Annotated in this window: 49 protein-coding genes and 1 tRNA gene (2 of these 50 running past the window's edge); 38 read left to right on the top strand and 12 right to left on the bottom strand. The window is 65.7% G+C overall.

Annotation, left to right across the window (positions count from 1 at the left end; all coding sequences use genetic code 11):
• The 4 genes in view from ACP7EY_RS11860 to kdsB are tightly spaced (at most 37 nt apart) and all read left to right on the top strand, a layout consistent with a single transcriptional unit that may run on beyond the window.
• A protein-coding gene (locus ACP7EY_RS11860) for an ExbD/TolR family protein (RefSeq protein WP_426193828.1) crosses the window boundary here: on the top strand, window positions 1–141 show its 3' end. Its footprint begins 306 nt before the window's first position; only the last 141 of its 447 coding nucleotides appear in the window; the start codon falls outside the window, past its left edge; it ends in the stop codon at window positions 139–141.
• 37 nt (window positions 142–178) lie between these two features.
• A complete protein-coding gene (gene lpxK / locus ACP7EY_RS11855; RefSeq protein ID WP_426193703.1) occupies window positions 179–1,219 on the top strand; it encodes a tetraacyldisaccharide 4'-kinase in 1,041 nt (346 codons plus the stop codon).
• Window positions 1,200–1,370 (top strand): Trm112 family protein, encoded by a 171-nt coding sequence (locus ACP7EY_RS11850; RefSeq protein WP_426193701.1) that lies wholly within the window; start codon window positions 1,200–1,202, stop codon window positions 1,368–1,370. The genes lpxK and ACP7EY_RS11850 overlap by 20 nt, the downstream gene beginning before the upstream one ends.
• 4 nt (window positions 1,371–1,374) lie before the next feature.
• Window positions 1,375–2,139, top strand: a complete 765-nt coding sequence (gene kdsB / locus ACP7EY_RS11845; RefSeq protein ID WP_426193699.1) for a 3-deoxy-manno-octulosonate cytidylyltransferase — start codon at window positions 1,375–1,377, stop codon at window positions 2,137–2,139.
• 138 nt (window positions 2,140–2,277) lie between these two features.
• On the opposite strand, the gene ACP7EY_RS11840 is transcribed toward kdsB, so the two are convergent.
• On the bottom strand, window positions 2,278–2,430 hold the full coding sequence (locus ACP7EY_RS11840) for a hypothetical protein (RefSeq protein WP_426193697.1): 153 nt from the start codon (window positions 2,428–2,430) through the stop codon (window positions 2,278–2,280).
• Between ACP7EY_RS11840 and adk the strand changes: the two genes are divergently transcribed.
• Together adk and ACP7EY_RS11830 are read left to right on the top strand one after the other, a co-directional pair.
• Window positions 2,429–3,085 (top strand): adenylate kinase, encoded by a 657-nt coding sequence (gene adk, locus ACP7EY_RS11835; protein WP_426193695.1) that lies wholly within the window; start codon window positions 2,429–2,431, stop codon window positions 3,083–3,085. The genes ACP7EY_RS11840 and adk overlap by 2 nt on opposite strands.
• A 181-nt stretch (window positions 3,086–3,266) precedes the next feature.
• Entirely contained in the window at window positions 3,267–5,468 is a 2,202-nt protein-coding gene (locus ACP7EY_RS11830; protein ID WP_426193693.1) for a sodium-translocating pyrophosphatase, read from the top strand.
• On the opposite strand, the gene ACP7EY_RS11825 is transcribed toward ACP7EY_RS11830, so the two are convergent.
• The gene (locus tag ACP7EY_RS11825; RefSeq protein ID WP_426193691.1) at window positions 5,408–5,929 is read right to left on the bottom strand and encodes a DsbA family protein; all 522 of its coding nucleotides are present in this window, start codon (window positions 5,927–5,929) and stop codon (window positions 5,408–5,410) included. The genes ACP7EY_RS11830 and ACP7EY_RS11825 overlap by 61 nt on opposite strands.
• Before the next feature lie 50 nt (window positions 5,930–5,979).
• Entirely contained in the window at window positions 5,980–7,302 is a 1,323-nt protein-coding gene (locus ACP7EY_RS11820) for an acetyl-CoA hydrolase/transferase family protein (protein ID WP_426193689.1), read from the bottom strand.
• Between the two features lie 102 nt (window positions 7,303–7,404).
• Between ACP7EY_RS11820 and ACP7EY_RS11815 the strand changes: the two genes are divergently transcribed.
• The 6 genes from ACP7EY_RS11815 (at window position 7,405) to ACP7EY_RS11790 (ending at window position 17,626) form a co-directional block, all read left to right on the top strand.
• Entirely contained in the window at window positions 7,405–7,899 is a 495-nt protein-coding gene (locus tag ACP7EY_RS11815; RefSeq protein WP_426193687.1) for a hypothetical protein, read from the top strand.
• Between the two features lie 112 nt (window positions 7,900–8,011).
• Window positions 8,012–8,770 carry a 3-hydroxyacyl-CoA dehydrogenase gene (locus ACP7EY_RS11810; protein WP_426193685.1) on the top strand — a complete coding sequence of 253 codons (759 nt, stop codon included), beginning with the start codon at window positions 8,012–8,014 and terminating at the stop codon, window positions 8,768–8,770.
• A 119-nt stretch (window positions 8,771–8,889) separates the two neighbouring features.
• Complete coding sequence (gene ggt, locus ACP7EY_RS11805) at window positions 8,890–10,689, top strand: gamma-glutamyltransferase (RefSeq protein WP_426193683.1); 1,800 nt, start codon at window positions 8,890–8,892, stop codon at window positions 10,687–10,689.
• 72 nt (window positions 10,690–10,761) lie between these two features.
• Window positions 10,762–11,931 carry a patatin-like phospholipase family protein gene (locus ACP7EY_RS11800; RefSeq protein WP_426193681.1) on the top strand — a complete coding sequence of 390 codons (1,170 nt, stop codon included), beginning with the start codon at window positions 10,762–10,764 and terminating at the stop codon, window positions 11,929–11,931.
• Between the two features lies 1 nt (window position 11,932).
• A complete protein-coding gene (locus ACP7EY_RS11795; RefSeq protein ID WP_426193679.1) occupies window positions 11,933–16,852 on the top strand; it encodes a two-component regulator propeller domain-containing protein in 4,920 nt (1,639 codons plus the stop codon).
• A 63-nt stretch (window positions 16,853–16,915) separates the two neighbouring features.
• The gene (locus ACP7EY_RS11790) at window positions 16,916–17,626 is read left to right on the top strand and encodes a response regulator (RefSeq protein WP_426193677.1); all 711 of its coding nucleotides are present in this window, start codon (window positions 16,916–16,918) and stop codon (window positions 17,624–17,626) included.
• A gap of 93 nt (window positions 17,627–17,719) precedes the next feature.
• Here the strand turns inward: ACP7EY_RS11790 and ACP7EY_RS11785 are convergent, their stop codons facing one another.
• The gene (locus ACP7EY_RS11785; RefSeq protein ID WP_426193675.1) at window positions 17,720–19,393 is read right to left on the bottom strand and encodes a diguanylate cyclase domain-containing protein; all 1,674 of its coding nucleotides are present in this window, start codon (window positions 19,391–19,393) and stop codon (window positions 17,720–17,722) included.
• Between the two features lie 131 nt (window positions 19,394–19,524).
• Window positions 19,525–21,111 (bottom strand): methyl-accepting chemotaxis protein, encoded by a 1,587-nt coding sequence (locus ACP7EY_RS11780; protein ID WP_426193673.1) that lies wholly within the window; start codon window positions 21,109–21,111, stop codon window positions 19,525–19,527.
• A gap of 805 nt (window positions 21,112–21,916) precedes the next feature.
• Between ACP7EY_RS11780 and ACP7EY_RS11775 the strand changes: the two genes are divergently transcribed.
• Window positions 21,917–22,138 (top strand): hypothetical protein, encoded by a 222-nt coding sequence (locus tag ACP7EY_RS11775; protein ID WP_426193671.1) that lies wholly within the window; start codon window positions 21,917–21,919, stop codon window positions 22,136–22,138.
• Window positions 22,139–22,457: 319 nt separating this feature from the next.
• Window positions 22,458–22,697 carry a hypothetical protein gene (locus tag ACP7EY_RS11770; RefSeq protein ID WP_426193669.1) on the top strand — a complete coding sequence of 80 codons (240 nt, stop codon included), beginning with the start codon at window positions 22,458–22,460 and terminating at the stop codon, window positions 22,695–22,697.
• 220 nt (window positions 22,698–22,917) lie between these two features.
• Here ACP7EY_RS11770 and ACP7EY_RS11765 read toward each other — a convergent pair.
• Window positions 22,918–22,992: transfer RNA gene (locus tag ACP7EY_RS11765), tRNA-Arg, on the bottom strand.
• A 237-nt stretch (window positions 22,993–23,229) separates the two neighbouring features.
• On the opposite strand from ACP7EY_RS11765, the gene ACP7EY_RS11760 reads away from it, so the two are divergent.
• The 9 genes from ACP7EY_RS11760 (at window position 23,230) to epsA (ending at window position 35,377) form a co-directional block, all read left to right on the top strand.
• Window positions 23,230–25,134: an ATP-binding cassette domain-containing protein gene (locus ACP7EY_RS11760; protein WP_426193667.1), complete on the top strand. Its 1,905-nt coding sequence runs from the start codon at window positions 23,230–23,232 to the stop codon at window positions 25,132–25,134.
• Window positions 25,135–25,189: 55 nt separating this feature from the next.
• Window positions 25,190–25,879, top strand: a complete 690-nt coding sequence (locus tag ACP7EY_RS11755) for a CAAX prenyl protease-related protein (RefSeq protein ID WP_426193665.1) — start codon at window positions 25,190–25,192, stop codon at window positions 25,877–25,879.
• 155 nt (window positions 25,880–26,034) lie between these two features.
• On the top strand, window positions 26,035–27,033 hold the full coding sequence (gene galE / locus ACP7EY_RS11750) for a UDP-glucose 4-epimerase GalE (protein WP_426193664.1): 999 nt from the start codon (window positions 26,035–26,037) through the stop codon (window positions 27,031–27,033).
• A 27-nt stretch (window positions 27,034–27,060) separates the two neighbouring features.
• A complete protein-coding gene (locus ACP7EY_RS11745) occupies window positions 27,061–28,224 on the top strand; it encodes a sugar phosphate nucleotidyltransferase (RefSeq protein WP_426193663.1) in 1,164 nt (387 codons plus the stop codon).
• Window positions 28,221–29,639 (top strand): mannose-1-phosphate guanylyltransferase/mannose-6-phosphate isomerase, encoded by a 1,419-nt coding sequence (locus tag ACP7EY_RS11740; RefSeq protein ID WP_426193661.1) that lies wholly within the window; start codon window positions 28,221–28,223, stop codon window positions 29,637–29,639. The genes ACP7EY_RS11745 and ACP7EY_RS11740 overlap by 4 nt, the downstream gene beginning before the upstream one ends.
• A gap of 340 nt (window positions 29,640–29,979) precedes the next feature.
• Entirely contained in the window at window positions 29,980–32,991 is a 3,012-nt protein-coding gene (locus tag ACP7EY_RS11735; RefSeq protein WP_426193659.1) for an ExeM/NucH family extracellular endonuclease, read from the top strand.
• Between the two features lie 11 nt (window positions 32,992–33,002).
• Window positions 33,003–33,611, top strand: a complete 609-nt coding sequence (locus tag ACP7EY_RS11730; protein ID WP_426193657.1) for an NF038129 family PEP-CTERM protein — start codon at window positions 33,003–33,005, stop codon at window positions 33,609–33,611.
• A gap of 258 nt (window positions 33,612–33,869) precedes the next feature.
• A complete protein-coding gene (gene phoB / locus ACP7EY_RS11725; protein WP_426193655.1) occupies window positions 33,870–34,562 on the top strand; it encodes a phosphate regulon transcriptional regulator PhoB in 693 nt (230 codons plus the stop codon).
• 20 nt (window positions 34,563–34,582) lie between these two features.
• Complete coding sequence (gene epsA / locus ACP7EY_RS11720) at window positions 34,583–35,377, top strand: XrtB/PEP-CTERM-associated transcriptional regulator EpsA (protein ID WP_426193653.1); 795 nt, start codon at window positions 34,583–34,585, stop codon at window positions 35,375–35,377.
• 148 nt (window positions 35,378–35,525) lie between these two features.
• Here the strand turns inward: epsA and ACP7EY_RS11715 are convergent, their stop codons facing one another.
• The 3 genes from ACP7EY_RS11715 to ACP7EY_RS11705 form a co-directional block, all read right to left on the bottom strand.
• Window positions 35,526–37,004: a PA domain-containing protein gene (locus tag ACP7EY_RS11715; protein ID WP_426193651.1), complete on the bottom strand. Its 1,479-nt coding sequence runs from the start codon at window positions 37,002–37,004 to the stop codon at window positions 35,526–35,528.
• A gap of 3 nt (window positions 37,005–37,007) precedes the next feature.
• Entirely contained in the window at window positions 37,008–37,391 is a 384-nt protein-coding gene (locus ACP7EY_RS11710) for a post-PEP-CTERM-1 domain-containing protein (RefSeq protein WP_426193649.1), read from the bottom strand.
• Between the two features lie 66 nt (window positions 37,392–37,457).
• On the bottom strand, window positions 37,458–38,072 hold the full coding sequence (locus ACP7EY_RS11705) for a choice-of-anchor J domain-containing protein (RefSeq protein WP_426193647.1): 615 nt from the start codon (window positions 38,070–38,072) through the stop codon (window positions 37,458–37,460).
• A 605-nt stretch (window positions 38,073–38,677) separates the two neighbouring features.
• On the opposite strand from ACP7EY_RS11705, the gene gspG reads away from it, so the two are divergent.
• Genes gspG through ACP7EY_RS11650 form a run of 11 tightly spaced genes read left to right on the top strand, consistent with a single transcriptional unit; the run spans window position 38,678 to window position 48,144 of the window.
• Window positions 38,678–39,115, top strand: coding sequence for a type II secretion system major pseudopilin GspG (gspG, locus tag ACP7EY_RS11700; protein ID WP_426193645.1), 438 nt, complete (start codon window positions 38,678–38,680; stop codon window positions 39,113–39,115).
• A gap of 27 nt (window positions 39,116–39,142) precedes the next feature.
• Complete coding sequence (locus ACP7EY_RS11695; RefSeq protein WP_426193643.1) at window positions 39,143–40,318, top strand: type II secretion system F family protein; 1,176 nt, start codon at window positions 39,143–39,145, stop codon at window positions 40,316–40,318.
• Window positions 40,315–42,021, top strand: a complete 1,707-nt coding sequence (locus ACP7EY_RS11690) for a GspE/PulE family protein (protein ID WP_426193641.1) — start codon at window positions 40,315–40,317, stop codon at window positions 42,019–42,021. Before ACP7EY_RS11695 ends, ACP7EY_RS11690 begins: the two co-directional genes overlap by 4 nt.
• Window positions 42,014–42,811, top strand: coding sequence for a hypothetical protein (locus tag ACP7EY_RS11685; protein ID WP_426193640.1), 798 nt, complete (start codon window positions 42,014–42,016; stop codon window positions 42,809–42,811). Before ACP7EY_RS11690 ends, ACP7EY_RS11685 begins: the two co-directional genes overlap by 8 nt.
• Window positions 42,808–43,395, top strand: a complete 588-nt coding sequence (locus tag ACP7EY_RS11680; RefSeq protein WP_426193638.1) for a hypothetical protein — start codon at window positions 42,808–42,810, stop codon at window positions 43,393–43,395. The genes ACP7EY_RS11685 and ACP7EY_RS11680 overlap by 4 nt, the downstream gene beginning before the upstream one ends.
• Window positions 43,392–43,961 (top strand): hypothetical protein, encoded by a 570-nt coding sequence (locus tag ACP7EY_RS11675; protein ID WP_426193636.1) that lies wholly within the window; start codon window positions 43,392–43,394, stop codon window positions 43,959–43,961. Before ACP7EY_RS11680 ends, ACP7EY_RS11675 begins: the two co-directional genes overlap by 4 nt.
• A complete protein-coding gene (locus ACP7EY_RS11670; RefSeq protein WP_426193634.1) occupies window positions 43,958–44,500 on the top strand; it encodes a hypothetical protein in 543 nt (180 codons plus the stop codon). Before ACP7EY_RS11675 ends, ACP7EY_RS11670 begins: the two co-directional genes overlap by 4 nt.
• Entirely contained in the window at window positions 44,500–46,545 is a 2,046-nt protein-coding gene (locus ACP7EY_RS11665) for a secretin N-terminal domain-containing protein (RefSeq protein WP_426193826.1), read from the top strand. The genes ACP7EY_RS11670 and ACP7EY_RS11665 overlap by 1 nt, the downstream gene beginning before the upstream one ends.
• A complete protein-coding gene (locus ACP7EY_RS11660; RefSeq protein ID WP_426193632.1) occupies window positions 46,542–47,012 on the top strand; it encodes a type II secretion system protein in 471 nt (156 codons plus the stop codon). The genes ACP7EY_RS11665 and ACP7EY_RS11660 overlap by 4 nt, the downstream gene beginning before the upstream one ends.
• A gap of 19 nt (window positions 47,013–47,031) precedes the next feature.
• Entirely contained in the window at window positions 47,032–47,415 is a 384-nt protein-coding gene (locus ACP7EY_RS11655) for a type II secretion system protein (protein WP_426193630.1), read from the top strand.
• The gene (locus ACP7EY_RS11650) at window positions 47,416–48,144 is read left to right on the top strand and encodes a type II secretion system protein (protein WP_426193628.1); all 729 of its coding nucleotides are present in this window, start codon (window positions 47,416–47,418) and stop codon (window positions 48,142–48,144) included. It abuts the gene before it with no gap.
• 21 nt (window positions 48,145–48,165) lie between these two features.
• Here the strand turns inward: ACP7EY_RS11650 and murJ are convergent, their stop codons facing one another.
• Window positions 48,166–49,704, bottom strand: a complete 1,539-nt coding sequence (gene murJ / locus ACP7EY_RS11645; protein WP_426193626.1) for a murein biosynthesis integral membrane protein MurJ — start codon at window positions 49,702–49,704, stop codon at window positions 48,166–48,168.
• A 240-nt stretch (window positions 49,705–49,944) separates the two neighbouring features.
• Here murJ and rpsT point away from each other — a divergent pair, with 240 nt between their 5' ends.
• Entirely contained in the window at window positions 49,945–50,211 is a 267-nt protein-coding gene (rpsT, locus tag ACP7EY_RS11640) for a 30S ribosomal protein S20 (protein ID WP_426111115.1), read from the top strand.
• Window positions 50,212–50,398: 187 nt separating this feature from the next.
• Window positions 50,399–52,630: an NADP-dependent isocitrate dehydrogenase gene (locus ACP7EY_RS11635; protein ID WP_426193624.1), complete on the top strand. Its 2,232-nt coding sequence runs from the start codon at window positions 50,399–50,401 to the stop codon at window positions 52,628–52,630.
• An 89-nt stretch (window positions 52,631–52,719) separates the two neighbouring features.
• On the opposite strand, the gene ACP7EY_RS11630 is transcribed toward ACP7EY_RS11635, so the two are convergent.
• On the bottom strand, window positions 52,720–53,271 hold the full coding sequence (locus ACP7EY_RS11630; protein ID WP_426193622.1) for a pseudouridine synthase: 552 nt from the start codon (window positions 53,269–53,271) through the stop codon (window positions 52,720–52,722).
• Between the two features lie 157 nt (window positions 53,272–53,428).
• Here ACP7EY_RS11630 and icd point away from each other — a divergent pair, with 157 nt between their 5' ends.
• Both icd and ACP7EY_RS11620 read left to right on the top strand, forming a co-directional pair.
• On the top strand, window positions 53,429–54,682 hold the full coding sequence (gene icd / locus ACP7EY_RS11625) for an NADP-dependent isocitrate dehydrogenase (protein ID WP_426193621.1): 1,254 nt from the start codon (window positions 53,429–53,431) through the stop codon (window positions 54,680–54,682).
• A gap of 272 nt (window positions 54,683–54,954) precedes the next feature.
• On the top strand, window positions 54,955–56,436 hold the full coding sequence (locus ACP7EY_RS11620; protein WP_426193619.1) for a methyl-accepting chemotaxis protein: 1,482 nt from the start codon (window positions 54,955–54,957) through the stop codon (window positions 56,434–56,436).
• A gap of 163 nt (window positions 56,437–56,599) precedes the next feature.
• Here ACP7EY_RS11620 and cspE read toward each other — a convergent pair whose 3' ends face one another.
• A protein-coding gene (gene cspE / locus ACP7EY_RS11615; RefSeq protein ID WP_426193824.1) for a transcription antiterminator/RNA stability regulator CspE crosses the window boundary here: on the bottom strand, window positions 56,600–56,796 show its 3' portion. 7 nt of this gene lie beyond the right edge of the window; the window shows 197 of its 204 coding nt (coding positions 8–204); its start codon lies off the right edge, out of view — the gene reads right to left on this strand; its stop codon occupies window positions 56,600–56,602.

The following is a 56,796-nucleotide window of genomic DNA, read 5'->3' as shown; positions in this document are numbered from 1 at the left end:
CCGGCGACGGGTTCGCCCGTGGTGATCGTCAACGCCGACCAGTTCGCCATGCACCAGATGGTCATCAATGTGCTCGAAGCGGCCCGCGTGGCCGGCTACGACAAGCTGACCTTCGCCGCCCAAACGGGCGGCAAGAAATAATCTGCGCAGCGGCGCTGTCACGCCGCTGCCGCTGCCCATGCCGACCCCATTCTCCCTGGAAGCAACGCTCACCCGCGCCTGGCTGCGCCGCGGGCCGCTGGCGTGCGCGCTGCTGCCCGTGGCAGCCCTGTTCGGCGCGCTGGGTGCCGGGCGCCGCCTGCTGTACCGGCGCGGCCTGCTGGCCTCGGCAAAGCTGCCCGTGCCCGTCATCGTGGTCGGCAATATTTTTATCGGCGGCACGGGCAAGACGCCGCTGACGATCTGGCTGGCGGCGCGCCTGCGCGAGGCCGGCTATACGCCCGGCATCATTTCGCGGGGCCATGGCAGCGCCGGCGCCGCCATGGCCCCGCGCGCCGTCACCGCCGGGGCGCTGGCGCGCGAGGTGGGCGACGAGCCCCTGCTGATGGCGCGCCGCAGCGGCTGCCCGGTGGTGGTGGGGCGCGACCGGCCGGCGGCGGGGCGGGCGCTGCTGGCACAGTACCCGCACGTCGACATCCTCATCAGCGACGACGGCCTGCAGCACTACGCCTTGCAGCGCGACGTGGAAATCGTCCTGTTCGACGGCCGCGGCGCCGGCAACGGCTGGCTGCTGCCGGCCGGTCCCCTGCGCGAGCCGCTGGGACGGCGGCGCGATTTTACGGTGGTCAACGGGACTTCCGGCGGCGCGCGTGGCCTGGCCGGGCCGCTGTTTTTCATGCGCCTGGCGGGAACCCACGCCGAACAATTGATCGACCGGGACCGGCGCCTGCCGCTCGCTGCGCTGGCCAGCCTGAGCGCCAGGGTGCCCGTGGCGGCGGCCGGGATCGGCAATCCGGGGCGCTTTTTCGCCACCGTGCGCGAGGCCGGCCTGGTCGTCACCGAACTGCCCTTGCCGGACCACCATGATTTCCTCGACGAGCCGTTTGCGGGCCTGGACGCCGACATCATCCTGATCACGGAGAAGGATGCAGTAAAATGTGGGCAAATTGAAAATCTCAAACACGACCCGAGACTGTGGGTCGTGCCAGTGACGGCGCAGCTCGATGCCGCCCTGGCCGAACAAATTGTGGAGAAATGTCGTGGATGCTCGACTGCTTGATATCCTGGTCTGCCCGCTGTGCAAGGGCCCCCTCGAACTGGACAAGAAGGCGCAGGAACTGATCTGCAAGCCGGACCGCCTGGCCTACCCGATCCGTGACGGCATTCCCATCATGTGGGCCGACGAGGCGCGCAAGGTCGAGCTGGTCTAGGTTCGTGGCTGACTTTACCGTCATCATCCCGGCGCGGCTGGCTTCGACGCGCCTGCCCAACAAGCCGCTGGCCGACCTGGGCGGCAAGCCCATGGTGGTGCGCGTGGCCGAACGGGCCGCCTTGTCGGGCGCCGCCCGCATCGTCGTCGCCACCGACCACGCCGACATCGCCGCCGCCTGCGCCGCCCACGGCGTCGAGGTGGCGATGACGCGCGCCGATCACCCGTCCGGCACCGACCGCATCGCCGAAGTGGCGCGCGCGCTGGGGCTGGCCGACGACGCCGTCGTCGTCAACCTGCAGGGCGACGAGCCGCTGATCGATCCGGCCCTGCTGGCCGCCTGCGCCGCCCGCATCGGGCCGGCCGTGCCGATGGCCACCTGCGCGCACCGCCTGCACGAGATGGCCGATCTGTTCAATCCGAACGTGGTCAAGGTGGTGCTCGACAAGGCCGGCCGCGCCCTGTATTTTTCGCGCGCGCCCATCGCCTGGCACCGCGACGGTTTCAGCGCCTCGCGCGAGCACATGCCGGCCGGCTACGAGCCGCTGCGCCACATCGGCCTGTACGCCTACCGCAACGCGTTTTTGCAGCAGTACCCGGCGCTGGAACCGTCGCCGCTGGAAGCGGTCGAAGCACTCGAGCAGTTGCGCGTGCTGTGGCACGGGGTGGCCATTGCCGTCCACATCACGGAAGCGGCGCCAGCCGCCGGCGTCGACACGCCCGAGGATCTGCAGCGCGTGCGGCAGTTGTATGCCTCGTTGTCTGCCTAGTTTTATGCCTGCGGGATGGCCGCGCGCCGTGCTGCAAGTTGATGTTGGTTGCCAAGGTATTGCCGCCAGTTCAGGGTAAATTGGCGACTTTTATGGCGCGCCGGTGGAGACCCTGGCGCGCACTGGGCGAAAACGCAATCAGGCCAGATTGATATTGGCGTTGGCTGCGCATTTTGTGGTAAGTTTCGTACCAGAGATAGTCAGATATGCATCAACTGCCGCATCGACGCTGTGTTGTCGCACGATTCGGCCATTATAAAAATTATTCACATCTGTTTTAGGAATTTTCATGCGTCTCATTCTGTTAGGAGCACCTGGCGCCGGCAAGGGTACCCAGGCCAACTACATCAAGGAAAAATTCAACATCCCCCAGATTTCCACGGGCGACATGCTGCGGGCCGCCATCAAGGCGGGCACCGAACTGGGCATGGCGGCCAAGAAGGTGATGGATGCAGGCGGGCTGGTGTCCGACGACATCATGATCGGCCTGGTCAAGGACCGCTTGCAGGACGGTGACTGCGCCAATGGCTACCTGTTCGACGGCTTTCCGCGCACCATCGCCCAGGCCGATGCCATGAAAGACGCCGGCATCAATGTCGACTACGTGCTCGAAATCGACGTGCCCGACGCCTCCATCGTCGAGCGCATGAGCGGGCGCTGGTCGCACCCCGGCTCGGGCCGCGTGTACCACACCAAGTTCAATCCGCCCAAGACCGACCTGCTCGACGACGTCACCGGCGAAGCGCTGATCCAGCGCGAGGACGACAAGGCCGACACCGTCATGAAACGGCTGGCGGTCTACCACGCCCAGACCGAAGTGCTGCTGGGCTACTACAACAACTGGTCCCAGTCGGGCCTGTCCGGCGCGCCGAAATACCGCAAAATCTCCGGCGTCGGCGCCGTCGAAGCGGTGCGTGACGCCGCCTTCGCAGCCCTGCAGGACTGAGCGAACGGGCGGACCGGTCGGTTCGCTCCTGTTCGCGCGCGCCCCCCGGCCGTGCTGTCGTTCCCGTATTTTTAAATGCAAGCTTTGCAGTACGCAGTGAGGTTGGTCGCGTCAGTCAGTATTGGTGCAGCCGTTCGATGTGTGTTGTTGTAGCAAGTAACGATAAAAATGAGGGGACGACATGGCAGTTAACTCACTGATCTTTGCGCTCGCATGCGGCATCATCGCCGTCGTGTATGGCTTGTGGTCGCGCAGCTGGATCTTGCGGCAGGACGCGGGCAACGCCCGCATGCAGGAAATCGCCACTGCCATCGAGGTGGGCGCGGCCGCGTACCTGGCGCGCCAGTACCGCACCATCGCCATCGTCGGCGTGCTGCTCGTCATTGCCATCTATCCCACGCTGGGCTGGCGCACCGCGCTGGGCTTCCTGATCGGCGCGGTGCTGTCGGGCGCCTGCGGCTTCATCGGCATGGGGGTGTCGGTGCGCGCCAATGTGCGCACCGCGCAGGCGGCCACGCGCGGCCTGAACGCCGCCCTCGACGTGGCGTTCCGCGGCGGCGCCATCACCGGCATGCTGGTGGTGGGCCTGGGCCTGCTGGGCGTGACCCTGTTCTACTGGATGCTCAGTGCGATGGCGGTGGGCAGCACCTTGAGCGAGCACCAGGTCATCGAGCCGCTGATCGGCCTGGCCTTTGGGGCCTCGCTCATTTCCATCTTCGCCCGGCTGGGCGGCGGCATTTTTACCAAGGGCGCCGACGTCGGCGCCGACCTGGTCGGTAAAGTCGAGGCCGGCATTCCCGAGGACGACCCGCGCAATCCCGCCGTCATCGCCGACAACGTGGGCGACAACGTGGGCGACTGCGCCGGCATGGCGGCCGACCTGTTCGAAACCTACGTGGTGACCCTGATCGCCACCATGCTGCTCGGTGCGCTGCTGGTGACCGGCGCCGGCGTCACCGCCATCATCTATCCGCTGCTGCTGGGCGCCGTCTCGATTCTCGCGTCCATCGTCGGCTGCTCGCTGGTGAAGGCGCGGCCCGGCAAAAACATCATGGCGGCCCTGTACACGGGGCTGTGGTGGGCGGCCGGCCTGTCGCTCCTTGGTTTCGCCGCCGTCACCTGGTACGCCTGGGGCCCCGACATGCGCCTGAAAATGCTGGGCTGCTCGGTGGTGGGCATCGTCCTGACTGGCCTGATGGTTTATATCACCGAGTACTACACGGGCACCGACTTTGCGCCCGTGCGCCACATCGCCGCCGCCTCCACCACCGGCCACGGCACCAATATCATCGCCGGCCTGGGGGTGTCGATGAAGTCGACCGCCTACCCGGTGCTGGTGGTGTGCGCGGCCATCCTCGCCTCCTACCAGATGGGGCAGCTGTACGGCATCGCCATTGCCGCCACGGCGATGCTGTCGATGGCCGGCATCATCGTCGCCCTCGACGCCTACGGCCCCATCACCGACAACGCCGGCGGCATCGCCGAGATGGCGCACATGGACGCATCGGTGCGCGCCATCACCGACCCGCTCGACGCCGTCGGCAACACCACCAAGGCCGTCACCAAGGGCTACGCGATCGGCTCGGCGGGCCTGGCCGCGCTGGTGCTGTTCGCCGATTACACGCACGCGCTCGACGCGGTGGGCAAGCACGTGCGCTTCGACCTGTCGGACCCGATGGTGATCGTCGGCCTGTTCATCGGCGGCCTGATTCCCTACCTGTTCGGCGCCATGGCGATGGAAGCGGTGGGGCGGGCGGCGGGCGCCGTGGTGGTCGAGGTGCGCCGCCAGTTCCGCGACATCAAGGGCATCATGGACGGCAGCGCCAAGCCCGAGTACGACAAGGCGGTCGACATGCTGACCGCCTCGGCGATCCGCGAAATGATCGTCCCTTCGCTGCTGCCCGTGCTGGTGCCGATCGTGGTGGGCATGCTGCTGGGACCGACGGCGCTGGGCGGCCTGCTGATGGGAACCATCGTGACGGGGCTGTTCGTGGCCATTTCCATGACCACCGGCGGCGGCGCCTGGGACAACGCCAAGAAATACATCGAGGACGGCAATTTCGGCGGCAAGGGCTCGGAGGCGCACAAGGCGGCGGTGACGGGCGACACGGTGGGCGACCCGTACAAGGACACCGCCGGGCCGGCCGTCAATCCGCTCATTAAAATCATCAACATCGTCGCCCTGTTGCTGGTGCCGCTGCTGCCGCTCAAGGGCTGGCTTGCCGTCTCGCCGCCGCCACCGGTGACGGCGCCGATGCCGGCCCAGGCGGCGCCTGCGCCTGCCGCCTCTGCCGTCACCGCCACGAGCGCTCGCTCAGGCGCTCAGGCCACGAAGCGCATCAGCGCATCGACGATGGCGCCTTCGTCGATGTCGCCGTCATAGCGCTGACCATTGATGAACAGGGTGGGCGCGCTGACCACGCCCAGGCGGGTGCCGCCGCTGGCGCTGCGCTCGACCCTGGCGCGAAACGCCCGCCGCGTGACGTCTTCGGTGAGCAGGTCGGGGTCGAGCCCCAGCCGCTCGGCCAGTGCCGGCAGCATGGCCGGCTCGAACGACGCCTGCAGGGCGAACAGGGCGTCGTGCATGGCCCAGAAATTACCTTGCGCACCGGCCGCCTCGGCGCACTCGGCGGCCAGTTCGGCGTAGGGGTGGCGGTCCGTCTGCGGGAAGTGCCGCAGCACCGTGCACAACTGCGTGCCCAGCCGTTTCTGCAAATCCTTGATCGCCAGGTGGGCGGCGCGGCAGGTGGGGCACTGGTAATCGGTGTACAGCACGATGACGATGGCGGCATCGATGCTGCCGCGGATGTGATCGTCATGCTGGATGAGCAGGCTCTGCGGCATGGTAGCTCCTTGGGCGTACGTCGGGCAGACAGTCTACGCCCAACCCTGCGCTAGAACACGCACATTTTGTCGGCCGCCGCCCGCAGTTCCGCCCGGAAATCCGGGTGCGCGATGGCGATCAGTGCCTGCGCCCGCTGGCGCGCCGACTTGCCGCGCAGCTGCGCCACGCCGTACTCGGTGACGACGTAGTTGACGTCGTTCTTGCTGGTGGTGGCGTGGGTGCCCGGGGTGAGGGTGGGCACGATGCGCGAGATGGTGCCGTCCTTGGCCGTCGAGGGCAGCACGATGAACGATTTGCCGCCCCGCGAGCGGTTGGCCGCGCGCACGAAGTCGACCTGGCCCCCCGTGCCCGAGTAGGGCAGGTGGGCGATGCTCTCGGAGCCGCACTGGCCCAGGAAATCGATCTGCAGGCTGGCGTTGATCGAAATGAGATTGTCGTTCAGGCCGGCATTGTAGGGATCGTTGGTGAAGTTCGACGGGTGCATCTCGACCATGGGATTGTGGTGCATGAACTGGTAGAGTTTTTTCGACCCCAGCGCGAAGGTGGCCACCATCCGGCCCGGCAGCAGGGTCTTTTTGCGGTTGGTGATGGCGCCGCATTCGACCAGCGACAGGATGCCGTCGCCCAGCATTTCCGTGTGCACGCCCAGGTCGTTTTTTTCCGTGAGCTGCATGACGACGGCGTCGGGAATGCCGCCGTAGCCGATCTGCAGGGTCGAGCCGTCGTCGATCATGTCGGCGACGTACTTGCCGATCGCTTCCTGCACGGGGCCGATGGTGGGCAAGCCCACTTCGATGATGTCGTCGCTGCTTTCGACCAGGCCGTCGATGCGCGAGATGTGCACGTGGCAGGCGCCGTGGGCGAAGGGCACGTTGGGATTGACTTCGAGCACCACCACGCGCGCCTTGTCTACCGCCGCCATCGTGTAATCGGTGCCCAGGCTGAGCGAAAACCAGCCCTGCTCGTTCATGCTCGAGGCCATCGCGAACACCACGTCGGCAGCCATCTGGCCCCGCTCGATCATGACGGGAATCTCGGAAAAATAATTCGGCAGGAAGTCGCACCAGCCGGCCTGGCCGCCGGGACGCGAGGCGCCGCCGAAAAACAGGGCGGCGTGGCGCACGTGGTGGGCGGTGGCCTGATCAAAATAGCCAAACTTGCGAATGGCGAGAATTTGCGCCACCTTGACATCGGTAAAGCGCTGGCGCTGCCCGGACAGGGCCGTGAGCAGGGCCGGCGGCTCGCCGGCGCCGGTGGGGACGATGATCATGTCGGCGTCGCGCAACAGGTCGAGGGCATCGACGGCCTGCATGCGTTTGGCGGCGTATTGCTGGGCGGCTGTTGGTCGTGCGGCCTTCTGTGTTGCCTGCATCGTGGTCTCCTTGAATGTCGTTCAATCTTACCGTACCGGCTGCGCCTTGTGCGCTGCAAAACGGCCGCTGGTGCTAGGGTGGCGGATGGACCAGGAAAATCGATGCTGACCAAGCCGCCAAACACCACCCGCCGCCACTGGCCTGGGCTGGCGCTGGCCGCCGTGCTGGCCGCCACCGGCCTGGCCACTGCCGCCCACGCCCGCCAGGACAGCGGCGCGGCGGCGCCGTCGTGGGGGCCGACGCTGGACCCGGCCGTGCCCGCCGTCAGGGCCGCGGACAAGGCCAGGCCCAAGCCCAAGGTCCCGCCCCGGCGCGCCGTTCAGCAAGTGCTCACGCCCACCCCGGGCATCCTCGGCAGCGCCGCCGTCAGCGCAACGCCGCCCCCGCTTACCTACGGCCCCCGCCTCGACCCGGGCGGCGCCGGGCCGGCGGCGGCAACGGCGCCGCGCCAGCGCGGCACCGTCCCCGCCACCTGCACGGCGGCCGGCTGCACCGACGCCAGCGGCGCGCGCCTCGGTACCGGGGTGGGGGCCGCCGCCGTCACCCCGCAAGGCCAGCTGTGCACGCGCACCCTGGTGGGCGTCCAGTGTTTTTGAGCGATCAGCACTGTATTGCGCGAAGAAATTCGCTACAATTGACAGAATTGACGTTTACGTAAACGTCAAATAATCGCTGCGGCATTTAAACAACACTTTCAGGAGATCCCCCATGCACATTCAAGACAACGTCTTCATCATCACCGGTGGCGCTTCGGGCCTGGGCGCGGCCAGCGCGCGCATGATCGCCGGGGCCGGCGGCAAGGTGGTGCTGGCCGATGTGCAGGTCGAGGCGGGCACCGCCTTGGCCGCCGAACTGGGCGGCCAGTTCGTCCGCTGCGACGTCACCTCGGAAGCCGACGGCATGGCCGTGGTCGCCGCCGCGACCGCGCTGGGCACCTTGCGCGGCCTGATCAATTGCGCCGGCGTGGCGCCCGCCATCAAAACCGTCGGCAAGGACGGCCCGCACCCGCTCGAGGCATTCCAGCGCGCCGTCAACATCAACCTGGTCGGCACCTTCAACATGGCCCGCCTGGCCGCCGACGCCATGGGCAAGACGGCGCCCGGCGAGTCGGGCGAGCGCGGGGTGATCATCAACACCGCCTCGGTGGCGGCGTATGACGGCCAGATCGGCCAGGCCGCCTACGCGTCCTCGAAGGCGGCGGTGGTGGGGCTGACCCTGCCGATGGCGCGCGACCTGGCCCGCAGCGGCGTGCGGGTGATGACGATCGCCCCCGGCATTTTTGAGACGCCCATGCTGATGGGCATGCCCGAAGAAGTGCGCGACGCCCTCGGCAAGATGGTGCCGTTCCCACCGCGCCTGGGGCGTCCCGACGAGTACGCGCACCTGGCCCGCACCATCATCGAAAACACTATGCTCAACGGCGAAACCATCCGCCTGGACGGCGCCATCCGCATGCAGCCCAAGTAAGGCCTTGCCGCCGGCAGCCAGGGCAGACCTGCAGCCGGCGCGTCTTCTGTTGCCATGCAACAAATTGCGAAAGAATGTTGTACGATACTCGCAGTCAATTTAACAGCTGCGGAGCATCGATGATCACTGTACGTACACTGGCCCTCGCGGCCGCGCTGACGGGCGCTTTCGCCTGTTTTCCTGCCGTCGCACAAGTGGCGGCCACGCGGCCCGCCACCACGCAGGACGCGCCGGAAGTTGCCACCGCCTACCAGGAAAAAGCGGGCTGGGCGGCCCGCAAATTCATGGTGGCGGCGGCCAATCCGCTGGCCGTCGATGCCGGCTACCGCATGCTCAGGAAGGGCGGCAGCGCCATTGACGCGGCCATCGCCACCCAAATGGTGCTGACCCTGGTCGAGCCGCAATCGTCGGGCATCGGCGGCGGCGCCTTCCTGATGTACTTCGACGGCAAGCAGGTGCAAGCGTTCGACGGCCGCGAAACCGCGCCCGCAGGCGCCGACGAACACCTGTTTCAAAACGCCGACGGCAGCCCCGTCTCGCGCAGCGCCGGCGTGGTGGGCGGGCGCTCGGTGGGCGCCCCGGGCGTGCTGCGCATGCTCGAACTGGCCCACAAGCAGCACGGCAAGCTGCCCTGGAAAACCCTGTTCGAGCCAGCCATCACCCTGTCCGAACAGGGTTTCAAGGTCAGCCAGCGCCTCAACGGCCTGTTGATGTTCGACCAGCACATCCGCAAGGATCCGGTGGCGGCCGCCTATTTTTATGATGCCGCCATGCAGCCGCGGCCGATCGGCTACCTGCTGAAAAATCCCGCGCTGGCGGCGACGCTGCGCGAGATCGCCCGCGGCGGCGCCGACGCCTTCTATACGGGCCACATCGCCCGCGACATCGCCGCCAAGGTGGCCGCCCACCCGACCAACCCGGGCAAGCTGACGGCGCAGGACATCGCCGGCTACCAGCCGAAACTGCGCACGCCCGTGTGCAGCGATTACCGCGCCTGGACCGTGTGCGGCATGCCGCCGCCGTCGTCGGGCGGGATTGCCATCGCGCAGATGCTGGGCATGCTCGAAACGCGCGACCTGGCCGCGCTGGCGCCGGCGCCCGGCGCCGCGCCCGGGGTCGAGGCCGTGCACCTGTTTAGCGAAGTGGGCCGGCTGGCCTACGCCGATCGCAACCGCTACGCCGCCGACACCGACTTCGTGCCGCTGCCGGGACGGGGCGTGCCTGGCCTGATCGACAAGAACTACCTGGCCACCCGCGCCCGCCTGATCGGCGACACCTCGATGGGCACGGCGCCGGCCGGCAATCCGCCCGGCATGCAGGTGGCCTGGGGCACCGACACCGCCATCGACAACCCGGCCACCTCGCACCTGGTGGTGGTCGACGGCCACGGCAACGGCCTGTCGATGACGACCACGGTGGAAGACCTGTTCGGCTCGCGCCAGATGGTCGACGGCTTCATCCTCAACAACCAGCTCACCGATTTCTCGTTCGAGTCCAGCGACAAGGATGGCCCCATCGCCAACCGCGTGCAACCCGGCAAGCGTCCGCGCAGCGCCATGTCGCCCACCATCGTGTTCGACAAGGCCACCAGCAAACTGGTGCTGGCGACCGGCTCGCCGGGCGGGCCGGCCATCATCAATTATGTCGCCAAGGTGCTCGTCGGCACCCTCGACTGGAACCTCAACGTGCAGCAGGCGATCGCCTTGCCCAATTTCGGCAGCCGCAACGGCCCCACCGAACTGGAAGAGCGCCGCTTCCCGCAGGCCACCATCGATGCCCTCAAGGCGCGCGGCCACGTCGTCAGGTTGTCGGAACAGAACTCGGGCCTGCACGGCATCCAACGGATGTCGATTCACGGCCAGGACCTGTGGTTCGGCGGCGCCGATCCGCGCCGGGAAGGGGTGGCCAAGGGCGACTGAGTGGACGTGCGACAGATTCGCCCGCGCAACTTTTACTAGCCCAGTCCCCCTCCGGCCTGCTACCCTTGCCGGATGGAACCCCACGAGAAAACCGGCCTGATCCTGACAGGCGGCGGCGCGCGCGCCGCCTACCAGGTCGGCGTGCTGCAGGCGATCGCGCAGCTGCTGTGGGAGCAGGGCTGGCCGCCGGCCAGGAATCCCTTCGATATCATCTGCGGCACCTCGGCCGGCGCCATCAACGCCACGGCGCTGGCCTGCCGCGCCGACAACTTCGGCGAGGGCGTGCAAAAACTGCTCGACGTCTGGGAGAATTTCCGCGTCGAGCAGGTCTACCGCGCCGATTCGATCGGCGTGCTGCGCTCGGGCGCGCGCTGGTTGTCGATCCTGTCGTTCGGCTGGCTGCTGCGCAAGTGGCGGGCGGCGCCGCCCGCCTCGCTGCTCGACAACACCCCGCTGGCCGGCCTGCTCCATCGCCTGCTCGACCTGCCGCGCCTGGACGCGGCGCTGGCCGACGGCCTGCTGCACGCGCTGGCCGTCAACGCCTCCTCGTACACGGGCGGCCAGCACGTGACGTTCTACCAGTGCGCCGAAGAGGTGGCGCCGTGGGTGCGCACGCAGCGCACCGCCCAGCGCGACCAGATCGGCGTCGAACACCTGCTCGCCTCGGCCGCCATTCCCTTCATTTTTCCCGCCGTGCCCCTGTACCTCGATGGCCAGCGCGAGTACTGCGGCGACGGCAGCATGCGCCAGCTGGCGCCCATCTCGCCGGCGATCCACCTGGGCGCCACCCGCGTGCTGGTGGTGGGGGCGGGGCGCATGCACGAAGCGGAGCGGCGCGCGCCGGGCAGCGCCAACTACCCCTCGCTGGCGCAGATCGCCGGCCATGCGATGGCCTCGATTTTTCTTGACAGCCTGGCCGTCGACATCGAGCGCCTGACCCGCATCAACGCCACCTTGTCGATGATGCCGCCGCAGCTGCGCGCGCAGGGCGCGCTGCGGCCCATCGAGCTGCTGGTGATCGCGCCGTCCGAACGGCTCGACATGATCGCCGCGCGCCATACCGCCAGCCTTCCGGCGCCCGTGCGGGCGCTGCTGTCGGGGATCGGCGCGCTGGAAACGCGCGGCGCCGCGCTCGCCTCCTACCTGCTGTTCGAGGCCGACTACACGCGCGAGCTGATCCGCCTGGGCCAGCGCGATACCCTGGCCATGAAGGCCGACGTGCTGGCCTTCTTCGCGCCCTGACATGGCCGCCCCGAACCACGCGCCCCGGCGCCTGCTGCTGGCCCTGTTGCTGTCGCTGGTTTTTTGGCTGCCATTGCTGGCCACGCCGGCCGGCGCGGCGCCGCCGCGCAGCCTGCGCTTCGAGCAGCTCAGCGTCGAACATGGCCTGGCGCAGGAATCGGTGCTGGCGGTGGTGCAGGACCGCGACGGCTTCATGTGGTTCGGCAGCCAGTCCGGCCTGTCGCGCTTTGACGGCTACCGCGTCATCACCTATCACAACGAAGCGAACGTCAGCAACAGCCTGGCCAACAACTGGGTACGCGTGCTGCACGTCGACGGCGCCGGCCGCATCTGGATCGGCACTGACGGCGGCCTCGATCGCTTCGACCCCGCCAACGGCCAGTTCACCCATTTTGCGCCGGCCGAGCCGGGCAAGCGGGGCAACGGCAACCGCCACATCCACGCCATCGTCGACGACGGCAAGGGTGGCCTGTGGCTGGCCACCGCCGACGGCCTGCAGCACTTCGACATCGCCAGCGGCAGCTTCAAGGTCTGGCACCGCCAGGCCGGCGTCGCCACCAGCCTGGCCAGCAACACCGTCAAGGCACTGGCGCTCGATGCCGGCGGGCGCCTGTGGATCGGCACCAGCGCCGGCCTGGACAGCCTGGCGCCGGGCGCCAGCGTCATCGACCATCACGCACTGAGCGATGTCGACGCCAAGCGCAACAATGTCTCGGCGCTGCTCGCTGACGCCACCGGCACCCTGTGGATCGGCACCATGGCGGGCCTGGAAACGTGGAAGCTGGCGGCCGGGCCGGCCGGGCGGCGCCGGCTGGGCGCCGCCGAAGCGATCACCAGCGGCGAAATCACGGCGCTGTTCCAGGACGCCGACACCACCGTCTGGGCCGGCACCCATGATGACGGCCTGTACCGCTGGATGCCGCAGGTGCGCCGCTTCGCCAATCACCGCAACGAGCCGGCCGACAGCCACAGCCTGGCCGACAATTTCGTCTCCTCGATCTACCGCGACCGGGTCGGCACCTTCTGGGTCGGCACCTGGTATGCCGGCGTCTCGCGGGTCGACCTGGGCAGCGGCGGCTTCACCCGCATCGTCAAGGCCGACGGCGCCCCCTCGATTTCCGACAACAAGGTAAGGGCGATCATCGACGACGGCGCCGGAAAACTGTGGCTGGGGACCAATGACGGCCTGAATCACTACGATCCCGCCTCGGGCGCCAGCCGCCTGCTGCGGCACCAGCCGGACCAGCCGAACAGCCTGGCCGACGGTCCCTTGAGCGCGCTGGCGCGCGACCGCACCGGCCGGGTGTGGGCGGGCGGGCGCGGCGCGCTCACCAGTTACGACCCGGCCAGCGGCGTGTTCCAGCGCCGCCAGGTGGCCGGCGGCGACGCCGATGGCGAAACCGTGCGCGCGCTTCTGGTGAGCGCCGACGACAAGCTGTGGATCGCCAGCCGCGGCGGCCTGCACCGGCTCGACCTGGCCAGCGGCAAGGTGCGTACCTTCCGCCACGACCCGGCCGATCCGGCCAGCCTGGCCGACAACGTGGTGCGGCCGATGCTCGAGGAGCCCAATGGCCAGCTGTGGGTCGGCACCTTCGACGGTCTCGACCTGTTCGACCCCGCCAGCGGCACCTTCCGCCACTTCCGCCACGAAGCGGGCGTGCGCGACAGCCTCAGTCACGACGAGGTGCACCACCTGCTGCGCGACGCCCGCGGCGACATCTGGGTCGGCACCGCCGGCGGCATCAACAAGATGATCAAGGGGCCCGACGGCGCCATTCGCTTTCGCCGCTACCGCACCGCCGACGGCCTGGCCGACGACGCCGTCGCCGCCATGATCGAGGACGAACTGGGCAACCTGTGGATCAGTTCGAGCACGGGCTTGTCGCGCTTTTCGCCGCTGACCAATCGCTGGCGCACCTACAACGCGGGCGACGGTACCACCGAAGGCGCCTACTTCGACGGCGCCGCCGCCAGGGCGCCCGACGGCACCCTGTATTTCGGCGGTTTCAACGGCGTCACCGCCTTCAATCCGCGCGCCGTCACCGACAACCTGCTGGCGCCGCGCGCCGTCATCACCGGTTTCCAGGTATTCAACAAGCCGGTCGAGCAGGTCCACCCGGGCCTGCTCAAGGGGCCGATCGAACACGCCACCGCCGTCACCCTCGACAGCGCCGACTCGGTGTTTTCGCTGGAGTTCTCGGCGCTCCATTACGCCGCCCCCCAGCGCAACAAATTCGCCTACCAACTGGTCGGCTTCGACGAGGCCTGGGTCAACACCGACGCCAGCAAGCGCTTCGCCACCTACACCAACCTCGATCCGGGCACCTACACGTTTCGGGTCAAGGCGGCCAACAAGGACGGGATCTGGAGCCCGCAGGGCGCCAGCCTGAGGATCGTCATCCGCCCGCCCCTGTGGAAGACCTGGTGGGTGCGCACGCTGGCGGCCCTGCTGGCGCTGGGACTGGGCTTTGCCGCCTACCGTTCGCGCATGCGCGGCCTGCGCCGCCAGAAGGCGCACCTGGAGGCGCAGGTACGCCAGCGCACCGCCGAAATCGGCCAGCAGAATCGCCTGCTCGAGCGCCAGAAGCTCGAACTGGACGCGCGCCGGCGCGAGGCCGAAACCCAGCGCGCCGGCGCCGAGCAGCGCCACCTGGACGCCGAGCGGCAAAAGGCTGAACTGCAGCAGCAAAAGGAAAACGTCGAACTGGCGCACCGGAACATCTCGATCCTCTCCGAGATCGGCCGCGAGATGACCGCCACGCTCGACATGGAAACCATCATGGACATCGTCTACCGCCACGTGCAGAACCTGATGGACGCGCGCATTTTCGGGATCGGCATCTATCACGCCGAGCGCGAGGAAATCGACTTCGCCTTCACCGTCGACCAGGGCGTGCGCACCCCGCGCTACCAGCGCTCGATGCACCAGCCGCACCAGCTGGCGGTGTGGTGCCTGACCCACAAGCGCGAAGTGTTCATCAACCACCGCGCGCTCGAATACGAGGCCTACATCGGCGCCCCCGAGAACGACGTGCTGGCCGACCTGGCGCGCATCGACGGCACTCCCGGCTCGGTGACCGAGTCGGCCATGTACGTGCCGATGATGGTCAAGGAGCGCGTGATGGGGGTGCTGTGCGTGCAAAGCGTGCTGCCCAACGCCTACCGCCGGGTGCACCTGGACATGCTGCAAACGCTGGCTGCGCACGCCGCCGTGGCGCTCGACAATGCGCACGCCTACCGCCAGCTCGAGGAGATGGAACAGCAGGTGCGCCTGAACACCGACGAACTGGCGCTGGCCAACCGCGCCCTGCAGGAAAACGACGAGCGCCTGCGCCTGGCCAAGCAGCGCGCCGAGGACGCCACCCGCCAGAAGTCGGAATTTCTGGCCAATATGAGCCACGAGATGCGCACCCCGCTGGCCGGGGTGATCGGCATGCTCGGCTTCGCCCTGCGCGACGCCCGCCTGCACGACGGCACCCGCGAGCAGATCGTGCGTGGCCAGGCCAATGCCCAGGTGCTGCTGGCGATCATCAACGACCTGCTCGATTTTTCCAAGATCGAAGCGGGCAAGCTCACCGTCGAGGGCATCGACTTCGCCCTGGCGGCCACGCTCGAGACGGTGGGCACCCTGTTCGAGGAGCAGGCGGCGGCGCTGAGCGTGAGCTTCGACATCGTGCTCGAGCCGGACTTGCCCCGCTACGTCACGGGCGACCCGGCCCGGCTGCGCCAGGTGCTGGTCAACCTGGTCGGCAACGCCTTCAAATTTACCGAGCGGGGCGCGGTGTTCGTGCGGGTTGAGCGGTTGGCCGAGGCGGCGCCGCGGGCGGGCATCAATATGATACAGTTTTCGGTGCAGGATACCGGAATCGGTATCGCACTGGAAGCGCAGTCGCGCCTGTTCCAGAAGTTCGAGCAGGCCGACAGCACCACCACCCGGCGCTACGGCGGCACTGGCCTGGGTCTGGCGATTTGCCGCCAGCTGGTCGAGCTGATGGGCGGCGCCATCAGCGTGGTGAGCGAGCAGGGCAAGGGCAGCCGTTTCAGTTTTGTCCTGCCGCTGCCGGACGGCAGCGCGCCGGTCGAGCCGCCGCCGACGGCGCGCCTGCGCCACAGCCACAGCCTGCGCGTGCTGTGCGCCGAGGACTTCCCCACCAACCAGATCATCATCCGCATGATGCTGCAGGACCTGGGCCACCAGGTCGACATCGCCGACAATGGCCTGCTGGCGCTGGCCGCCTGCGCCCGCCAGCGCTACGACGTGATCCTGATGGATGGCCGCATGCCCGAACTCGATGGCGCCAGCGCCACCCGGTCGATCCGCGCCGGCGGCCCGCCCGAGGCGCCGGTGCAGGACCGCGAGCTGATGATCATCGCCCTCACCGCCAACGCCAGCGAGGAAGACCGCGCGCGCTACCTGGCCGCCGGCATGGACGATTTCCTGACCAAACCGATCGACGAGGACGCGCTGCACCAGCACCTGTGGCGCGCCATCGAGCGCCAGCTGGCGCGTGGCATTGCGCTCTCGCCGATGGCGCCAGGGTCGGCCACGCCGGTGGCCGACCCTGGCGCCATCGGCGTGGCCGACCTCGACGCCATGTTCGGCGTGGTGACGGCCGCGGGCGGGCGCGCCGGCGAGCTGGCGGCGCGCCTGCTGGCCGCCTTCGCCGCCGACCTGCCGGCGCGCCGCGTCGAACTGGCCGGCGCCATCGCGCGGCGCGACCACGAGCACGCCGCCCGCGTGCTGCATGGCCTCAAGGGCAGCGCCGCCCACCTGCACGGCAGCACCCTGCAAGGGCCGGCGGGCCAGCTGCAAGTCCTGGCGGGCCAGCTGGAAGTGGCCGCCGATGGCCGCCAATGGGCGCATCTGGAAGCGAGCCTGGTGCGCCTTGACAGCCTGCTCGATGCCTTCGAGCACATGTGAACGGCATGAACTGTCGGAATTTGTTATATTGAACGAAACATTTCTTGGCAGCGGGAGGCGCGCATGAAGGTCCTGGTAGTTGACGACGACGTCGTCTCGCGCATGGTATTGATGCATCTGGTCGACAGTTGCGGCGCTTACGAAATTTTTGAAGCCGAAGATGGCGAAGACGCCTGGGCCCAGCTCGCTGGCGGCCTGCGACCGGCGATCTGCTTTTGCGACTTGCGCATGCCGCGCCTGTCCGGCATGGCCTTGCTGGCGCGGGTGAACACCGAGCCCGCGCTGGCGAGCATGCGCTTCGTGCTGGCCTCCTCGGCCAACGACCACGCCACCATGGCCGAGGCCAGCGGCCTGGGCGCGGGCGGCTACCTGGTCAAGCCGTTCGAACAGGCGCTGGTGCTGGCCGAGCTGGCCGGCCTGACCCCGAACGCCACCCCCGATGGCGAGAGCGCGCGCGCCACCATGGCCCGGCTGGGTATCGACGGCGCCCGCCTGCTGGCCTATCTGGGCGGCTTCGAGCAGCAGTTACAGGCGGCGGCGGGCGAGTTGACCGTGCTGCTGCGCACCGGCCAGTCCGAGCAGGTCCGCGCCCGCCTGGGCAAGTTGCACGCGGGCTGCGTCACGCTGGGGCTGGAAAGCGCGGCGGCGCCGTTCGCCGCCTTCGCCGCTGTCGACGCCTTCGATGTCAGCGCGCCGGCGCAGTTGGAGGCGGCGCTGCGGGCGGCGCTGGCGGCGGTGGCCGAGAAGGCGACGGCGGCGGCGCTGGAGCGCTGAGCGGGCGCCCGCGCCCGCTCAGCCGCGCGACATACCCCTGCAGCGAGCGCTCGCAGCAAGCGGGACGTGCGTCATGGCCCCGTTCAGCTGGACTCAGGCAGCTGGGCCTGGTACAGCCGGCGCCGTGGGCGCGGCGCCGGCGCCCTCATGCGCCGGGTCCTGGCGCAACAGATGCAGGGCATAACGGCCCCGTCCTTCCTGCTTGGCGCGGTACAGGGCGTCATCGGCCAGGCGCAGGAAATCGGCCGCCGTCCGGCCCGCCGAGGGGCCGGCGCAAATGCCGACGCTGGCCGTGGCCCGCAGCGTCACCCCCTCGATGAGGATCGGCTGGCTCATCGCATCGATGATCTTCTGGCCCAGCAGGTGCGGGTCGCAATGGGCGGTGAAGGATTCGAAAATCACCGTGAACTCGTCGCCGGCCAGCCGCACCACCGTGTCGGTGCTGCGCACGGCGCGCCGCAGGCGGCGGGAAAATTCGATCAGCACCGCATCGCCGCCGCCGTGGCCGTGCTGGTCGTTGATGGCCTTGAAATGGTCGATGTCGAGGTAGGCGATGGCCAGCACGCCGCCGCTGCGCTCGGCGCGGGCGAAGGCCAGCGCCATGGCGCTGTCGAAGCGGCGGCGGTTCGACAGGCCCGTCAGCGGGTCCGTCATGGCCTGCGCCGCCAGTGCCGCTTCGGCCGCCTGGCGTTTTTTCGACAGCGCATAGAAGGCCCGGCTCAGGCGGCCGAATTCATCGTCGCGCCGCACATTGAACACCTCCAGGTCGCTGCCCGCGGAGGCGGCTTGCTGGACGTGGCGCTGGAGCGCTCCGAGCGGGCTGAGCAGCTTGGAGATGCCGATCCAACCGACCAGGCCGGCCAGCACCGCCACCACCAGCGCCGTGGCCAGCGCCTGCACGCTGGCCCCGTCAAAGGCGGCCAGCGCCTCGTCCATGGGATAAACACTGGCGATGATCCAGTCGTTGGTGTGCAGGCGCCGGTAGGTCAGCAGGGCGAGCACCCCCGTTTGCGATTGGCCTTCCGTCCAGCCTTCGAAGCCGCGCAGGGCGGCCGCCGTCGCCGCGCGCGTGCCGTCCTTGTCATCGGCCACGCGGGCCAGCAGGCGGCGCTTGTCCGGGTGCAGGATATAGGTGCCGTCGCCCGACAGCAGCGCGACGTAGCCGGACTGGCCCGGCTTGACGGCATTGAGCTGGCCAAAGATGCGCGGACTCGACAGGTCGAGCGAGCCGCTGATGATGAACTTGAGCTGGCCGGCACGGTTGTAAATCGGCTGCGTGATCACCACCACGGGCAGCCCCGTCAGCCGGCTCAGAAACGGCGCGGAAACCACCCCTTCGTGGTAAGCGACCGTATCGCGAAAAAAATCGCGGTGCCTGACATTGAGCGACTCGCCCGTTTTGGCGACGCTCAGGCTGGCGAAGACATTGCCCTGCGGGTCGAACGCGGCAATGTTGGAAAATTCCTCGCGCAAGGTGGCGTGGCCAGCCAGCAGCGCCTGCAGCTGCGCCGGATGCTCAAGGATGGCGTCCGGCATCAGTTCTGCCACCAGGCGCAACAGGGTGCGTTTGGCGTCGAGGTCGCGATCGATATAGGCGCCTGCCGCGGTCAGGGTGGCGTACTGCTCGGCGCCCAGCACGGCGCGCGTTTCGCGCTTGGCCAGCAGCAGCGACGCGGCCGTGACCAGAGCCACGGCAAGAAACACCAGCACCGCCACGGCGAGCGCGATGCGCGTCTTGAGATTGCCCCAGTGCTTGAATGTTGACATCGTGATCTGCAACTGAGTGAAGGTGGGCATCTCGCCGTGAGAGGCAGGGTTAATCATTTATCTCACGCGAATTTAACATAGATGCAGCTTGGCGCAGTGTATTGATCCGAGGAAATCTCCCTGCGGGGGACTCAGGCGATGCGCCGGCGCGCGGACTGGTCGCCTGCCTGCGCCACAGCTGTGCCCAAAGTAAACACGGCCACCACGCGCGACAGCTTGGCGGCCTGTTCCGTCAACGATTCGGCCGCCGCCGACGCCTGCTCCACCAGCGCCGCGTTTTGCTGGGTGACGTCGTCCATCTGGGTGATGGCCTGGTTGATCTGGTCAATGCCGGCGCTTTGCTCGAGGCTGGCGGTATTGATCTCACCCATGATGTCGGTGACGCGCGCCACGCTGGCGACGATTTCATCCATGGTCACGCCGGCCTCGTCCACCAGGCGGGCGCCCGCATCGACCTTCTCGACCGAATCGCCGATCAAGCCCTTGATTTCCTTCGCTGCCGCTGCCGAGCGCTGCGCCAGGTTGCGCACCTCGCTGGCGACGACGGCGAAGCCGCGGCCCTGTTCACCGGCGCGGGCTGCCTCGACGGCCGCATTGAGCGCCAGGATGTTGGTCTGAAAAGCGATGCCGTCGATCACGCCGATGATGTCGACGATCTTCCTGGCCGAGTCATTGATCGAGCCCATGGTCTCGACCACTTGCGCGACCACCTTGCCGCCCCGCACCGCAACGGACGAGGCCGACTGCGCCAGCGTGTTGGCCTGGCGGGCGTTGTCGGAATTTTGCCGCACGGTGGCGGTCAGTTCTTCCATTGACGACGCGGTTTCTTCCAGCGAACTGGCTTGCTGTTCCGTCCGCACCGACAGATCGGCGCTGCCCACGGCGATCTGGCGCGAACCGGTGGCAATGGTGTCGCTGCCGGCGCGCACTTCGCCGACGATGCCCGCCAGGCTCGTGTTCATCGCCTGCAAGGCCTGCAGCAAGTCGCTGATCTCGTCGCTGCCCACGACCACGATATTGCTGCTCAGGTCGCCTGCGGCCACCGTTTGCGCGATGCGCACGGCGTGGTTGACGGGCACCGTGATCGAGCGGCCGATCAGCCACGCCATGGCGGCGGAGATGATGGCGGCGAACACGGTCGCCGCCACCAGCGCGCGCACGGAAAACTGGTATTGCTCGTGCATGGACTGGACGGCGATCTCATTCTGCTCTTCCTGCAAGGCGGTCATGGCGCCCAGCGAGGCCAGCGCGGCGTCCTGCGGCACTTGCACCGTGCCCAGCAAAAACGCGGGCGCCTGCTCCGCCTCGCCGGCATCGACCATGGCCCGCACCTTGTCGAGCAGCGCGATGGTGGCCGGGGTCTCGGTCTTGATCACCGCAAACAGCGCTATGGCCTTCTCGCTGCTCACCTGCGTGGCCAGGCGCGCGAGGTTCGCTTCGATGTTCTTGCGCGCCGTGTCGATTCGTCCGCGCATTGTCAGCAGGACGGCCGGGTCCTTGTAGAGGATGTAGTTGCGCGTCGAGCGGGTAATCAGGTTCAGGTCGAGGAGCGCGCGGTTCGACAGGGCGATCTTCAGATTGTTCTCATTGACGACGACATCCATGCGCGCCTTGGTGGCCGCCAGCGAACTCCAGCCGAAGCCGGCGATGCCGATCAGGATGAGCAGCATGGCGCCAAAGGCCAGTTGGAGACGGGTGCCGATGTTTAACTTGTTCATGGGGTCTTCTGTGAAATACGAAATGAATCAAGGGCAGGTTTTACCAATGCCCTTGCATTGAAACGGCGACCTGAGGGGCGCAAGCGGGCGAGCGCACTACATCAGGGGAGAAATGGCGCGCAGCGGGGCGGCAAGCAGTGTCCGGCACAACACAATGGCGCAGGGGCAGGCAGGTCCAGCGAGCGGCTTGGGGATCGCTCAATGCTTACCCAGAGCACGCGCTCGACGGTAGGCCCGGTCGGGTTGCTGATCATACAGAGCTATTACCTAAACACAACAATCCATTGTGACTATTGGTGGAATTGCCACGCGCGAGGGCGCTGGGACGGCGCCGCGCCATTGCGCCCATGAAAAAGCAGGGCCTCAGATGCTGTCGTGGTGTCGATGTCTTTGTTCGCATGGCCGATACCGCTTGGCACCAGACTAATTGTGAACGGCTGACCTTAAAAGGGATACTCCAGTGGCGGCAGGGAATGGGCGAGAACCCCATGCAAGGGGCCGCGGCTGGGGCTGCCGACTTGCGCAGGATCAATTCGACAAGCATTGCTTGCAGCACACTGATCACACTTTCCAAAACAGAAGATCTGGCCCATTGGGGGGGCGTACTTTACTTCGGGAAGGCCAATTGAAGAGGATAAACAATGACAGTCGATATAGAAAAATTCATAGCGCATTTACGCAAATCCGCCTTGCCATTGTTCGGCAGAGGAATCTGCGCAACCCCTATGCGAGAGGCTTTGGAGGCAGGAGGCGCAAGTACTGTTGGCCACCCGTTCTACGCTAAGTCTACGGAACAATTCTGCGCATGAATGGCTACAGGATCATCGCCAAGGTAAGTGATGATTTCCAGTCCATCAGAAAAGGCGATATCGCAGTGATGAATCCGCCTGAAAATGGCGGGAAAGCCGGACATATTCAAGCATGGGATGGCAGCAACTGGGTATCCGGCTTCGTCCAGCGCGCGTTTTGGCCAGGTCCGGCATACAGAAGAGAGGAGCCGGATTATGAGATCTATCGCCGCCTGTAAAGCGCGGGTCCTGGCCCTGGCAGTATTGACGTTGCTGACGTCCTTCGCGTACGCGTCAGTGGCCGACCAGCCTCCTGCAGTGGCGCGTGATCCGGTGTTCGAACTGCGCTAGAACATCGCCAAGACGCTTTTCGAGCCGCTGCCAGCGCCTCTCTACGATGCCTGCACGGAGATGGCCAACGAAAATGCCAGTCGCCAAAGCTGGATCTTTGCCCGGCTCGACACGCCGGCGGCCGCCTACTACGTGGTGGGTGGCTAATTCATCCGCCATGCCCCCGTCCCGCCTCACTTTCACCCGTATGAGTCCGACGACTACGGTTTGCTGCTGCGCGTGACGGGCGGACGCTGCGACGTGCTCAGTGCGGCGGCGGACAGCTTTTCCCCTATCGGCGATGGCCAGTTGTCGGCCGAGGCCATGGATCTGTTGGCGCGGGATCTGCGGCGGCGCCTGGAGCAAGGGTTTGGCGGCAGCGCGCGCTTGAAACACGCCATGCGCGCGCAAAGAATCGACCTGCGATCCCACCCGCCGGCACTGCGGCGCGCGTTTGCTTCGCCTTGAGCGCCGATCGCGGCGGCGGGGCGCTGTTTCAGCCTTGTCGCCGTCCTTGTCCGTCATCGCGCACGCGTGGTGGGGATAGCGCGCCGTCGAGCTCGCAGCGCCGCGTCAAGCCGAACGAACAAGTTGTGTCTGATAGAGCCGGTGTACCACACCCGGCATCGCTCAAATGAGCGTCAATGATCTCGATGTCATTGAAAATAAACAGGCATTGTGAACCGACTGGTCCCTCCGACTGGAATCGAACCAGTATCCCACGCTTAGGAGGCATGTGCACTATCCATTGTGCTACGGAGAGACGCGGGCACCGCCGGGGAAAACTGGCGGCGCGGCATTACCGTTTTGACTGGGCGATCGCGACGGCGCAGGGCCATCCGGTGTCGTCAATCGAGCGCAATTATAGCCGACCTTTCCCGGCTTTCGGGACTTCGGCGGCCACACCCGGTACAATGCGCACTTCCATTAATTTTCCGGCCCTGCAGCCTGTCGCGCTTTCTCCATGCGATAGCCTCCCGCGCCCAGGCACCCTCATACTATGGCAGTCATTTCCCTCTCGTCGGCGCAGCTCGCGTTCGGCCACGTCGCCTTGCTCGATCACGCCGAGTTTTCTCTCGAAACGGGAGAGCGCGTCGGCCTGATCGGCCGTAACGGCACCGGCAAATCGTCCTTGCTCAAGACTATCTCGGGCAAATTCAAGCTCGATGACGGCTTGCTCGTCATGCAGCAAGGCATCAAGATCGCCTACGTCGAGCAGGAACCGACCTTCGATCCGGCCAGCTCCGTGTTCGACGCCGTCGCCGCCGGCATGGGCGAACAGGCGGCCTGGCTGGCCGAGTACGAGGCGCTCACGGGCCAGTTCGGCCAGGGCGACGACGATGCGCTGATGGAAAAAATGCACGACCTGCAAGTCCAGCTCGATGCGACCGACGGCTGGAGCATGCAGAACAAGGTCGATACCACGCTCGACCGGCTCAGCCTGGCGGGCGAATCGCTGATGGGCACCCTGTCGGGCGGCATGCAAAAGCGCGTGGCGCTGGCGGTGGCGCTGGTGTCGGCGCCGGACGTGCTGCTGCTCGACGAGCCCACCAATCACCTCGATTTCCGCTCCATCATGTGGCTCGAAGGCCTGCTGCGCGATTTTAAAGGCTCGGTGCTGTTCATCACCCACGATCGCAGCTTCCTCGACAACGTCGCCACCCGCATCATCGAACTGGACCGGGGCAAGCTGTTGTCGTATCCGGGCAATTTCTCCGCCTACCAGACGCGCAAGGCCGAACAGCTGGAAATCGAAGAGGTCGAAGCGGCCAAGTTCGACAAGTTCCTGGCGCAGGAAGAAGTGTGGATCCGCAAGGGCGTCAAGGCGCGCCGCGTGCGCGACGAAGGCCGCGTGCGCCGCCTCGAAGCGCTGCGCGCGCAACGCGCCGTGCGCCGCGACCAGCAGGGCCAGGTCAACCTCGTGGTCACCTCGGGCGACCGCTCCGGCAAGATCGTGGCCGACCTGGAAAACGTCTCCAAGCGCTACGGCGACAAGATCATCGTCGACAATTTCAGCGGCACGATTTTGCGTGGCGACAAGGTCGGCCTGATCGGCGCCAACGGCGCCGGCAAGACCACCTTGCTCAAAATGATCCTTGGCGAAGAAACCCCGGACAGCGGCAAGGCCAAGCTGGGCACCAAGCTGCAGGTGGCGTACTTCGACCAGATGCGCGCCCAGCTCGACGAAGAGGCCAACCTGATGGAAACCATCGCCCCGGGCAGCGACTGGGTCGAGGTCAACGGCGCCAAGAAGCACGTGATGAGCTACCTCAACGACTTCCTGTTCGCCCCCGAGCGCGCCCGTTCGCCCGTCAAGTCGCTCTCCGGCGGTGAGCGCAATCGCCTGCTGCTGGCGCGGCTGTTCGCCAAGCCGGCCAACTGCCTGGTGCTCGATGAGCCCACCAACGATCTCGACATCGACACCCTCGAACTGCTCGAAGAGCTGCTCGAAGAGTACACGGGCACCGTGTTCCTGGTCAGCCACGACCGCACCTTCCTCGACAATGTCGTCACCCAGGTCATCGTCGCCGAGGGCGAGGGCATGTGGCGCGAATTCGTCGGCGGCTACACCGACTGGGAACGCGTGAAGGCGCAGACCCCGGCGGCCAAGCCGGCCGCCGTCAAGGCTGCCCCGGCCGCCGCCGCCGCCGCACCGAAGGAAGCGGCAAAAAAGGTCAAGCTCAGCTACAAGGAACAGCGCGAACTGGACGAATTGCCGCTCCTCATCGCCAGCCTGGAAGACGAACAGTCGGCCATCACCTTGTTGCTCAACGCCCCCGACTTCTACAAAACCAACCCGGCCGACGCGCGTCGCATCAACGAGCGCTTCGCGCAGATCGATGCCTTGCTCACGACCGCGCTGGAAAAGTGGGAAGTGATCGAACGGCGCGCCAAGGGCGAGTAAACGGGACAGGGAAGGGCGCGACGCCTTTCCCGCTTGTGTTCTTGTATGATTGGCCATGGAAAATCCTCCCGTCGCCGTCCCGCTGTTCCCCCGCGCCATCGTGGCGCGCTGCCTGCCGTTTCTCATCTACATGGCCTTCATCGCCATCGCCGAGCTGCTCGGCTGGCTGGGCGTCAGCCAGGCCGACCAGCGCTGGCTGTATGCCGTCAAGGTGGGCGCCGTCGCCGTCGCGCTGGCGTATTTCTGGCGCGACTACGACGAATTGCACCGCTGGCATCTGACCGTCGCTTCCACCGCCGTCGCCATCGTCGCCGGCCTCATCGTATTGATCCTGTGGCTGTCGCTGGGCGCCGACTGGATGACCATCGGCAGCGCCGCCGGCTTCGATCCCACCACCGACGGCGACATCGACTGGGCGCTGGTGGCGGTGCGCATCGCTGGCGCCGCCCTGGTGGTGCCCGTCATGGAAGAGCTGTTCTGGCGCAGTTTCCTGCTGCGCTGGCTCGACAACAAGCGCTTCGCCGCGCTCGCGCCAGGCGCCATCAGCATCAAGGCCATCGCCATCAGTTCGGTGTTGTTCGGCGTCGAGCACAACCTGTGGCTGGCCGGCCTCGTCGCCGGCCTCGTCTACGCTTGCCTGTATCGCTGGCACCGCTCCCTGTGGTCGCCCGTGCTGGCGCACGCCGTCACCAACGGCGCGCTGGGGGCCTGGGTGATTGTAACGGGCAGCTGGCACTATTGGTGAGCGCGGGGGCCGAGCGAACCGCCATGGACGGTGCCGACGCATTACAATAATGCTTTTTACAAGCTTTTGAGCGCCGCTGGCGTGGCAAGAGGCGCGCGTGCGCTCTGGTGCTGCGCAGCGGCGCCTCAACGGCCAACTTTCAAGCGAGCGCAATCATGAATATTCTTGTCACCGGCGGCATGGGCTATATCGGGTCCCATACCTGCGTTGAATTACTCAACGCTGGTCACTCGGTCGTCATCCTCGATAATCTGTGCAATAGCGACGCCGCCGTGCAACAGCGCATCGAAGGCATTGCCGGCAAGCCCACCAGCTTCGTCAACGCCGACATCCGCGACCGCGCTGCCGTCGAGGCGGCCTTTGGCGCCCATAAAATCGATGCCGTGATCCATTTTGCCGGCTTGAAGGCGGTCGGCGAATCGGTCGAGCAGCCGCTGCGCTACTACGACAACAACGTCACCGGTTCCATCATCCTGTTCGAGACGATGCAAAAATTCGGCGTCGACACGCTCGTGTTCAGCTCCTCGGCGACCGTCTACGGCGACCCCGCCTCGACCCCGATCACCGAGGACTTCCCCCTGTCGGCCACGAATGCCTACGGCCGCAGCAAGCTGATGATCGAGGAGATGCTGCGCGACCTGGCGCGCGCGCAACCATCGTGGCGTATCGCGCTGCTGCGCTACTTCAACCCGGTGGGCGCCCACGAAAGCGGGCTGATCGGTGAAACCCCGAACGGCATTCCCAACAACCTGGTGCCTTACATCGCCCAGGTCGCCAATGGCGAGCGGGCCCAGCTGTCCGTGTATGGCGACGATTACCCCACGCCCGACGGTACCGGCATGCGCGATTACATCCACGTCGTCGACCTGGCCATCGGCCACGTGAAGACGCTGAGCAAGCTGGCGACAGGGCCGGGCGTGCTTACGTACAATCTGGGGACCGGCCACGGCGTGAGCGTGCTCGAGATGGTGCAGGCCTTCGAACAGGCCTGCGGCAAGTCGATCGCCTACCGCATCGTGGCACGCCGGCCCGGCGATATCGCCAAGTGCTATGCCGACCCCAGCCGCGCCCGTGACGAGTTGGGCTGGACGGCTGAACGCGATATCGCCAGCATGTGCGCCGATTCCTGGCGCTACCAGATCACCGCCAAATAAGCGTACCACGACACGACAAGGACCGACATGAAAGCCATGATTCTGGCAGCAGGCAAGGGAACGCGCGTGCGCCCCCTGACGTACGATCTACCAAAACCCATGATTCCCCTGCTGGGCAAGCCCGTGATGGCTTACCTCGTCGAGCACCTGGCCAAGTATGGCGTGACCGAGATCATGGTCAACGTCAGTTATCTGCACGAGAAAATCGAAGAGTACTTCGGCGAGGGCGACCAGTTCGGGGTGCAGATCGGCTATTCCTTCGAGGGTTACACCAAGGACGACGGCGAAGTGGTGCCGATGCCGATCGGTTCGGCCGGCGGCATGAAAAAAATCCAGGAATTTGGCGGCTTTTTCGACCAGACCACCATCGTCCTGTGCGGCGATGCCCTGATCGATCTGGACCTGAAGTCGGCCCTGTTCGAACACAAGCGCAAGGGCGCGATGGCCTCCGTCGTCACCCGCGAAGTGCCGTGGGACAAAGTGTCCAGTTACGGCGTGGTGGTGGCCGATGCCGATGGCCGCATCACCGAGTTCCAGGAAAAGCCGGAGCAGGCGGTGGCGAAATCGAATTTCATCAGCACCGGCATTTATATTTTCGAGCCGCAAGTGCTCGAGCTGATACCGTCCGGCGTTGCCTTCGACATCGGCGCCGACCTGTTTCCCCTGCTCGTCGAGCGCGGCCTGCCGTTCTATGCCCAGCGCCGGCCCTTCAACTGGCTCGATATCGGCAGCGTCTCCGATTACTGGGACGTGCTGCAAAACGTGCTGACGGGCGAAGTGGCGCACATGGACATGCCCGGCACCCGCGTCGAGGAGGGCCTGTGGGTGGGCCTGAACACCAGCATCGACTGGGAGGGCACCATCATCGAAGGGCCCGTCTACATCGGCTCCGGTTGCAAGATCGAAGCGGGCGCGCACATCGTCGGTCCCACCTGGATCGGCCACGGCAGCCATATCTGCAAGGATGCCGAAGTGGTGCGCAGTGTGTTGTTTGAGTATACTCGCGTGTTACCGGAGGTCAGTCTGTTCGAAACCATCGTGTTCAAAGAATACAGCGTCGACCGGCACGGCGAGATGAAGCATGTTTCCGAATATGCTTCAAAGGAGTGGGTCAACGCCCGCGACCGCCGCAACAAGCGCCGCAGCGACGGCGACCAGATTAACCAAGATTATTCAAAAGAGCGTTCATGAAAATTTATCCTGTCATTCTGTCCGGCGGTGCCGGCACCCGACTGTGGCCCTTGTCGCGCGCTGTGATGCCCAAGCAATTACTGCCCCTGGTGTCAGACAAAACCATGCTGCAAGAGACCGCCTTGCGGGTGGCGGACTGGCCCGAACTGATGGCGCCGGTGGTGGTATGCGGCAATGAGCACCGCTTCATGGTGGCCGAGCAAATGCGCGAAGCGGGCATCACCCCACTGGGCATCCTGCTTGAACCGGTGGGGCGCAATACGGCGCCGGCGGTGGCTGCGGCCGCCAACTTCCTGCTGGCCATCGATGCCGACGCGGTCATGCTGGTGCTGCCGGCCGACCATGTCATCACCGACCGCGCCGCCTTCGCCGCCGCCGTGCGGCACGCCGCCGGCCTGGTGGGCGAGGGCGCGCTGGCCACCTTCGGCATCGTGCCAACGGGACCGGAAACTGGCTATGGCTACATTCGCCGGGGCGAGGCCGTCGCTGGCGCGGGCACCGGCTACGCGGTCGAGCGCTTTGTCGAAAAGCCTGATGCGTCTACTGCGGAAAGCTTTCTCGCGGACGGCAATTATTACTGGAACAGCGGCATGTTCCTGTTCCGCGCCACCACCTTCCTGAGCGAGCTGGCCAACTTCAAGCCGGACATCGCCGCCGCTGCCGAGGCTGCCGTGCGGCTGGGCTACCGCGATCTCGATTTCTGCCGGCTCGACGAGGCTGCCTTCGCCGCCTGCCCGTCCGACTCCATCGACTACGCCGTCATGGAGCACACGCGCCACGCCGTCGTGGTGCCGGCCGCGATCGGCTGGAGCGACGTCGGCTCGTGGTCGGCCTTGCGCGACGTGCAAGCGCAAGACGAGAACGGCAACGCCGTGCGCGGCGACGTCTACCTCGACGGCGTGTCGAACTCGCTGATCCGCGCCGAAAGCCGCATCGTCGCCGCCATCGGCGTCAAGGACATCATCATCGTCGAAACCAACGATGCCGTGCTGGTGGTTCACAAGGATGCGGTGCAACGGGTCAAGCAGGTGGTCGACCACCTGAAGCTCAAGGAGCGTACCGAGCACTTGCATCACACCAAGGTGTATCGGCCATGGGGCCACTACGAGGGCATCGATGTGGGCGACCGTTTCCAGGTCAAGCGCATCACCGTCAAGCCGGGCGGGAAACTGTCGCTGCAAATGCACCACCACCGGGCCGAGCACTGGGTCGTGGTCAGCGGCACCGCCCGCGTCACCTGTGGCGATACCGTCAAACTGCTGTCGGAAAACGAGTCGACCTATATCCCCATCGGCATGAACCACCGCCTGGAAAATCCGGGCAAGCTCCCCTTGCACATCATCGAGGTGCAGTCGGGCAGTTACCTGGGCGAGGACGATATCGTGCGCTTCGAGGATATTTATCAGCGCGCCTGATGATTTCTGACTGATGAACGGCAGCCGAGGCTGCCGTTTTTTTTCGTCTGAACAGTTCGCCGGCATCTGCGCCAACCCAAAAGTGTTGCATATTTGCCCGACAAAACCTGCTGTGCCACGCTCTAACCGGGGCCAGTGCCTCCGTTCGCCCGGCAAATAGGCCAGCGCACCATCCTGGACCGCTGATTGATCCGAACGGATCAATATGCAGTCATCATACTGTCACCACGTGACCGTAATATCATTTTTGCCAGAGTTCAATAGTTTTTGCTAATGTGATGCCTGTTGTTGTCGTGCCAGAAATATAACTCCACCGAATTTATTATCCAGGAATGTATTCATGAATAAGCCCGTATCGATTTCGACGCCCGGTCATCTGACCGTGCTGGCAGCCTTGCTGGCCGCCCTGTCGGCGCCCGCCATGGCCGCCGATCCCGCAACCCACCTGGTGATCAGCCAGGTGTATGGCGGCGGCGGCAGCAGCGGCGCCGCCTACTACAAGGATTTCATTGAACTGTTCAACCCGACGGCCAACCCGATCAGCCTGGCCGGCAAGAGCGTCCAGTACGCCTCGGCCAGCGGCACCTTGGGCGCGGTTACCGTACTGCCAAGTACGGTGACGCTGCAGCCGGGCCAGTACTTCCTGGTGGGCGGTTCGGGCACGGCCGGCGTCACCTCGTCGCCGGCGCCGGACGTGATCGGCAGCTTGGGCTTGCAAGCAAATAACGGTAAAGTCGCCCTGGTCGAAGGCATCACCATGCAGGCCACGGCCACGCCGACCTCCTCGACCGTGATCGACTGGGTCGCGTACGGTGCTTCGACCCCGTTCGAAGGCACGGGCCCGACCGGTGCGATCAGCATTCTCAACGCGGCATTTCGCACCGACCCCTGCGTCGATGGCGACAACAATGCCACCGAATTCACGGTCGCCGCCGTCGCGCCACGCAATACCGCTTCGCCCTTGAAGACCTGTGGCGGCACCCCGTCGGCGCCGCCGATTCTCCCGGTCTGCGCGCCCAATGCCAGCTTCGCCTTCGGCGTCGGCGGCAGCGCCGCCCTGTCCGCATCCGATACCGACAGCGTCGTCAACAGCGCCAACATTTCCAGCGCCGTTTCCGGCATCAGCCTGGGCGGCTTTACCGCTTCGAGCGTCGATGGCGCCGTTGCCACCGTCAACCTGAACGTGGCGGCAAACACGCCGAACGGCGTCTACCCCGTCACCATCAACTTCGGCAACGACGATGCGCAAACGGCCAGCTGCACCGTCAACGTCACGGTTGCGCCGCCGGCCGCCACCACCCTGAAAATCTACCAGATCCAGGGCAACGGCGCCGCGTCGACTTACGCCAATTCCGTGCAGACCACGGAAGGCGTCGTGACCGCCAAGGTGGCGACGGGCTTCTTCATCCAGGACGCCACCGGCGACGGCGACCCGACCACCTCGGACGCCATCTACGTCTATACGGGCAGCGCCGGTTCGACCGTTGCCATCAACGACCTCGTGCGCGTGACCGCCACCGTGCAGGAATACACCGCGGTCGGCGCTGTCGTTTCGCTGACGGAGCTGTCGAACCCCACCGCCATCACCAAGACCGGCACTGCCGCGCCGATCGCGCCGACCAACATCACGCTGCCGGTGGCCGACTTCGGTCCCTACCAGGGCATGCTGGTGCGCTTTGCCCAGCCGCTCACCGCTTCGCAAGTGGAATTCCTGGGCGATCGCGGTGAAATCACCCTGTCGTCGGGCCGCCTGGAAGTGAGCACCAACCGCTTCAAGGTGGGCACGCCGGAAGAGCTGGCCCTGCGCACGTCCAACGCCCGCAACATGATCATTCTCGATGACGGCATTTTCGTCACCCCGACCGTGATTCCTTACATCGGCGCCGACCAGACCGTGCGCGCCGGCGACACCACCGCCAACCTGACCGGTGTGATCGACCTGGGCAGCGTGGGCGGCACCCCGGCCAAGGCGCTCTACAAGCTGCAGCCGACGGAAGCGGTGACGTTCTCGCGTGACAACGCACGCCCGACCGCGCCAAGTTTCGCCCCCGGTAACGTGAAAGTGGCCAGCGCCAACGTGCTCAACTTCTTCACCACCTTCACCAACGGCGCCTCGGTGCTGGCCAGCGGCACTGGCAACACCTGCTCGCTCGGTACCACCAACCTCAAGTCGAACTGCCGCGGCGCCGACAACCTCGTCGAGTTCACCCGCCAGCGCGACAAGATCGTCAATTCGCTCAAGATGATCGATGCCGACGTGGTCGGCCTGATGGAAATCCAGAACAACGGCGAAGGCGCCGTCGGCTACCTGGTCGAGCAGCTCAACCTGGCCTACGGCGCCACCACCTACGCCGTCGTGCCCAAGCCCTCGTTCACCGGCACCGATGCGATCCGCGTGGCCATGATCTACAAGCCAAGCAAGCTGAACCTGTCGGGCGTGGCGATCACCGATCCCGATCCGGCCGAAATCAACAACCGTCCGCCAATGGCGCAGACGTTTGTCGTGCCCGGCAACGGCGGCAAGTTCTCGCTGGTTGTCAACCACCTCAAATCGAAGGGCAGCTGCCCAATGTCGGGCGACACCGACCAGGGCGAAGGTTGCTGGACGAGCTTGCGTAAACAGCAATCGGCTCGCCTGATCAACAACTTCATTCCGCAAGTGCAGGCTGCTTCGGGTGATACCGACGTGCTGCTGATCGGCGACTTCAACTCGTATGGCATGGAATCGCCCATCACCCAGATGACCGACGTCGGCGTGGTCAACCTGCTCGAGCGCTTCGTGCGTCCGACCGGCATGCCGTATTCGTACGTGTTCGGTCACTCGGCCGGCTACCTCGACCATGCACTGGCCACGCCAAGCATGAACGCGCAAGTGTCGGGTGCTTCCGAGTTCCACAACAACGCCGACGAGCCGAGCGTGATCGACTACAACACCGATGGCAAGCCACAGGACCTGTATGTCAACAACGCCTACCGCGCTTCGGACCATGACCCGGTGACCATCAGTCTGAACGTGGCCGCTGTCGCCACCTCGACCGATGTCAGTGCCAGCTTCTCGACCTACCGCACGGCCCTGACCACCACCCGCGGCTCGAGCATTTTCACCGGCGCGATCACCCTGACCAACACCAGCGGTGCCGCCGTAGCCGGCCCCCTGCAAGTTGAATTGCGCGGTCTGCCAGCAGGCGTGAGCGTGACCAATGCATCCGGTTCCCGTAACGGCGTTCCTTACATCACCGTTCCTGGCGCCAGCATTGCTGCAGGCGCCGCCGTCAACGTCAGCCTGGTGTTCAGCAACCCAGCCAAGGTGACGATGACCTACACCACCGCAATTTCTTCCGGCACCTTTTAAGGATCACAACCATGTTTAACGCAAAACAATTTATCCAGCGCTTGCTGCTGGCAGTTTCCCTCGGCGGCACCATGGCGCTGGCGCAAGCCGAGCCGCTCAGCTACCACGTCACCGTCAACACCGCCACCCTGACCGGCAGCGGCTACTTCGACGCCACGCTGGCAGCGACCACGGTGGCGGCGCAGGGCTTGACCGTCAGCCTGTCGAACTTCGCCGGTGCGTTCGGTAACGTCGACAACGTCGCCTCGTATGACTACATGACGATCGCAAACGGCTTTGCTCTGAGCAATGCGGCGCCCAACTACCTGTCGCAGCAAGTCGACTTTGGTGGCGAGCTCAGTTTTGACGTGCTCTTTAGCGGCGCGTTCCTGAGCGCTACCACCGCTGAGACCTTGCCCCTGTTTTTCAGTCTGTGGGACAGCGCCTTCGCGCAAATCGGCGATAGTGGCGGTTTCAACGTCGCTGGTACCGGTATCGACCGTATCAGCTTGATGGGGAGCAATGACTTGATCACGATCACTGCCAACGGTGCCACCGAGGTGCCTGAGCCAGCCGCGCTGCTGCTCATGCTCACCGCCTTCGCCCTGATGGGCGTGATGGTCAAGCGTCGCCAGGGCTAAACAGCCCATGCGTGTGCCGGCTTCGGCCGGCACCTCCCGCAGCACCTGCGCCGGAAACGGTCCAGGTGCTTTTTTTGTGTGGAAGGCGGTGGCACGCAGTCGATGACGGCGATGCGCCGGTATTTATTTCGTAAACGTCTGAGTACGAAAACAAAATCGTATTGTCAATGCAGGCTGGTTTCGTGCATAGTGAAACTGCTGTTGTTCAATAGATACATTATTGATACAATCACCACGTTTTGCTGAAGGCTGAATCCCATGTCCGCACACATTCTGGTCGTCGAAGCCGAGCCCGCTACTCAGGAGTTGATCCGCTACAACCTCGGTCAGGGCGGGCACCGGGTCAGTTGCGTCGCCAACGCCGAGCTGGCGCTGGCCGTGGTGGAGGGCGGCTTGCCCGACATGGTATTGCTCGAGTGGGACCTGCCGGGACAGTCGGGGCTGACGCTGGTGCGTCGCCTGCGCGCCCACGTGCGCGCGCGCGACATCCCCATCATCATGGTGAGCGCGCGTACCAGCGAGCACGACAAGGTGCTGGCCCTCGAATCGGGCGCCGACGACTACATCACCAAGCCCTTCGGCGCGCGCGAAATGCTCGCGCGCATCCATGCACTGTTGCGCCGGCGCACACCGCAAGCGAGCGTCGACACGGTGCAACTGGCCGGCTTGCGGCTCGACCCGAGTACCCACCGGGTCACGGCCGGCGCCCGCCAGATCGACTTGGGGCGCGTCGAATTCCGGCTGCTCAATTTCCTGATGCTTCATCCGGAGCGCGTCCACAGCCGCGCCCAGCTGCTCGACAAGGTCTGGGGCAGCCACGTGTTTCTCGATGAGCGCACGGTCGACACCCACGTCGGTCGCCTGCGCAGCGCCTTGCAGCCCAGCGGCCACCAGGAGCACATCGAGACGGTACGCGGCAGCGGTTACCGCTTCGTCTGGGAAGCGGCTTGACGCTGCGCGAACGGGCTTGAATGGACGCGGTCGTCATCCTCAGCGCCCGTGAGCAGGAATACCTGCTCGGCGCCATCGAAGCGGCCGTCAAGGTGCGCGATCTGCGCCAGTTTTTCCTGTGGACCCAGGGCCAGCTGCAAGCGCTGTTGCCCCATCAATTGATGTTATGCGTGCAGCTCGACGGCGCCGGCACTTTGTTGCGGGCTGAACCGATACACGCCGGCCTGCTCGACGCTGTCGCCTTGCGCGTGCTGACCCATCCGCTGGAAGGGCTGGCGCCACGGCTGGCGGCGCTGTTCAAGGACAGCGAGCGCTTGCCGGCCATCACCGGGGCAGGGCGGCGCGCCGGCGACGCGGCCCTCAGGCAGTTCCGGCGCCCCCTGCAGCAGTTGGGCCTGGATCACCTGGTGGTGCACGGCAGCGGCGCCATCGCTGGCACGAGCACCCTGTTTGCCCTGTGCGGCTGGCAAGCGGCGCCCACCGAGCGGCACGCTTATTTTCTGTCCCTGTTGCTGCCGCACCTGCACCTGGCGCTGCTGCGGGTGGCCGCTGCCGAGGTGGTGGCGGGCAAGGGCGCTGTGTCGCCGTCCGCCGCCGTCTTCCTGGCGCGCCCGCTCAGCATGCGCGAACGGGAAATCCTCGGCTGGGTGCGCGAGGGCAAAAGCAACTTCGAAGTCGGCCTCATCCTCGGCATCAGCGCCGTCACCGTCAAGAACCATTTGCAGCGCATCTATCGGGCGCTGGGCGTGAGCAACCGCACCCATGCGCTGGCGCGCTGCCTCAGCCTGCAGTTGCTCGATGCGATGGACGGATAGGTCTTGCAGCCTGTCGCCGTCAAGGGCTGCCCCTGACAAGGGCGCTTTCATTGACAGCGCCATGAAAAAAGCCGCCTGAGCGATCAGGCGGCTTTTTTTCGTCAGCCGGCCCCCCCGCAACGGCAGGGGCCGCTAGTACGTCATCGTCTTACCAGCCGATATCCTTCAACAGCGGCACGGTCAGGTCTTTCGGCGCGGTCAGGATAATGCCCAGGTCCGAATTGATGTTCGGTTCCATCAGCAAGTTCGGCGTTGCGGTCACGTCCCAGTGCGATACCGACGAACCCGCGGCGAACACGGTTGGCGTGTACAGCAGGGGGCGGCCAAGGCTGTCGGCGCCGGCGATGCGGGTTGGATCGACCGAGAAGCTGCCGGTGACGGCGCCTGGCGTGGAGCGCGAACCGAGCGGTACGGCGGCGGCCACTGCGTTGGCGATCTTGATGCCATCGGGCTGCGACACCAGCACGACCGGGATGGTGATGGTCGCATCGGTGCCCGACGGGTTCAGGATCGCATTGGCATTATTGGCCAGCAGCACGCCAATCGCACCGGCATTCTGTGCATTTTTCGCCTTGATGGAGAAAGCGCAGGTGCCGCGGCTGATGATGGCCACTTTGCCGGTCACGGCAGCGATGTTGGCGGCGTTGAAGGCATCGCAGCCAGGGCCGCTTTCGCCGGTTTGTGTCTTGTAGACCGCCATTTTGCCGAAGCTAAAGCCCGACACCACCGGTGCGCCGAACGCGGCCGCGCCGTAGTCGTAGGTGCCGCTCACGCCCACCACGGGGGTGACGATCTTGAGCACGGGGGTCGGGGCGAGCAGCGATTGGCCCGCTGCCACGTTCGGTCCCACCCACGCCAGTTTCAGGTTGTTCGTTCCCGAGGTAACACGCTGGGCAGCGGTCATCTCAAACCAGGTCTTTTGCTGGGTATTGTCGAACATGTGCTTTTCCCAGATCGACGCTTTCCCGTTCGGACGCGACCCGGTCGAGCTGCTGGTGGTGCCCAGGGAAAAGCCGAGGCCGTGACCGAGTTCATGCAACAGCGTTTCGACGAAATTGACCTTGGTGCCGGCCTTGCCGTCGATGCCCAGGTAAAACGGCGAGCCGGACAGGCAGTTCGCTTCGCCCAGGCGGGCATTGAACTGGGTCTTGATGTCGGCATTGTTCACCGATGGGGCGCCGTCGCCGGCCAGGTTCACGCCGGCCAGGCGGTTCGCCAGTGCCTGGTGATAGTAGGTGTTCGGCTCGCCGTTCGGGAACTCGGACCAGTAGGTGCGCGCGCCGGCGCTGCCCAGCACGGCCGAGCTGGCGTCGCAGGTGAGGTTTTCCCAGCCGGCGTTGACCACGATGGGCACCGCGCTGCGGATATTTTGTTGCCAGATATCGGCAACGTAGCGGTACACGAACAGGCGCTGTTCGCCGAGCGTGGTGGCGGGGTTGCCGCCGACGGGCGCGACCGGGGTCGGGTCGTTGAAGCCGTAACCGGCCGGATCGCGGTTGAGGATGATGATGGTCGCTTGCGGCAGATCAGCGGCCGGGGTGGCGGCAGCGAACGAGGCGCTCGTGGCGCACATCATCGAAGCGCCGGCGATGGCGGTCAAGGTCAATGCTTTGAAAGTCTGACGCATTATTTACTCCGAGGCAGTGTGGGCGTGAGGGCGCACGACGCCCTTTTGGATGGCTTCTTCAGCCGCTTTCGGGCCGTCAAAACATTCTTGTTCGACTTTGCCGTTCTTGATCACCGCGACCGCGGTGCTGATCGAGTCATCAGGGGCGCTGATGCCGGTGGCGCCGCTCTTGTGGTAGAAGTGCTCGGTCGGGGTCGGCGCGGTGCGTGCACTGCGGGCTTTGTCTTTCTTGATCTTCTCGAGGTTGCTGCGCTCGGCTTCGGTGGGGGCGCGCAACTGGCCGGTGATCGGGTCGCGGCTGACCATCTGGCCGTCCTGGGCGTGCGCTGCGCATGCGGTCGCTGCGATGAAGCAGGCGCCCGCAATTTTCAACAAGGTGTTCGTCATGATCTTCTCCTGGGATTCGAAACGGCGCTGCGTGCAGCGCCGCAATGCACTACAAACGTGTTCGCTTTAAACGGATTTCTTGCGGCGTGCGGCGGCCAGGCCGGCCAGGCCCAGGCCAGCGAGCAGCATGCTGGTCGGCTCTGGCACATCGACCGTGAGGGAGTCGATGCCGATGTAGCTCGACGAGTCGTAGGTGCCGACATAGCGGATGGCCAGGCGGCCGACAGTGCCATCGACGCCGGTACCGAAACGGTAGTCGCTGATATTGGTCCAGACGTCTTTGGCCGTCATCAGGGCGCCAAAAGTGAAATCGGCGATGTCGGTCGAGCCCGTGCTGTAGCCGTACTGGAAGGTGTCGGAGTAACCCGGGGCCACGTCCCCACGGACCCAAAACGACACCATCCATTCGGCCGTCGTGCTCAGCAAGGGCGTGATCAGGTAGTTGTCGACCACGCCATTGGCGTCCGAACTGTTGTAGCCAGCGCCCAGGTAGGCATTGTCGGCGCCCGCCTGTGCGGCGAATACCTCGACGTTACCCTGGAAAAAACCCGAACCCGTGGTTTTCTGGATAAAGCCGGCGCCGGTCAAGTTCTCCACCTTGTCGAAATTCTCGATAACGTCGGCGTGGGCCGCCAGGGCAGTGGTGGCGAGGGCGATCGCGCAAAGCGTGTGCTTCAACATAGAAAAACTCCAAAAATAGGGATGATGGTGGTACCCGATGTCATCAGATGTGGGGAAGCAATGATCTTGCAGATTTCACACGTTGCGTGACGGGTTGGTAATAAATATAGCAAGCGAAACAATCTCCGTGAGGATTATTTCAACGTGGAAAATTCATTTTTTTTCGGCGTATGAAAAATTTTAGCTGGTTTGCGCTGTGATAGACGTTCAAAAAGTGCCCTCGATGCGGCGTTGCTTTTTTGCACTCAATGATGTTTAAAAAGATAGCGCTTTTTTGCAAATTAGGATAATAAATGTCATCAAGCTGACATATTTGCATGGCATATTGCTTAAAAATGTTCTCCTGCAAATATCAATTGCATCATTGAAATAATCGTTCCACCCCCGCTGTGATGCGGCGAACGGCGCAAGTGCCGACGGGCGTTGTGCAGTTGGGGCGGAGCCGGCCAAAGCCTTGTTCAAATACACATTTTTTTCTTCCTTTTTTGAAAGAAATATTGTGGATGCGCTACGTCACATGGTAGCCTTGAACGGCTGCCGGGCGCCGCGTTCGCAGTCGAGGCAGGCGCACTATTTATCGCAACAGACTTCAAGGAGTTGGTCGGATGCATGTAGCAATGACACCAGGTTGCCCGCGCCGCCGCAGTGCCGGTTTCACGCTGCTCGAACTGCTGGTCGTGATCGTCATCATCGGCCTGCTGGCCGCCTACGTGGGCCCGAAATACTTCTCGCAACTGGGCAAGTCGGAAGTGACCATCGCCAAGGCGCAAATTGGCGCCTTTGAAAAGTCGCTCGACACCTACCGCCTCGACGTCGGCCGCTATCCGAACACGGAAGAGGGCATGGCCGCGCTGCTGGTGGCGCCCGCCACCGCGGGGGCGAAGTGGAATGGTCCCTATTTGAAGAAGGCCGTGCCGCTTGACCCGTGGGGCCATCCGTTCCAATACCGTGCGCCGGGCACCAAGAGCGAATTCGAGATCGTCTCGCTCGGCCGCGACGGCCAGCCGGGCGGCAGTGGCGAAGACGCCGACATCACCAACTAAGCACGCTTACCCCGAACGGATCGCTTCATGCAGTTTGACGTGCGCGCCCTGAGCGCCGACGCCGCCGTTTCGCGCCTGACCATCGATGCGCTCGACGAAGCCGATGCCCGCCGCCAGGTCGAAGCGCGCGGCCTGTACGTTGCCGCGCTCAAGCGCCGCGGCAGCGCCCGTGGGCGCGCCGGCATGTCGCTGGTGCTGTTCAGCCAGGAATTGCTGGCGCTGCTGTCGGCGGGCCTGGGGGTGGTCGAAGCGCTCGAGGCGCTGCTCGAGAAGGAAGCCAATCCGGCGCTGGCCGACGTGCTGGGACGCCTGCTGGCGGGCCTGCGCGAGGGCAAGCGCTTTTCCAGCGTGCTGGCCGAGCAGGGCGATCAGTTTCCGCCCCTGTACATCGGCATCGTCAAGGCCGCCGAGGGGACCAGCGACCTGCCGCGCTCACTGGCGCGCTACATCGATTACCAGCAGCGCATCGACGCCGTCCGCGGCAAGATCACCAGCGCGGCCATCTACCCGACCATCCTGCTGCTCGTCGGCGGCGGCGTCAGCCTGTTCCTGATTACCTACGTGGTGCCGCGCTTCGCCGAGGTCTACCAGGGGGCGGGGCGCACCTTGCCGTTCATGTCGCGATTGTTGCTGTCATGGGGGCAGTTCGCCGCCAACCACACCGTGCTGCTGCTGGCCGGCCTGGCCGGCGTGGCCGGGGTGGCCGTGTTTGGTGCGCGCCACTTGCTGGCCCAGGGCGGCATCGGCGCGCTGCTCGCGCGCGTGCCGGGCTTGCGCGAGCGCGTGCGCATCTATGAATTATCGCGCCTGTACCTGACCCTGGGCATGCTCAGCGAAGGCGGCATCCCCATCGTCCAGGCCATCGAGACGGTGCAGTCGATGGCGACGGCCAGCGTGCGCGCCGGCCTGCAGCAGGCGCGCCTGGCGATCGAATCGGGGCTGCCGCTGTCGAGCGCCTTCGAAGCGAACGGACTGACCACGCCGATTTCGTTGCGCATGCTGCGGGTGGGCGAACGCACCGGCGACATGGGGCCCATGCTGACCCAGTCGGCGGCGTTCTACGACGGCGAAATCAGCCGCTGGATCGACCGCTTCACCCGCACCTTTGAACCCTTGCTGATGGCCGCCATCGGCCTGATCGTCGGCGCCATCGTGGTGCTGTTGTATATGCCGATTTTCGACCTCGCCGGAGACATGTCTTGAACGCCCCAGCCACTGTGTCAGGCATCCTGGCCATCGATCCCGCCGTGCTGGCGCGCGCGCGCGCGGCCAGTGCCCGCGCCGGTCGCACCCTGGTCGACGAACTCGAAGGCGAGACCGGCCTCGAGCCGCGCCAGCTCGTGCGCGCACTGGCGGCGCCGTTTGGCCTGGTGGTGGCCGAGACGGCCGACATGCTCGCCTATGCGCCCGCCTTCGACCTGCTGCCGCTGGCGCAGGCGCTGGCGCGCCGCTGCGTGCTGTTGCGCAGTCCTTCGCGCGAGCTGATCGGCGTGGTGGCCGACCCGTTCGACCTCGACCTGCAAACCTGGCTGGGCGCGCGCGCCGGCGCCAGCGCGCGCGCGCCCTTGCAAACGCGGCTGGCGCTGGCCGCCGACATCCAGGCTTACCTGAGCAAGCACGAGGAATCGGCACGCGCCGTCGATACGCTCACCCCCGGCGTGGCCGACGGCAAGCGCGAAGGCAAGACCACCGCCGTGCTGTCGTTCGCCTCGGTCAACGAAGCGGCCAGCCCGGCCGTCCGGCTGGTCAATTCGACCCTGTACGATGCCCTGAAAGCGGGCGCCTCCGACATTCACCTCGAGAGCACGGCGCTGGGCCTGGCCGTCAAGTACCGCATCGATGGCGTGCTCGATCACGCCACCTCGGTCAACGGCATCGAAGTGGCCGAACAGGTGATCTCGCGCCTGAAAGTGCTGGCCGAACTCGATATCTCGGAGCGCCGCATTCCGCAGGACGGCAGCTTCCGGGTCGAGTCGAACCAGCGCGAGATCGACCTGCGGGTGTCGATCATGCCCAGCATTCATGGCGAGGACGCCGTCATCCGGATTCTCGACAAGCGCGCCATGATCGAAGCGTATGGCGCACTCACGCTCGAGGCGCTGGGCTTCGACGCGCCGTCGCTGGCGACCCTGCGCGGCCTGGCGCAGGAAGCCTACGGCATGCTGCTGGTGACGGGGCCCACCGGTTCCGGCAAGACCACCACCCTGTATGCGGCGCTCACCGAGATCAACAACGGCCGCGAAAAGATCATCACCATCGAGGACCCGGTCGAGTACCAGTTGCCCGGCATCCTGCAGATCCCCGTCAACGAAAAAAAGGGGCTGACGTTCGCCAAGGGCCTGCGCTCGATCCTGCGCCACGACCCCGATAAAATCATGGTGGGCGAAATTCGCGACCGCGAGACGGCGGAAATCGCGGTGCAGTCGGCGCTGACGGGCCACCTGGTGCTCACCACCGTGCACGCCAATAATGTGTTCGACGTGTTTGGCCGCTTCACCCACATGGGCATCGACCCCTACGCGTTCGTCTCGGCCCTCAACGGCATCTGGGCGCAGCGCCTGGTGCGCACCAATTGCCCGCACTGCGCGCTGGCCTACCGGCCCGACGACGCCGAACTGGCCTCGGTCAACCTGGCGCGGGCCGACGTCGGGCACTTCGAATTCAAGCAGGGCAAAGGCTGCGGCGATTGCCGCGGCACCGGCTACAAGGGGCGCCGCTCGATCGCCGAGATCCTGACCCTGAACGACGAAATCCGCGAGCTGATCGTCGACAAGAAGCCGATTCGCCAGATCAAGGCGGCGGCGCACGCCAACGGCACCCGCAGCCTGCGCCTGGCCGCGCTCGACCTGGTGCAGCGGGGATTGACCACGATTGCGGAGATCAAACGGGTGACCTTGCATGCGTAAAAAATTCGGACATGCCTTGCGGCTGGGGATATCGGCCGACGGCGTCGCCCTGCTGGAAACCCGGCGCTGGGGCCGCGAGGCGACGCTGCTGGCCGAATTGCCGCTCGACGCCAGCCACGCCTTTCCAGTTGCCCTGGCGGGCGCCGTGACAGCGCTGTTAAATGACGCCCAGCGCGACGGCTGGCCGCTGTCGGTGGTGCTGGCTGATGAGCTGGTGCGCTTCTGGCAGGTGACGCCGCCGCCCGCCTGCGCACGCATGGCCGACCTGGAAGCGGCCGCCGCGCTGCGCTTCCAGCAACTGTACGGCGAACCGGCGGCCGGCTGGCAGTTGCGCGCCGACTGGCAGTTGACGCGGCCGTTCCTGGCCGCCGCCATTCCCGTGTCGCTGGTGGCGGCGCTGCAGCAGGCCACCAGCGCCCACGCCATGCGCCTGATCGAGGTGGCGCCGCAGTTCGTGGTGCTGTTTAATCGCTGGCGCGCGGGCCTGGCCGCCGGCGACTGGTTCGGCGTGGTGCACGACGGCGTGCTGACCCTGGGCGTGTGCGATGGCGGCATCGTCGCCATGCGCGCGCTGGCCATCGACGCCGCGGCCAGCGCCCCTTCGGCCTGGCTGCAAGGCCAGCTGGCGCGCGAGGCGCTGCGCCTGAATCGGCCGGCGCCCGAGCGCTTGCGCCTGTGCGGTGCAGCGCCGGCGGCATGGGCCGCGCTGCCCGGCTGCGTGCTGCTGGACCAGGCCGACGCGACCGCTTCCCCGCTGGCCCGGCTGGCCGGCGCCGGGAGCGCCGCATGAAGCGCGTCGCCATCGATTTCGCCGCGCCTTCGCTGGCGCGCAGCTGGTACCGGCTGGGACCGCGCGGCTGGACCGTGCTGGGGCTGGGCGTGGTCCTGTGCGGCGCCGCGCTGGCATTGGGCGGGCAGATGCTGGCGCGCCAGCGCGCGCTCGACGAGCAGCTGGCCGCGGTGCGCGCCAGCATCGCCGCGCCGGCTGCCGCCGCCGCCGCCATTGCCCGGGCCGTTCCGGCGGTGGACATCGGCGCGGCCCAGGCCAGCGCCGTCAACGGCGCCATCTTGCAATTGAATCTGCCATGGCCCGCCTTGCGCGAGGCCGTCGGCGCCGCCACCCCGGCCAGCGTCGCGCTGCTGGGGCTGGAACCGGATGCGCGCCGCCGCAGCGTGAAAATCACCGCCGAGACCAAGGATGCCGAATCGATGATCGCTTACGTTGAACAGCTCAAGGGCCAGGAATTGTTTGGCGACGTCGTCCTGCTGCGCCACGAAATCAATGAGCTCGACCCGAACCGGCCGCTGCGCTTCGAGGTCGACGCCAGCTGGTCAAGTCCTGGCCTGGCCCATCCGGCTGGGCGCGCGCCATGAACGGCGCCGCCCTGATGCTGCGCTGGCGCCTGTGGCTGGTGGCGCGCGGGCCGCTGCCGGTCGCCGCCGTCGCGCTGCCGCTGGCCGGCGTGCTGGCGCTGGCCGTGCTGCTGCCGCTGCGCACGGCGCAAAGCGACCGCCGGGTCGCCGCGCTGAGCGCGGCGGCCATGCCGGCGCCGCTGGCGCCCGTGGTCGCGGCGCCGCTGGCGCTGGCCGCGCCCGCGGCCGCCGGCGCCAACCTGGCCCAATTCCAGCAGGTGCTGGGCGAGCGCCGCGACGTCGAGCAGCAGGTGGGTACCTTGTTCGCGCTGGCGGCGAAAAGCGGCATCGTGCTCAACCAGGGCGAGTACAAGAGCGCCAGCGTGCGCGAGGGCGGCTTTGGCACCTACCAAGTCAATTTGCCCGTCAGGGGCAGCTACGGCGCCATCTGGCAGTTCGCCATGGCGGCCCTGCGCGCGATTCCCTTCGCCTCGCTCGACGACATCAGCTTTAAACGCGACAGCATCGGCCAGCCGGGCGTGGAAGCGCGCGTGCGCCTGACCTTGTATTTGCAGGCGACGCCATGAAGCCCCGTCAACTGGTGCTGGGCGCCACCCTGGCGGTCGCCGCCGCGTTTGCGTTTTTCGGCGACAAGTCGGCGCCGGGCGAGCTGGTCGAAGCGGCACCGCGCAAGAGCACCATTGCGCCGCCGACCGCACCGGCCGTGCCGGCCGCGCGCACGGCCGCCACGGCGAGCACGAAAGCGGCCGCGCCGGTGCTGCTGGCACTGGTGCCGCGCGAGCAGTTGATGGCGCCGGCGATGGGGCAGGGCGACGGCGGCGGCGCGTTCGCCGTGCAGAACTGGACCCCGCCGCCACCGCCGCCGTCGAAACCGCCGCCGCCGCCGCCGGTGGCGCCGCCGCTGCCGTTTGTTTTTCTGGGCAAGGCGCAGGAAAACGGCGCCTGGGAGGTGTTCCTGGCGCGCGGCAGCGAGACGCTGATCGTGCGCCAGCAGATGGTGATCGACGGCCTGTATCGCGTCGACGCCATCGCCCCGCCATGGATGACCCTGACTTACCTGCCCTTGAAGCAGGTCCAACAGATCAATATTGGAGTACCCGAGTGATGCCATCCGATTTTTGCCGTCCCTACCCGGTCCGGCTTGCGCTTGCTGCCGCGCTCACGCTGGCGCTGTCCGGCTGCGCCGGCCAGATGGCATACAACGACGGCCAGAAGCTCGTCGCCGCCGACCAGGTCGAAGCGGGCCTGCTCAAGTACCGCGAGGCGATCGCCGCCGAGCCGGGCAACGCACAGTACAAGGCGGCCTATTTGCAGGCGCGCGATGGCAGCACGAATCGCCTCAATGAGCAGGCCGAGCGCGAGCTCGCCGAGGGCCGTCCGCAGGTGGCGATGCTCAGCCTGAGGCGCGCGCTGGCGCTCGAGCCGGCCAACGAACGGGCGCGCGCCGGCCTGCGCCTGCTCGAGGCCGATGCGCGCCAGGCCGGCCTGCTGGGCGAGGCGCAGGCCGCGTTCGCGCGCAAGGAGTATGAAACGGCGCGCCAGAAGTTGAACGCGATCCTGGCCGAGCGCCCGGCGCACGAGCCGGCGCGCCTGCTGCTGGCCGAGGTCACCGACAGGACCCTGGCGGCGGCGCCCGATGCGGGCCTGGCGGCGGCCTACAAGCTGCCGATCAATATCGAGTTTCGCGACGCCTCGCTCAAGCAGGTGTTCGAGGTGATCTCGCGCCGGTCCGGCTTGAATTTCCTGTTCGACAAGGACGTCAAGACCGACCAGCGCACCTCGATTTTTCTGAAGAACAGCACGGTGGAGCAGGCGGTTTATTATCTGCTGGTGAGTAACCAGCTGGAGCAGCAAATCATGGACGGCAACACCATCCTGGTTTTCCCCAACGTCGCCGCCAAGCTCAAGGAATACCAGGAGATGACGGTCAAGACCTTCTTCCTGGCCAACGCCGACGCCAAGAACGTGGCCAACACCCTCAAGACCATCTTGAAGTCGCGCGATGTCGTCGTCGATGAAAAGCTCAACCTGGTAATCCTGCGCGACAGCCCGGAAGCGATCAAGCTGGCCACCCGCCTGGTCGCCCTGCAGGACGTGGCCGAACCGGAAGTGATGCTCGATGTCGAGATCCTCGAGATCAAGCGCAGCCGCCTGCTCGACCTGGGCATCGGCTGGCCCGGCAGCGTGGGGTTCTCGCCGCTCACCAGCACCACCGGTGGCGGCATCACCATCGACACCCTGCGTAACCTCAACGGTGGCACCATCGGCGTCACCGCCCTCAGTGCCACCATCACCGCCAACAAGACCGACGGCGACTCCAACACCCTGGCCAATCCCCGCATCCGCGTGCGTAACCGCGAGAAGGCCAAGGTCGTCATCGGCGACAAGGTTCCCGTCATCACCACCATCATCACCCCCGGCACCAGCGGTGGCTTCGCCTCGGAGTCGGTCAGCTATGTCGATGTGGGCCTGACCTTGAACGTCGAGCCGACCATCTACCTCAATAACGAGGTGGCGATCCGGGTGGCACTGGAGGTGTCGAACCTGGTCGATTCCGTGGTCACCAAGTCGGGCTCGGTGGCGTACCGCATCGGCACCCGTTCGGCCACCACCATGCTGCAGCTGAAAGACGGCGAAAACCAGGTGCTGGCCGGCTTGATCAGCAACGAGGACCGCAGCAGCGGCAGCAAGGTGCCCTTGCTGGGCAGTCTGCCCATCGTCGGTCGCCTGTTCGGCGTCGGCCACGACAGCACGGACAAGAACGAGATCGTGCTGTCGATCACCCCGCACCTGGTGCGCAACATCCAGCGTCCGGGCCTGAACGCGGCCGAATTCAACGCCGGCACCGAGGGCAGCTTCCGCCGCCGTCCCGAGACGCCCGTCACGGCGACCGTACCGACGGTGCCCGGCGCCGTCGGCACCGCCGGCGGCGCCTCGGTGGTGGCGCCGCCGGCCCGCCCGGCCGCGCCGCTGGCGCCCGCCACGGTGACGGTGACGACGCCGCATACCATCCGGCCGGTGGCCGAGCCGCCCGGGCCGGTGGTGCTGCCCAGCGCCACCTTGCCGAACCTGGCGCCGGCGGTCGGTCTGCCGCCCACGCCAGCGGCGCCGGCCCCGGGCGCCCCCGTCGTCGCCCCGCCGGTGCGATGAAAGCACGCGGCTTCACGCTGATCGAACTGCTGGTGACGCTGGCGATCCTGGCGCTGCTGGCGACCATCGTCGCGCCGGCCGCCCAGGTGACCATCCAGCGTCGCCACGAGCAGGAGTTGCGGGTGGCGCTGCGCGAGATCCGCGGCGCCATCGACGCCTACAAGAAGGCCAGCGACGAAGGTCGCATCGCCAAGGCGGCCGGCGCCACCGGCTACCCGCCGAAACTGGAGGTGCTGGTCGAGGGCGTGATCGACCTGCGCAGCGCCAGGCGCGCCAAGGTCTATTTTTTACGCCGCCTGCCGCGCGACCCGTTCGGCGGCGACGCCGACAAGGCCGACGCCGACACCTGGGGGCGGCGCAGTTACGCCAGCGAGGCGGCCGATCCGCGCGAGGGCGACGATGTCTATGATGTCCTGTCGATGTCCGAGCGCACGGGCCTGAACGGCATCCCCTACCGCAAGTGGTAAAAAAACGATGGAAACACTGATGCAGGCAGCAAGGCGCGCGCGCGGATTTACCCTGATTGAACTGCTGGTGGTGCTCGGCATCGTGGCCTTGCTGCTGACGCTGGCCGTGCCGCGCTTTTTTCCCAGCATCGACAGCGCCAGGGACACCATCCTGGCCGACAACCTGCGCAACACCCGCGCCGTCATCGACCAGTTCTATAGCGACACGGGCCGCTATCCCGACTCGCTCGAGCAACTGGTCGAAAAAAAGTACATCCGCGCCGTGCCGCTCGATCCGCTCACCGAGAGTGCGACGACGTGGATCGTGGTGCCGCCCGAGGATGGCAGCAAGGGGGCGGTCTACACCATCAAGAGTGGCGCGGCGGGCAATGACCGCAACGGCAGACCTTACGCGGACTGGTAAGTGAAACCCGCGCGCCAAGGCGGCTTTACTTACCTGGGGATGATCATCCTGGTGACGGTGCTGGGCCTGGTGGGCGCGGCCACCCTGAAGATCGACGCCCTGCTGCGCCGCGCCGCCGCCGAGCAAGAGCTGCTGTATGTCGGCACCGCCTTCGCCGAGGCTCTCACCAGTTACGCCGCCGCCACCCCGGCCGGCCAGCCGACCCAGCCGCCGACCCTGCAGGACTTGTTGAAAGACACGCGCAGCCCCGCCATCCGCCGTCACCTGCGCAAGATTTTCATCGACCCCATCACCGGCAGCACCGACTGGGGCATCGTCTGGCTGGGCGACCAGAAAGGCATCGTGGCGGTGTACAGCAAGTCGCCGTTGCAGCCCTTGAAAATCGCCAACTTTGACGCGCGCCTGTTGGGCTTCGACAACCGGCAGCATATTTCGGACTGGCATTTTGTGGCAAGCGGGCCTGCGCCCAGCGTGCCGCAGTCGGGGCAGCGGGCGCCAGCGTCGTCCGCCTCGCTGTTTCCGGCGGTGGCCGGCACGGCGCCGGTGGCGCCCGAACCGGGGGCGGCGCCCGCGCCCGCGCCCGCGCCTTCACCGGCGCCGGCGCCGGCGCAAGCGAGCGCGCCGGTCGAAGTGGCGCCCGTGCCCGAGGTGATCGTGGAAGAGCCCAAGCCGGAAGAGGACGATGGCCGCACCGAGACACCGACGGTGCGGCCGGTGCGGCGCGACTGAGGGCGGCGCCGTTGGCTTGGCTTAGTCGGCGCGCCGTTTGAAGTGGCGGACCCGGAAGCCCAGCGCCATCAGCACGGCGAAATACAGGACGGCGGCCGCGCTGATGATGGCCAGCAGCGTGCCCGCCCGCAGCCAGGCGTGGGCGCGCATGGCCGGCCAGTCCACCAGCGACTGCGCGTACCAGCACAGCGCGCCCATCGCGCAGACGGCAATGAGCAGGCGCAGCACAAAGCCGAACCAGCCCGGCTGCGGCGTGTAGATCTGGCGGCGGCGCAGACCCAGGTACAGGCACAGCGCATTGAGGCAGGCGCCCAGGCCGATCGACAGCGCCAGTCCCGCCACTTGCAGGCGCGGCACGAAGACCAGGTTCATCAACTGGGTGGCGACCAGCACGCCAATGGCGATGCGCACGGGCGTCTTGATGTCCTGGCGCGCATAAAACGCGGGCGCCAGCGTCTTGACGAGGATGATGCCGATCAGGCCGGCGCTGTAGGCAGTCAGGGGCAGGGCGGAGGCGGCCACATCGGCCGCGTCGAATTTACCGTAATGAAACAGCGTGGCGATCAGCGGTTCGGCCAGGGTGGCCATGCCGACGGCGGCGGGCACGGCCAGCAGGAAGGTCAGGCGCAGGCCCCAGTCGAGCAGGGCGGAATATTCGGTGGTGTCGGCTTCCGCATTGGCCTTCGACAGGCTGGGCAGCAGGATGGTGCCCAGCGCCACCCCCAGCATGGCAGTGGGAAACTCCATCAGCCGGTCCGCATACGACAGGGCCGAGACGCTGCCGGCGGCCAGGCGCGAGGCAATATTGGTGTTGATCATCAGGCTGATCTGCGCCGCCGAGACGGCGAACACGGCCGGTCCCATCTTGCGCAGCATGCGTCGCACGCCGGGGTCGCGCAGGCCCGTCAGGGGATTGAAGGCCAGCCGCGGCAGCATGCCGATCTTGCGCAAGGCGGGCAGTTGCAGGCCCACCTGCAGCAGGCCGCCCACCAGCACGGCGATGGCCATCGCGTAAATCGGTGTATCGAGGAACTGCACCAGGAACAGCGAGGCGAGGATGAAGGCAACGTTGAGCAGCACGGGCGTGAAGGCGGGAATCTTGAACTGGCGCCAGGTATTGAGCACGCCGCCGGCCAGCGCCACGAAGGACATGCAGGCAATGTAAGGGAACATCAGGCGCGTCATCCACACCGCCTCGGTGTTTTTTTCCAGCCCGGTGGCGATCAGCAGGATCAGCGCGGGGGCGAACACGATGCCGACCAGGCTGGTGAGCACGGTGGCCCACACCAGCGTGGTGGCGACATGGTCGACCAGCACCTTGGTGGCGTCGTGCCCGTGCTGGGTCTTGTATTCGGATAGAATCGGCACGAAGGCCTGGGCAAACGCGCCCTCGGCGAACAGGCGGCGCAGCAGGTTGGGAATACGGAAGGCGACAATGAAGGCGTCCGAGTAGGCCGAAGCGCCGAAGGCGCGCGCGAACAGGCTCTCGCGCAACAGGCCGGTGACGCGGGACAGCATGGTCATGCTGGAAATGGCAGCGAGGGTTTTGAGCAAGTTCATGGCGCGAGATTATAGCCCGGCAACACTGGCCGCGGACGGTCCGTCGTGCCCCGCCACATTTTTGAATTGCCCGCATCGCAATTTGCCGCTATAATCGAAGGCTGTACAGAATTCTGTTACGCAGACACATTTGTTTGACAGGCACTGGTTTGGCAGCGAGCACGTCCGGAACATGGGGCGGGCCGACCTGGCAAACGCTTGTGTTTGCAAACGCAACTTGACCCCGTTTTAGGAAATTCCATGGCAAATACCGCACAAGCACGCAAGCGCGCTCGTCAAGCAGTTAAGCAGAACGCACACAATTCGTCGCAGCGTTCGACCCTGCGCACCGCTATCAAGGCAGTGCGTAAAGCGATCCAGGCTGGCGACAAAGCCGCCGCGACCACGATTTTCCAGACCTCCGTGTCGAAGATCGACAGCATCGCTGACAAAAAAATCATTCACAAGAACAAGGCTGCTCGCCATAAGAGCCGCCTTGCAGCTGCCCTGAAAGCACTGTCGGCTTAATTGGCGATCGTGTGCGCGGCCAGTCCGCGCCGGCAGCTTCTTGCTTGAAAGACCCGCCCGATCTTTGGTCCGGCGGGTTTTTTCGCTTCTGTTTTTACATGGATGAAAGTGACGTGGGATAATAGCCACCGATCTTCAATTCAGCTTCACCATCGCGACAACGTTCGCCAACACCGAGGAAAAGCGCATGAGCAGTGATCAGACCATCATCTACACCCTGACCGACGAGGCGCCATTGCTGGCGACCCACGCCTTCCTGCCAGTGGTAAGCACCTTCGCCAAGGCCGCCGGCATCACCGTCGAGCCCAGCGACATCTCGGTCGCCGCCCGCATCCTGGCCACCTTCCCGGAGCGCCTCGCGCCCGAGCAACGGGTGTCGGACTCGCTGGCCTACCTGGGCCAGAAGACCCTGACGCCGGAAGTGAACATCATCAAGCTGCCCAATATCAGCGCCTCCGTGTCGCAGCTGGAAACGGCCATCAAGGAACTGCAGGGCAAGGGCTACGACATTCCCGACTACCCGGCCGAGCCGAAGACGGACGAAGAAAAAGCCATCAAGCTCAAGTACGGCAAGTGCATCGGTTCGGCGGTCAACCCGGTCCTGCGTGAAGGCAACTCTGACCGCCGCGCTCCCCGCGCCGTCAAGGAATACGCGCGCAAGAATCCCCATTCGATGGCCAAGTGGTCGGCCGCGTCGCGCACCCACGTGTCGCACATGATCGAAGGCGATTTCTACCATGGCGAAAAATCGCTGACCGTCCAGGGCAACCGCGACGTCAAGATGGAACTGATCACCGCCAGCGGCAAGACCATCGTGCTCAAGCCGAAGGTGACGCTGCTCGACGGGGAAATCATCGATTCCATGTTCATGAGCCTCAAGTCGCTGCTCAAGTTCTACGAAGAGCAGATCGAGGACGCCAAGGACACCGGCGTGATGTTCTCGCTGCACGTCAAGGCCACCATGATGAAGGTGTCGCACCCGATCGTGTTCGGTCACTGCGTGCGCATGTTCTACAAGGAAGCGTTTGAAAAGCACGGCGCCCTGTTCGACAGCCTGGGCGTGAACGTCAACAACGGCATGGCCGACCTGTACAACAAGATCGCCGACCTGCCAGTGTCGCAGCGCGATGAAATCGTGCGCGACATCCACGCCTGCCAGGAACACCGTCCGGCGCTGGCGATGGTCGATTCGGCCAAGGGCATCACCAATTTCCATTCGCCCAACGACGTCATCGTCGATGCGTCGATGCCCGCCATGATCCGCGCCGGCGGCAAGATGTACGGCGCCGACGGCCGCCTGAAGGAAGTCAAGGCAGTCATCCCCGAGAGCACGTTTGCCCGCATTTACCAGGAAATCCTGAATTTCTGCAAATGGCACGGCGCGTTCGACCCGAAAACCATGGGCACGGTGCCAAACGTGGGCCTGATGGCCCAGCAGGCCGAGGAATACGGCTCGCACGACAAAACCTTTGAAATCGCCGAAGCGGGCGTGGCCAACATCACCGACCTGGCAACGGGCGAAGTGTTGCTGAGCCAAAACGTCGAGCAGGGCGACATCTGGCGCATGTGCCAGGTCAAGGACGCGCCGATCCGCGACTGGGTCAAGCTGGCCGTGGCGCGCGCGCGCAATTCCGGCATGCCTGCCGTGTTCTGGCTGGACCCGTACCGTCCCCATGAAAACGAGCTGATCACCAAGGTCAAGACCTACCTGAAGGATCACGACACGAGCGGCCTGGACATCCAGATCATGTCGCAAGTGCGCGCCATGCGCTACACGCTCGAACGCCTCAGCCGCGGCCTGGACACCATTTCCGTCACCGGCAACATCCTGCGCGATTACCTGACCGACCTGTTCCCCATCATGGAACTGGGCACCAGCGCCAAGATGCTGTCGATCGTGCCCTTGATGGCCGGCGGCGGCATGTACGAAACGGGCGCCGGCGGTTCGGCCCCCAAGCACGTGCAACAACTGGTGGAAGAAAACCACCTGCGCTGGGATTCGCTGGGCGAGTTCCTGGCGCTGGCCGTGTCGTTCGAGGACCTGGGCATCAAGACGGGCAATGCCAAGGCCAAGATCCTCGCCAAAACGCTCGACGCCGCCACCGGCAAGCTGCTCGACAACCGCAAGTCGCCTTCGCCGAAAACGGGCGAGCTCGACAACCGCGGCAGCCAGTTCTACCTGTCGCTGTTCTGGGCGCAGGAACTGGCCGCGCAGACCGACGACGCGGACCTGGCCGCGCACTTCGCGCCGCTGGCCAAGTCGCTCACCGACAACGAAGCGACCATCGTCGCCGAGTTGCTGGCCGTGCAGGGCAAACCGGTCGACGTGGGCGGTTACTACCTGCTCGACGAAGCGAAGGTGTCGGCGGCAATGCGCCCGAGCGCGACGTTCAACAGCGCCATCGCGGCACTGGGGTAACTGGCGGCACGGCGCCACGGCGCCCTTGCCCCTTCAAAAAAAACCCGCCCGGTCAGTTTGACCGCGGCGGGTTTTTTTCGCTTCACCCATCACACATATGCGGTGACGGCCAGGTGCTCGCCCGGCAGCAGGGGGTGGGTGGCCAGCGAAAACGGCCCGATGCTGCTGCGCACCAGTCGCAGCGTGGGCAGGCCCACCGCCGCCGTCATGCGCCGCACCTGGCGGTTCTTGCCTTCTTCGAGCGTGATCGCGATCCAGCTGGTGGGCTTGTCGGCGCGCGCACGGATGGGCGGATTGCGCGGCCACAGCCAGGCCGGCTCGGCGATCTGGACGGCGCGGCACGGCTTGGTCACGAAGTCGCCCAGGTCGAGCGGCAACTGCAGGCGCGCCAGGGCGGCAGCCTCGACCAGCCCGTCCACCTGCACCAGGTAGGTTTTTGCTTCCTTGTGGTCGGGATGGGCGATTTTATGCTGGAGCATGCCGTCATCGGTCAGCAGCATCAAGCCTTCGCTGTCGGCGTCGAGCCGGCCGGCCGGATAGATACCGGGAATGGCCAGATAGTCGGCCAGCGATTCGCGCCCGTCCTGCGGGGTGAACTGGCACAGGACCTGGAACGGTTTATTGAAAAGGATCAGGGGCATGGGAGCGCAATGGAATGGGGGAGGGCGGCACGCGGCGCGGGGCTGAAATCATGGCAGCGTACAAACAGCTGGTGCATAATGCAAGACACGAATCTTATATCTTATCGAAGACAGGCGGCGCAATGCGCGCCGATCCTGTGTCAATTGGGAGAGCACGATGTACCAACATATCACCGTCCCGGCCGACGGCCAGAAAATCCGCGTCAACGCCGACTACTCGCTGACGGTCCCGGTCAATCCGATCATCCCCTTCATCGAGGGCGACGGTACCGGCGTCGACATCACGCCCGTGATGATCAAGGTGGTCGATGCGGCTGTCGCCAGGGCGTATCGGGGCGAGCGCAAGATCAGCTGGATGGAAATTTTTGCCGGCGAAAAAGCCACCGCCACCTATGGCCCCGATGTCTGGCTGCCCGAGGAAACGCTGGAGGCGGTCAAGGATTACATCGTCTCCATCAAGGGGCCCCTGACCACGCCCGTCGGCGGCGGCATCCGCTCGCTCAACGTGGCGCTGCGCCAGCAGCTCGACCTGTATGTGTGCCTGCGCCCGGTGCGCTATTTCACGGGCGTGCCGTCGCCCATGAAAGAGCCGGAAAAGACCAATATGGTGATCTTCCGCGAGAACTCCGAAGACATCTACGCCGGCATCGAATACCAGCAGGGCAGCGAAGGCGCCAGGAAACTGATCGACTTCCTGATCAATGAAATGGGCGTGACCAAGATCCGCTTCCCGCACACCTCGGGCATCGGCATCAAGCCGGTGTCGATCGAAGGCACCGAGCGCCTGGTGCGCAAGGCGATCCTGTACGCCATCGACAACGACAAGCCTTCCGTGACGATTGTCCACAAGGGCAATATCATGAAATACACGGAAGGCGGCTTCCGCGACTGGGCCTATGCGCTGGCACAGAAGGAATTCGGCGCCGAGCTGATCGACGGCGGACCGTGGATGAAGCTGAAAAATCCCAAGAGCGGACGCGACATCGTCATCAAGGACTCGATCGCCGACGCCTTCCTTCAGCAAATCCTGCTGCGCCCCGTCGAATACAGCGTCATCGCCACCCTCAACCTCAATGGCGATTACATTTCCGACGCGCTCGCGGCCCAGGTGGGCGGCATCGGCATCGCGCCGGGCGCCAACCTGTCCGATTCGATCGCCATGTTCGAAGCCACCCACGGCACCGCGCCCAAGTACGCGGGCAAGGACTACGTCAATCCCGGTTCGATGATCCTGTCGGCCGAAATGATGCTGCGCCACATGGGCTGGACCGAGGCGGCCGACCTGCTCATCACCTCGATGCAGGGAGCGATCGCCTCCAAGCGCGTCACCTACGACTTCGCCCGCCTGATGGAGGACGCCACCCAGGTGTCGTGCTCCGGCTTTGGCGACGTGATGATCGAACATATGTAGTCTTGCCAAGAATTTTGGAAGCTGAATCGGATCAGCCCCAGGCAGAAATGCTCTGGGGCTTTTTTTCGCCCCGTTTGATAGCATTTTCGCCATTAAATATCGGTAATTATAATTGCCTATGGAAAACTATCAAATTCACGCTACAATCTCAACTGTTGCCCCAAACCTACTTTTGTCCGTCATAGCTGGCAACAGCAGGGTGCGATACGTGCTGCAAACCGCCATGCAGCGTGAACGATCGCTGTCTCCTCCCATTTTTCAACGCCCATATCATGACCACATCGACCCTCACGGATTCTTTACGACAGCACGCACGTTCGGCCGACCGCCTCATGTGCATCATCTTGTGGGGGCTGTTCGTGATGGCGCTCGCCTTGTCGCCGCTGCACGACACCTTGAGCTGGGCCTTGCTGGTCGGTTTTCCGGCGGCGGCGATTCCCACCGCCCTCGTGCTCGCCCGCGGCGGGCGCCGCAGCACGGCGATGGTCGCTGGTGGCGCCTTGATGGTGTTTGCCGCATTGCACATCCATCAGGCGGCAGGCGCCACGGAGCTGCATTTCGGCATTTTCGTATTGCTGGCCTTTCTGCTGTGCTATCGCGACCCGATGGTGGTGGTGGTGGCGGCGGCGGTGATCGCGCTCCATCACCTCAGTTTCAGCTACCTGCAGGAACTCGGTTACGGCGTGCGCTGCATGAGCGAGCCCGGCTTCAAACAGGTGTTGATCCATGCATCCTACGTCGTCGTCGAGTCGGCGGTGCTGTGTTATCTGGCGCTGCTGCTGCGGCGTGAAGCGGTGCAGGCGGCCGAACTGGGCGCCCGGGTGGCGACGATGTCGGCCGGCGCGGCCGGTACCATCGACCTGCGCGGCGACCAGGCGGCCGCCAACAGTCCGGCTGGCAAGTCGCTCGATGGCATGATGGTGCGTCTGCACGACGCGGTGGCGCAGGTGCAGGTCGGGGTCGACGCCATTACCTGTGCGTCGGAGGAGATTGCCCACGGCAACCAGGACCTGTCGAATCGCACGGAACGCCAGGCCGTCTCCCTGCAGGGCACGGTAACGACCGTGGGCGTGCTCAGCGAGCGTGTGCGCCAGAGTGGCGACAATGCGCGGCGCGCCAACGACCTGGCGATCTCGGCGTCCAGCGATGCTGTGCGTGGTGGCAAGGTGGTGGCGGAAGTGGTCGATACCATGGCCTCGATCAATGAATCGTCCAGGCGCATCGTCGACATTATCGCCGTCATCGATGGCATCGCGTTCCAGACCAATATCCTGGCGCTCAATGCGGCCGTCGAAGCGGCCCGGGCGGGCGAGCAGGGGCGTGGCTTTGCGGTGGTGGCCTCCGAAGTGCGCAATCTGGCGCAGCGATCGGCGGCGGCGGCGAAAGAAATCAAGCAGCTCATCGGCGACTCGGTGGGCCGGGTGGAGGCCGGCACCCAGCTGGTCGACCTGGCGGGCGCGCGCATGCAGGAGATCGTCGCCAGCGTTGCCGGTGTCTGTTCGATCATTGGTGAGATCTCCGAAGCGAGCGAGTTGCAGGTGGGAGACATTGGCCGTATCCACGATGCCATCGAAGACATGGACAGCGTGACCCAGCAGAACGCCGCGCTGGTGGAGGAGGCGTCGGCGGCGTCGGCGTCGCTGCACCAGCAGGCGGCCAGCCTGGGGGAAATTGTCGCCCGCTTTACCTTGCAAGCGCCTGCTGACGAACGGGCCTCGCCGCGCGCCCACGGCGAGCGTTTGCGCCTGGCGTGAGCGGCACCTGACAGTGTTGCTAGTTGCACGGTGAGGCCGCTGGTGCGGGGCCGGATTGGCCGCGCAGTATGCCGTCCACATCGATGTCGCTGGCGCAGGCCTGGTTCGACAAGGCCAAAAAAAACCCCGCCATGGCGGGGTTTTTTACAGTCCGGTTTGCTACTTAAGCATTTTGGATGTTGGAAGCTTGCTTGCCTTTAGGGCCTTGCGTGACTTCGAATTGTACTTTTTGACCTTCTTTGAGGGTCTTGAAACCGTTCATGTTGATTGCGGAGAAGTGCGCGAACAAATCTTCGCCGCCGTCATCAGGAGTAATGAAGCCGAAACCCTTGGAATCATTGAACCACTTAACTGTACCTG

The sequence above is a fragment of the Massilia sp. DWR3-1-1 genome, assembly GCF_049898325.1.
Classification (GTDB): Bacteria; Pseudomonadota; Gammaproteobacteria; order Burkholderiales; family Burkholderiaceae_D; genus JAFCUW01.
The sequence above is the reverse complement of the archived record's forward strand: the minus strand, read 5'-3'. Positions and strand labels throughout refer to the sequence as shown.

What these genes read in the sequence shown, in the direction of transcription:
- lpxK (WP_426193703.1), top strand. Translation starts at nt 179, where the DNA reads ATGCCGACCCCATTCTCCCTGGAAGCAACGCTCACCCGCGCCTGGCTG.
- adk (WP_426193695.1), top strand. Translation starts at nt 2,429, where the DNA reads ATGCGTCTCATTCTGTTAGGAGCACCTGGCGCCGGCAAGGGTACCCAG.
- ACP7EY_RS11840 (WP_426193697.1), bottom strand. Translation starts at nt 2,430, where the DNA reads ATGAAAATTCCTAAAACAGATGTGAATAATTTTTATAATGGCCGAATC.
- ACP7EY_RS11830 (WP_426193693.1), top strand. Translation starts at nt 3,267, where the DNA reads ATGGCAGTTAACTCACTGATCTTTGCGCTCGCATGCGGCATCATCGCC.
- ACP7EY_RS11825 (WP_426193691.1), bottom strand. Translation starts at nt 5,929, where the DNA reads ATGCCGCAGAGCCTGCTCATCCAGCATGACGATCACATCCGCGGCAGC.
- ACP7EY_RS11820 (WP_426193689.1), bottom strand. Translation starts at nt 7,302, where the DNA reads ATGCAGGCAACACAGAAGGCCGCACGACCAACAGCCGCCCAGCAATAC.
- ACP7EY_RS11815 (WP_426193687.1), top strand. Translation starts at nt 7,405, where the DNA reads ATGCTGACCAAGCCGCCAAACACCACCCGCCGCCACTGGCCTGGGCTG.
- ACP7EY_RS11810 (WP_426193685.1), top strand. Translation starts at nt 8,012, where the DNA reads ATGCACATTCAAGACAACGTCTTCATCATCACCGGTGGCGCTTCGGGC.
- ggt (WP_426193683.1), top strand. Translation starts at nt 8,890, where the DNA reads ATGATCACTGTACGTACACTGGCCCTCGCGGCCGCGCTGACGGGCGCT.
- ACP7EY_RS11800 (WP_426193681.1), top strand. Translation starts at nt 10,762, where the DNA reads ATGGAACCCCACGAGAAAACCGGCCTGATCCTGACAGGCGGCGGCGCG.
- ACP7EY_RS11795 (WP_426193679.1), top strand. Translation starts at nt 11,933, where the DNA reads ATGGCCGCCCCGAACCACGCGCCCCGGCGCCTGCTGCTGGCCCTGTTG.
- ACP7EY_RS11790 (WP_426193677.1), top strand. Translation starts at nt 16,916, where the DNA reads ATGAAGGTCCTGGTAGTTGACGACGACGTCGTCTCGCGCATGGTATTG.
- ACP7EY_RS11785 (WP_426193675.1), bottom strand. Translation starts at nt 19,393, where the DNA reads ATGTCAACATTCAAGCACTGGGGCAATCTCAAGACGCGCATCGCGCTC.
- ACP7EY_RS11780 (WP_426193673.1), bottom strand. Translation starts at nt 21,111, where the DNA reads ATGAACAAGTTAAACATCGGCACCCGTCTCCAACTGGCCTTTGGCGCC.
- ACP7EY_RS11775 (WP_426193671.1), top strand. Translation starts at nt 21,917, where the DNA reads ATGAATGGCTACAGGATCATCGCCAAGGTAAGTGATGATTTCCAGTCC.
- ACP7EY_RS11760 (WP_426193667.1), top strand. Translation starts at nt 23,230, where the DNA reads ATGGCAGTCATTTCCCTCTCGTCGGCGCAGCTCGCGTTCGGCCACGTC.
- ACP7EY_RS11755 (WP_426193665.1), top strand. Translation starts at nt 25,190, where the DNA reads ATGGAAAATCCTCCCGTCGCCGTCCCGCTGTTCCCCCGCGCCATCGTG.
- galE (WP_426193664.1), top strand. Translation starts at nt 26,035, where the DNA reads ATGAATATTCTTGTCACCGGCGGCATGGGCTATATCGGGTCCCATACC.
- ACP7EY_RS11745 (WP_426193663.1), top strand. Translation starts at nt 27,061, where the DNA reads ATGAAAGCCATGATTCTGGCAGCAGGCAAGGGAACGCGCGTGCGCCCC.
- ACP7EY_RS11740 (WP_426193661.1), top strand. Translation starts at nt 28,221, where the DNA reads ATGAAAATTTATCCTGTCATTCTGTCCGGCGGTGCCGGCACCCGACTG.
- ACP7EY_RS11735 (WP_426193659.1), top strand. Translation starts at nt 29,980, where the DNA reads ATGAATAAGCCCGTATCGATTTCGACGCCCGGTCATCTGACCGTGCTG.
- ACP7EY_RS11730 (WP_426193657.1), top strand. Translation starts at nt 33,003, where the DNA reads ATGTTTAACGCAAAACAATTTATCCAGCGCTTGCTGCTGGCAGTTTCC.
- phoB (WP_426193655.1), top strand. Translation starts at nt 33,870, where the DNA reads ATGTCCGCACACATTCTGGTCGTCGAAGCCGAGCCCGCTACTCAGGAG.
- epsA (WP_426193653.1), top strand. Translation starts at nt 34,583, where the DNA reads ATGGACGCGGTCGTCATCCTCAGCGCCCGTGAGCAGGAATACCTGCTC.
- ACP7EY_RS11715 (WP_426193651.1), bottom strand. Translation starts at nt 37,004, where the DNA reads ATGCGTCAGACTTTCAAAGCATTGACCTTGACCGCCATCGCCGGCGCT.
- ACP7EY_RS11710 (WP_426193649.1), bottom strand. Translation starts at nt 37,391, where the DNA reads ATGACGAACACCTTGTTGAAAATTGCGGGCGCCTGCTTCATCGCAGCG.
- ACP7EY_RS11705 (WP_426193647.1), bottom strand. Translation starts at nt 38,072, where the DNA reads ATGTTGAAGCACACGCTTTGCGCGATCGCCCTCGCCACCACTGCCCTG.
- gspG (WP_426193645.1), top strand. Translation starts at nt 38,678, where the DNA reads ATGCATGTAGCAATGACACCAGGTTGCCCGCGCCGCCGCAGTGCCGGT.
- ACP7EY_RS11695 (WP_426193643.1), top strand. Translation starts at nt 39,143, where the DNA reads ATGCAGTTTGACGTGCGCGCCCTGAGCGCCGACGCCGCCGTTTCGCGC.
- ACP7EY_RS11685 (WP_426193640.1), top strand. Translation starts at nt 42,014, where the DNA reads ATGCGTAAAAAATTCGGACATGCCTTGCGGCTGGGGATATCGGCCGAC.
- ACP7EY_RS11680 (WP_426193638.1), top strand. Translation starts at nt 42,808, where the DNA reads ATGAAGCGCGTCGCCATCGATTTCGCCGCGCCTTCGCTGGCGCGCAGC.
- ACP7EY_RS11675 (WP_426193636.1), top strand. Translation starts at nt 43,392, where the DNA reads ATGAACGGCGCCGCCCTGATGCTGCGCTGGCGCCTGTGGCTGGTGGCG.
- ACP7EY_RS11670 (WP_426193634.1), top strand. Translation starts at nt 43,958, where the DNA reads ATGAAGCCCCGTCAACTGGTGCTGGGCGCCACCCTGGCGGTCGCCGCC.
- ACP7EY_RS11665 (WP_426193826.1), top strand. Translation starts at nt 44,500, where the DNA reads ATGCCATCCGATTTTTGCCGTCCCTACCCGGTCCGGCTTGCGCTTGCT.
- ACP7EY_RS11660 (WP_426193632.1), top strand. Translation starts at nt 46,542, where the DNA reads ATGAAAGCACGCGGCTTCACGCTGATCGAACTGCTGGTGACGCTGGCG.
- ACP7EY_RS11655 (WP_426193630.1), top strand. Translation starts at nt 47,032, where the DNA reads ATGCAGGCAGCAAGGCGCGCGCGCGGATTTACCCTGATTGAACTGCTG.
- murJ (WP_426193626.1), bottom strand. Translation starts at nt 49,704, where the DNA reads ATGAACTTGCTCAAAACCCTCGCTGCCATTTCCAGCATGACCATGCTG.
- rpsT (WP_426111115.1), top strand. Translation starts at nt 49,945, where the DNA reads ATGGCAAATACCGCACAAGCACGCAAGCGCGCTCGTCAAGCAGTTAAG.
- ACP7EY_RS11635 (WP_426193624.1), top strand. Translation starts at nt 50,399, where the DNA reads ATGAGCAGTGATCAGACCATCATCTACACCCTGACCGACGAGGCGCCA.
- ACP7EY_RS11630 (WP_426193622.1), bottom strand. Translation starts at nt 53,271, where the DNA reads ATGCCCCTGATCCTTTTCAATAAACCGTTCCAGGTCCTGTGCCAGTTC.
- icd (WP_426193621.1), top strand. Translation starts at nt 53,429, where the DNA reads ATGTACCAACATATCACCGTCCCGGCCGACGGCCAGAAAATCCGCGTC.
- ACP7EY_RS11620 (WP_426193619.1), top strand. Translation starts at nt 54,955, where the DNA reads ATGACCACATCGACCCTCACGGATTCTTTACGACAGCACGCACGTTCG.